Source organism: Falsiroseomonas sp., assembly GCF_051859025.1.
Taxonomy (GTDB): domain Bacteria; phylum Pseudomonadota; class Alphaproteobacteria; order Acetobacterales; family Acetobacteraceae; genus Falsiroseomonas.
The window spans coordinates 1-56,339 of sequence record NZ_JBHYGL010000019.1 but is presented as its reverse complement, the minus strand read 5'-3'; the positions used below and the strand labels follow the sequence as shown (position 1 = coordinate 56,339).

General features: G+C 70.9%; 48 protein-coding genes (1 of these 48 running past the window's edge). 22 read left to right on the top strand and 26 right to left on the bottom strand.

From position 1 onward, the window contains the following. Together ACTIE5_RS17300 and ACTIE5_RS17295 are read right to left on the bottom strand one after the other, a co-directional pair. A protein-coding gene (locus ACTIE5_RS17300) for an isochorismatase family protein (protein ID WP_439550952.1) crosses the window boundary here: on the bottom strand, positions 1-135 show its 5' portion. 489 nt of this gene lie to the left of the window's left edge; 135 of the gene's 624 nt are visible here — the first part of the coding sequence; its start codon is at positions 133-135; its stop codon lies off the left edge, out of view. A 136-nt stretch (positions 136-271) separates the two neighbouring features. Continuing rightward, positions 272-1,471 carry an FAD-dependent oxidoreductase gene (locus ACTIE5_RS17295; RefSeq protein ID WP_439550951.1) on the bottom strand — a complete coding sequence of 400 codons (1,200 nt, stop codon included), beginning with the start codon at positions 1,469-1,471 and terminating at the stop codon, positions 272-274. A 187-nt stretch (positions 1,472-1,658) separates the two neighbouring features. Between ACTIE5_RS17295 and ACTIE5_RS17290 the strand changes: the two genes are divergently transcribed. Both ACTIE5_RS17290 and ACTIE5_RS17285 read left to right on the top strand, forming a co-directional pair. Continuing rightward, a complete protein-coding gene (locus tag ACTIE5_RS17290) occupies positions 1,659-2,477 on the top strand; it encodes a S49 family peptidase (protein WP_439550950.1) in 819 nt (272 codons plus the stop codon). A gap of 3 nt (positions 2,478-2,480) precedes the next feature. Beyond that, complete coding sequence (locus tag ACTIE5_RS17285; RefSeq protein WP_439550949.1) at positions 2,481-3,170, top strand: FkbM family methyltransferase; 690 nt, start codon at positions 2,481-2,483, stop codon at positions 3,168-3,170. Positions 3,171-3,176: 6 nt separating this feature from the next. Here ACTIE5_RS17285 and ACTIE5_RS17280 read toward each other — a convergent pair whose 3' ends face one another. Next, positions 3,177-3,362, bottom strand: coding sequence for a tautomerase family protein (locus ACTIE5_RS17280; protein WP_439550948.1), 186 nt, complete (start codon positions 3,360-3,362; stop codon positions 3,177-3,179). A 73-nt stretch (positions 3,363-3,435) separates the two neighbouring features. Between ACTIE5_RS17280 and ACTIE5_RS17275 the strand changes: the two genes are divergently transcribed. Then, positions 3,436-4,128 (top strand): alpha/beta fold hydrolase, encoded by a 693-nt coding sequence (locus ACTIE5_RS17275; protein ID WP_439550963.1) that lies wholly within the window; start codon positions 3,436-3,438, stop codon positions 4,126-4,128. On the opposite strand, the gene ACTIE5_RS17270 is transcribed toward ACTIE5_RS17275, so the two are convergent. Continuing rightward, positions 4,113-4,517 (bottom strand): ketosteroid isomerase-related protein, encoded by a 405-nt coding sequence (locus ACTIE5_RS17270; protein ID WP_439550947.1) that lies wholly within the window; start codon positions 4,515-4,517, stop codon positions 4,113-4,115. The two genes, ACTIE5_RS17275 and ACTIE5_RS17270, sit on opposite strands and share 16 nt — an antisense overlap. Positions 4,518-4,607: 90 nt before the next feature. Between ACTIE5_RS17270 and ACTIE5_RS17265 the strand changes: the two genes are divergently transcribed. The 7 genes from ACTIE5_RS17265 (at position 4,608) to ACTIE5_RS17235 (ending at position 13,080) form a co-directional block, all read left to right on the top strand. Next, entirely contained in the window at positions 4,608-5,477 is an 870-nt protein-coding gene (locus ACTIE5_RS17265; RefSeq protein WP_439550946.1) for a glycine--tRNA ligase subunit alpha, read from the top strand. Between the two features lie 61 nt (positions 5,478-5,538). Further along, on the top strand, positions 5,539-5,802 hold the full coding sequence (locus tag ACTIE5_RS17260; protein ID WP_439550945.1) for a type II toxin-antitoxin system VapB family antitoxin: 264 nt from the start codon (positions 5,539-5,541) through the stop codon (positions 5,800-5,802). Then, entirely contained in the window at positions 5,799-6,191 is a 393-nt protein-coding gene (locus tag ACTIE5_RS17255; protein ID WP_439550944.1) for a type II toxin-antitoxin system VapC family toxin, read from the top strand. Before ACTIE5_RS17260 ends, ACTIE5_RS17255 begins: the two co-directional genes overlap by 4 nt. Positions 6,192-6,194: 3 nt before the next feature. After that, entirely contained in the window at positions 6,195-8,345 is a 2,151-nt protein-coding gene (gene glyS, locus ACTIE5_RS17250; RefSeq protein WP_439550943.1) for a glycine--tRNA ligase subunit beta, read from the top strand. A gap of 102 nt (positions 8,346-8,447) precedes the next feature. Next, positions 8,448-11,120 carry a pyruvate, phosphate dikinase gene (gene ppdK, locus ACTIE5_RS17245; RefSeq protein ID WP_439550942.1) on the top strand — a complete coding sequence of 891 codons (2,673 nt, stop codon included), beginning with the start codon at positions 8,448-8,450 and terminating at the stop codon, positions 11,118-11,120. 243 nt (positions 11,121-11,363) lie between these two features. Continuing rightward, positions 11,364-12,152, top strand: coding sequence for a glycosyltransferase family 2 protein (locus tag ACTIE5_RS17240; protein ID WP_439550941.1), 789 nt, complete (start codon positions 11,364-11,366; stop codon positions 12,150-12,152). A gap of 70 nt (positions 12,153-12,222) precedes the next feature. Next, positions 12,223-13,080 carry an SDR family oxidoreductase gene (locus ACTIE5_RS17235; RefSeq protein ID WP_439550940.1) on the top strand — a complete coding sequence of 286 codons (858 nt, stop codon included), beginning with the start codon at positions 12,223-12,225 and terminating at the stop codon, positions 13,078-13,080. A 47-nt stretch (positions 13,081-13,127) separates the two neighbouring features. On the opposite strand, the gene ACTIE5_RS17230 is transcribed toward ACTIE5_RS17235, so the two are convergent. The 11 genes from ACTIE5_RS17230 to ACTIE5_RS17180 all read right to left on the bottom strand — a co-directional run bounded on the left by ACTIE5_RS17230 (position 13,128) and on the right by ACTIE5_RS17180 (position 25,409). Beyond that, the gene (locus ACTIE5_RS17230) at positions 13,128-14,090 is read right to left on the bottom strand and encodes a D-2-hydroxyacid dehydrogenase (RefSeq protein ID WP_439550939.1); all 963 of its coding nucleotides are present in this window, start codon (positions 14,088-14,090) and stop codon (positions 13,128-13,130) included. Between the two features lie 14 nt (positions 14,091-14,104). After that, the gene (rsmA, locus tag ACTIE5_RS17225; RefSeq protein ID WP_439550938.1) at positions 14,105-14,932 is read right to left on the bottom strand and encodes a 16S rRNA (adenine(1518)-N(6)/adenine(1519)-N(6))-dimethyltransferase RsmA; all 828 of its coding nucleotides are present in this window, start codon (positions 14,930-14,932) and stop codon (positions 14,105-14,107) included. A 19-nt stretch (positions 14,933-14,951) separates the two neighbouring features. After that, positions 14,952-16,274: a peptidylprolyl isomerase gene (locus ACTIE5_RS17220; RefSeq protein WP_439550937.1), complete on the bottom strand. Its 1,323-nt coding sequence runs from the start codon at positions 16,272-16,274 to the stop codon at positions 14,952-14,954. A gap of 71 nt (positions 16,275-16,345) precedes the next feature. Beyond that, complete coding sequence (locus tag ACTIE5_RS17215) at positions 16,346-18,544, bottom strand: LPS-assembly protein LptD (protein ID WP_439550936.1); 2,199 nt, start codon at positions 18,542-18,544, stop codon at positions 16,346-16,348. Between the two features lie 134 nt (positions 18,545-18,678). Beyond that, positions 18,679-19,818: an LPS export ABC transporter permease LptG gene (gene lptG / locus ACTIE5_RS17210; protein WP_439550935.1), complete on the bottom strand. Its 1,140-nt coding sequence runs from the start codon at positions 19,816-19,818 to the stop codon at positions 18,679-18,681. 4 nt (positions 19,819-19,822) lie between these two features. Beyond that, the gene (gene lptF, locus ACTIE5_RS17205; RefSeq protein WP_439550934.1) at positions 19,823-20,989 is read right to left on the bottom strand and encodes an LPS export ABC transporter permease LptF; all 1,167 of its coding nucleotides are present in this window, start codon (positions 20,987-20,989) and stop codon (positions 19,823-19,825) included. Positions 20,990-21,037: 48 nt separating this feature from the next. After that, positions 21,038-21,751: a trypsin-like peptidase domain-containing protein gene (locus ACTIE5_RS17200; RefSeq protein ID WP_439550933.1), complete on the bottom strand. Its 714-nt coding sequence runs from the start codon at positions 21,749-21,751 to the stop codon at positions 21,038-21,040. 110 nt (positions 21,752-21,861) lie between these two features. Further along, entirely contained in the window at positions 21,862-23,289 is a 1,428-nt protein-coding gene (locus ACTIE5_RS17195) for an FAD-binding oxidoreductase (RefSeq protein WP_439550932.1), read from the bottom strand. A 46-nt stretch (positions 23,290-23,335) separates the two neighbouring features. Further along, positions 23,336-23,890: a chromate transporter gene (locus tag ACTIE5_RS17190; RefSeq protein ID WP_439550931.1), complete on the bottom strand. Its 555-nt coding sequence runs from the start codon at positions 23,888-23,890 to the stop codon at positions 23,336-23,338. Then, a complete protein-coding gene (locus ACTIE5_RS17185) occupies positions 23,887-24,450 on the bottom strand; it encodes a chromate transporter (protein WP_439550930.1) in 564 nt (187 codons plus the stop codon). Before ACTIE5_RS17185 ends, ACTIE5_RS17190 begins: the two co-directional genes overlap by 4 nt. 62 nt (positions 24,451-24,512) lie before the next feature. Next, complete coding sequence (locus tag ACTIE5_RS17180; RefSeq protein WP_439550929.1) at positions 24,513-25,409, bottom strand: LysR family transcriptional regulator; 897 nt, start codon at positions 25,407-25,409, stop codon at positions 24,513-24,515. Between the two features lie 114 nt (positions 25,410-25,523). On the opposite strand from ACTIE5_RS17180, the gene ACTIE5_RS17175 reads away from it, so the two are divergent. From ACTIE5_RS17175 to ACTIE5_RS17160, 4 genes are all read left to right on the top strand, one after another. Next, complete coding sequence (locus tag ACTIE5_RS17175) at positions 25,524-26,609, top strand: 4-oxalomesaconate tautomerase (RefSeq protein WP_439550928.1); 1,086 nt, start codon at positions 25,524-25,526, stop codon at positions 26,607-26,609. Between the two features lie 43 nt (positions 26,610-26,652). Beyond that, a complete protein-coding gene (locus ACTIE5_RS17170) occupies positions 26,653-27,624 on the top strand; it encodes a Bug family tripartite tricarboxylate transporter substrate binding protein (RefSeq protein ID WP_439550927.1) in 972 nt (323 codons plus the stop codon). 96 nt (positions 27,625-27,720) lie between these two features. Further along, positions 27,721-29,349 carry a tannase/feruloyl esterase family alpha/beta hydrolase gene (locus tag ACTIE5_RS17165; protein WP_439550926.1) on the top strand — a complete coding sequence of 543 codons (1,629 nt, stop codon included), beginning with the start codon at positions 27,721-27,723 and terminating at the stop codon, positions 29,347-29,349. Positions 29,350-29,363: 14 nt separating this feature from the next. Continuing rightward, positions 29,364-30,413: an esterase gene (locus ACTIE5_RS17160; RefSeq protein ID WP_439550925.1), complete on the top strand. Its 1,050-nt coding sequence runs from the start codon at positions 29,364-29,366 to the stop codon at positions 30,411-30,413. A 48-nt stretch (positions 30,414-30,461) separates the two neighbouring features. Here the strand turns inward: ACTIE5_RS17160 and ACTIE5_RS17155 are convergent, their stop codons facing one another. Further along, entirely contained in the window at positions 30,462-30,869 is a 408-nt protein-coding gene (locus ACTIE5_RS17155; RefSeq protein WP_439550924.1) for a response regulator, read from the bottom strand. 143 nt (positions 30,870-31,012) lie between these two features. On the opposite strand from ACTIE5_RS17155, the gene ACTIE5_RS17150 reads away from it, so the two are divergent. Further along, positions 31,013-32,242: a histidine kinase dimerization/phosphoacceptor domain -containing protein gene (locus ACTIE5_RS17150; RefSeq protein WP_439550923.1), complete on the top strand. Its 1,230-nt coding sequence runs from the start codon at positions 31,013-31,015 to the stop codon at positions 32,240-32,242. 7 nt (positions 32,243-32,249) lie between these two features. Here ACTIE5_RS17150 and ACTIE5_RS17145 read toward each other — a convergent pair whose 3' ends face one another. The 4 genes from ACTIE5_RS17145 to ACTIE5_RS17130 form a co-directional block, all read right to left on the bottom strand. Further along, entirely contained in the window at positions 32,250-33,830 is a 1,581-nt protein-coding gene (locus ACTIE5_RS17145; protein ID WP_439550922.1) for a hypothetical protein, read from the bottom strand. Beyond that, on the bottom strand, positions 33,827-34,528 hold the full coding sequence (locus ACTIE5_RS17140) for a cysteine hydrolase family protein (protein WP_439550921.1): 702 nt from the start codon (positions 34,526-34,528) through the stop codon (positions 33,827-33,829). Before ACTIE5_RS17140 ends, ACTIE5_RS17145 begins: the two co-directional genes overlap by 4 nt. A gap of 149 nt (positions 34,529-34,677) precedes the next feature. Then, complete coding sequence (locus tag ACTIE5_RS17135) at positions 34,678-35,652, bottom strand: L-threonylcarbamoyladenylate synthase (protein ID WP_439550920.1); 975 nt, start codon at positions 35,650-35,652, stop codon at positions 34,678-34,680. A gap of 13 nt (positions 35,653-35,665) precedes the next feature. Next, positions 35,666-36,442: a 3'(2'),5'-bisphosphate nucleotidase CysQ family protein gene (locus ACTIE5_RS17130; RefSeq protein WP_439550919.1), complete on the bottom strand. Its 777-nt coding sequence runs from the start codon at positions 36,440-36,442 to the stop codon at positions 35,666-35,668. Positions 36,443-36,593: 151 nt separating this feature from the next. Between ACTIE5_RS17130 and ACTIE5_RS17125 the strand changes: the two genes are divergently transcribed. The 4 genes from ACTIE5_RS17125 to ACTIE5_RS17110 all read left to right on the top strand — a co-directional run bounded on the left by ACTIE5_RS17125 (position 36,594) and on the right by ACTIE5_RS17110 (position 40,855). Beyond that, positions 36,594-38,078 (top strand): leucyl aminopeptidase, encoded by a 1,485-nt coding sequence (locus ACTIE5_RS17125; RefSeq protein WP_439550918.1) that lies wholly within the window; start codon positions 36,594-36,596, stop codon positions 38,076-38,078. A 9-nt stretch (positions 38,079-38,087) separates the two neighbouring features. Further along, on the top strand, positions 38,088-39,494 hold the full coding sequence (locus tag ACTIE5_RS17120; RefSeq protein WP_439550917.1) for a leucyl aminopeptidase family protein: 1,407 nt from the start codon (positions 38,088-38,090) through the stop codon (positions 39,492-39,494). Then, positions 39,494-39,943, top strand: coding sequence for a DNA polymerase III subunit chi (locus tag ACTIE5_RS17115; protein WP_439550916.1), 450 nt, complete (start codon positions 39,494-39,496; stop codon positions 39,941-39,943). The genes ACTIE5_RS17120 and ACTIE5_RS17115 overlap by 1 nt, the downstream gene beginning before the upstream one ends. Positions 39,944-40,036: 93 nt before the next feature. Then, positions 40,037-40,855, top strand: a complete 819-nt coding sequence (locus ACTIE5_RS17110; RefSeq protein ID WP_439550915.1) for an N-acetylmuramoyl-L-alanine amidase — start codon at positions 40,037-40,039, stop codon at positions 40,853-40,855. Positions 40,856-40,868: 13 nt separating this feature from the next. Here the strand turns inward: ACTIE5_RS17110 and ACTIE5_RS17105 are convergent, their stop codons facing one another. The 4 genes from ACTIE5_RS17105 to ACTIE5_RS17090 all read right to left on the bottom strand — a co-directional run bounded on the left by ACTIE5_RS17105 (position 40,869) and on the right by ACTIE5_RS17090 (position 48,573). Further along, a complete protein-coding gene (locus tag ACTIE5_RS17105) occupies positions 40,869-41,321 on the bottom strand; it encodes a hypothetical protein (RefSeq protein ID WP_439550914.1) in 453 nt (150 codons plus the stop codon). 80 nt (positions 41,322-41,401) lie between these two features. Continuing rightward, positions 41,402-43,504 carry a sensor histidine kinase gene (locus ACTIE5_RS17100; RefSeq protein ID WP_439550913.1) on the bottom strand — a complete coding sequence of 701 codons (2,103 nt, stop codon included), beginning with the start codon at positions 43,502-43,504 and terminating at the stop codon, positions 41,402-41,404. Positions 43,505-44,072: 568 nt separating this feature from the next. Continuing rightward, on the bottom strand, positions 44,073-46,616 hold the full coding sequence (locus tag ACTIE5_RS17095; RefSeq protein ID WP_439550912.1) for a response regulator: 2,544 nt from the start codon (positions 46,614-46,616) through the stop codon (positions 44,073-44,075). Positions 46,617-46,707: 91 nt separating this feature from the next. Continuing rightward, positions 46,708-48,573, bottom strand: a complete 1,866-nt coding sequence (locus ACTIE5_RS17090; protein ID WP_439550911.1) for an ABC-F family ATP-binding cassette domain-containing protein — start codon at positions 48,571-48,573, stop codon at positions 46,708-46,710. Positions 48,574-48,697: 124 nt separating this feature from the next. Here ACTIE5_RS17090 and ndk point away from each other — a divergent pair, with 124 nt between their 5' ends. Further along, positions 48,698-49,120: a nucleoside-diphosphate kinase gene (gene ndk, locus ACTIE5_RS17085; protein ID WP_439550910.1), complete on the top strand. Its 423-nt coding sequence runs from the start codon at positions 48,698-48,700 to the stop codon at positions 49,118-49,120. 144 nt (positions 49,121-49,264) lie between these two features. Here the strand turns inward: ndk and ACTIE5_RS17080 are convergent, their stop codons facing one another. Continuing rightward, the gene (locus ACTIE5_RS17080) at positions 49,265-50,035 is read right to left on the bottom strand and encodes an MOSC domain-containing protein (RefSeq protein WP_439550909.1); all 771 of its coding nucleotides are present in this window, start codon (positions 50,033-50,035) and stop codon (positions 49,265-49,267) included. A 114-nt stretch (positions 50,036-50,149) separates the two neighbouring features. Between ACTIE5_RS17080 and clpB the strand changes: the two genes are divergently transcribed. Next, positions 50,150-52,729 carry an ATP-dependent chaperone ClpB gene (gene clpB, locus ACTIE5_RS17075; protein ID WP_439550962.1) on the top strand — a complete coding sequence of 860 codons (2,580 nt, stop codon included), beginning with the start codon at positions 50,150-50,152 and terminating at the stop codon, positions 52,727-52,729. A gap of 207 nt (positions 52,730-52,936) precedes the next feature. Continuing rightward, positions 52,937-54,619: a Na/Pi cotransporter family protein gene (locus ACTIE5_RS17070; protein WP_439550908.1), complete on the top strand. Its 1,683-nt coding sequence runs from the start codon at positions 52,937-52,939 to the stop codon at positions 54,617-54,619. Between the two features lie 112 nt (positions 54,620-54,731). Here ACTIE5_RS17070 and ACTIE5_RS17065 read toward each other — a convergent pair whose 3' ends face one another. Next, the gene (locus ACTIE5_RS17065) at positions 54,732-55,934 is read right to left on the bottom strand and encodes a peptidoglycan DD-metalloendopeptidase family protein (RefSeq protein WP_439550907.1); all 1,203 of its coding nucleotides are present in this window, start codon (positions 55,932-55,934) and stop codon (positions 54,732-54,734) included. Positions 55,935-56,339: the final 405 nt, after the last annotated feature.

Here is a 56,339-nt window from a genome sequence, read left to right as displayed (position 1 = left end):
GCCGCCGCCGAAATGCTCGGGATCGGCGAAGCCGTTGACGTAGTCGACGATGACGAGGGCCGGGCGCCTGCCCATCCCCGCCGTGTTGCCCATGCCCTGGCGGTGGTAGATGTCGGCCTCGGGATGACCGCTCATGATGCCTTGCCCTCAGGCGCCGGGCGCCGGCTCCGCCGGCTTGGCTGCGCGCCTACGCGCTGTTGCGCGGGTTGATGGTGGTGGTCTGTGCGCGAGCCGCCTTTGGCGGCCGAAGGGAGGGCGCGTGGGTGGCGCGTCACGCCACCGCCTCCAGATCGCGCAGCGACTGGATCATCGCGCTGCGCAGCAGGTAGGCGCGGTGCTTCGTGGGGTCGGCGACGGTGGCGCGGAGCTCGTCGTGGTAGGCGCGGCGCTGGTCGGGGTCCCGCTGGTTCAGGATCTGGCGGTTGCGCAGCGCCTGCTGCTGCACGACGTCGAGTGCCACCTTCCGGCGCTGGCGGCCGTAGCGGCCCATCATCGACGCATCGGCGCCCTTCCAGACCTCGGTCAGCTTGGAGGCCAGGTTGAAGGCATCGTGGATGCCGCCATTCATGCCCATGCCGCCGAGCGGGTTGTTGATATGGGCGGCATCCCCCGCGAGGAAGACGCGGCCATGGACGTATTCGTCCACCACCCTCTCATGCACGCGATAGGCGGTGCGGTGCTTGACGGTATAGCCCTCGGGGTTGGGGACCACGGCCTGGAGGCGCGCATTCATCCGCACGGGGTCGGTCATCTGTTCCTCCGTCTCATTCGGATCGGTGGGAAACAGCACGCGCCACAGGCTGGCCGTGCGCAGCAGCACGAACCATTCCTGCGGATCGCTGATATAGGCGATGTTGGCGAGGTCGCCGATATGCTCGTGGAAGGGGAAGGTTGTCGACAGGGACAGGAAGATTTCCGGGATGGTCTGGCCGCGGAATTCCGTGCCGACGGAACGCCGGACCGCGCTGCGCGCGCCATCGGCGCCGATGAGGAAGCGGCCGCGGAGCGGTTCCTTCGATCCATCCGCGCGTTCGATCGTCAGCGTGACGCCATCCGCATCCTGCGCGACGCTGTCGGCCTTCGCGTCATAGATGAACTGGACGTCGGGGTTGCCGGCCATCTGTTCGCGCAGCATGCGCGTCAGGCGCCATTGTTCGCATTGCAAGCGGTAGGGGTGGGCGGTGTCGTCCTTCAGGCGCTCCATCTCGAAGGTCGCGATCACGCCCTGGTGGCGGTCGCGGAACTGCCAGAAGGGGCAGACCAGGCCTTGGTCGATCAGCGTCGGCACCACGCCGAAGCGGCCCAGCATGTCGAGGGTCGGCGGGTGGAAGGTGGAGGCACGGAGGTCGTCGGGCAGGTCCTGCGCCTGTTCGACGATGGTGACGGGGATGCCTTCCCCCGCCAGGTAGGCGGCGGCGACCATGCCGACGGGGCCTGCCCCTGCGATGATGACGCGATCGTCCTTGGCCATGCTGTCCCTCGGGATTCGTCCGGACAATATCGCGCCGATGCCGCGTGCGGGAAAGGGCGGGGTGTTGTTCTGATGATGGTCCAGGAGGCTCTGCCTCCTGGCGGATGGGGTCCGGGGAAGGCAGCGCCGTCCCCACCGAACTCACCCGCCGCTTGTCTGCCATTCCGCGAGACGCATCTATACCGCCATGAAAATCCCCTTCCTGGATCGCCCGCCCGTGGTGGCGGTGTTGCGTCTTTCCGGCGTGATCGCCGCCCGCGGCGGTGGCCCCCTTTCCTCCCCCGGCATCAGCGCGGAGGGCATGGCGCCGCTGATCGAGCGTGCCTTCCGCCTGAAGCGCCTGGCCGCGGTCGCGCTGGTGATCAATTCACCCGGCGGTTCCCCGGTGCAGTCCAGCCTGGTGGCGCAGCGGATCCGGCGCTTGGCGGACGAGAAGAAGGTGCCCGTGACCGCCTATGTCGAGGATGCCGCGGCGTCCGGCGGCTATTGGCTGGCCTGCGCGGCGGATGAGATCGTGGTGGACCCGGCTTCCATCGTCGGCTCCATCGGCGTCATCAGCGCGGGCTTCGGGCTGGAGGAGGCGATCGGGCGCATCGGCGTGCGCCGCAGGATGCACACGGCGGGGGGCGAGAAGAGCTTCCTCGACCCCTTCGGGCCGGAGAAGCCGAAGGATGTCGAGCGGCTGGAGGCGCTGCTGGCCGATTTGCATGTGACCTTCAAGGATTGGGTGCGCGGCCGGCGCGGCGCCGCGCTGAAGGCCAGCGAGGATGAGTTGTTCACCGGCCGCTTCTGGACCGGCGGGCGGGCGGTGGAGCTTGGCCTGGCGGACCGGATCGGGGAGGCGTCGTCTGACCTCCGCGCCCGGTTCGGGGAGAAGGCGCGCCTGGTGCCGATTGGCGCCCGGCGCCCGCCCTGGCCGCTGCGCCTGCTGTCCGGCGCCGCGATCGCGGAAGGGGCGATGGCGGTGGTGGAGGAACGGGCCGCCTGGGCCAGGCTCGGGCTGTAGGCGATGAAGCGCATCAATGGTTCCGTCGTCACCGCCACCATCGGGGGCGAGGAGATCCGCTTCTTCGTTGCGAATGAACGGGACGCGATCCAGAAGCACCATGCCGCCGGCGAGTTCTACGAGGCGGAGGAGATCGCCATCATCGCCCGGTATCTCCCGCCCGGTGCGCATTACGTCGATATCGGCGCGAATGTCGGCAACCACGCCGTCTATGTCTCGAAGTTCCTGGCGCCCGCCGGCGTGGTGGTGATCGAGCCCAATCCGCCGGCCATCGAGATCCTGCGCCTCAACCTGCTGCTGAACGACCTGGCATCGCGGGTGGATGCCAGCCTTCTGGGCTTCGGGCTGGCGGAGGCGGAGGGCATGGCGCGCGCCGTGGTGCCGCCGAACAATCTGGGCGGCTCCGGCCTGGTGCTGGATGCCGCCGGCGCCACCATCCCGCTGCGGCGCGGCGACGATCTGCTGGCGGGGCGGCGGATCGACTTCATCAAGCTGGATGTGGAGGGGATGGAACTCGGCGTGCTGGCGGGGCTGGAGGGGCTGATCGCCACCTGGCGGCCGCGCATGTTCATCGAGGTGCATAACCGCAACGCCGCGCCCTTCCGGCAATGGCTGGCGCGGCTGGGCTATGGGGTGCGGGCGACGTTCCGCCGCTATCCCTCCAACGAGAATTTCATGGTGGTGCCGGCATAGGAGCCGTCAGCGATCGCAGAACAGGATGCCGCCCTTGGCCTTGGAATCCTTGGGCGATTCGATGATCTGGACGGTGACGCTTTCGGCCGGCACGCCGAAATTCTTCACCATGGCGTCGGTCAGGTCGCGCGCCAGGCCGCGCTTCTGTTCGGTGGTGCGGCCGGTGGCGGCGAAGACCATGATCTCGGGCATGGGCGTGATTCCTTGAGGGCGCCGGGGTAGCCTCCGCCCCGGCGCGGGCGGCGCGCAAGGGGGTGGGTTGGCGATGGGCGTGGTGCTGCTGCCCGGCTTCATGCTGGATGCGGGGATGTGGGACGAATTGGCGCCGCTGCTGGCGCCGATCGGCCCGGTGCATCACGGCGACCTGTTCCAGGACGACACCATCGAGGGCATGGCGGCGCGGGTGCTGGCAGGCGCCCCCGAACGCTTCGTGCTGGTGGGCTTTTCCATGGGCGGCTTCGTGGCGCGGGAAGTGGCGCGGATGGCGCCGGGCCGGGTGCGGGCGCTGGTGCTGGTCGCGACCTCCGCGCGGGGGGAGAGCGCGTCCCAGCAGGCCAGGCGCCAGGCCATCGCGGGACGGCCGGAGGGGCAAGCCTTCCGGGGCATGAGCCGCGCCGCCATCGCCCGCGGCCTGCACCCTGGCCGCGCCGGCGATGCCGCGCTGGTGGACCGGCTGCGGGCGATGGGGGACCGGCTGGGCGGCGAGGTCTTCCTGCGGCAGACGATGATGCCGCGCCCGCCTTTCGACGACCGGCTGGGCGGGATCGCCTGCCCGACCCTGGTGGTGGCCGCCGCGCAGGATGCGCTCCGCAGCGTGGAGGAAGCGCGCGAGATCGCCGCGGGCATCCCCGGCGCGCGGCTGCACATCATCGAGGGCAGCGGCCACATGGTGCCGATCGAGGCGCCGGGGGAGTTGGCGCGGCTGATCCTCGATGTCGTGTCTCAGGCCGAGACCTGAGCGATCCAGTCCTCGAGGTTGTAGTAGGTGGTGATGCGGCTGATGAGGGCGCCCTCCACCGCCAGGAAGGCGCCGGCGGGGATTCGGTAGGTCTGGCCGCGCGCCTCGGGCAGGCCTTCATCGGTGCGGAGATACCGGCCCACCACGGTGAACTCGGCCGCGGCGCGGGTGCCGGTGGCGTCCACCATCACGACGATATCCTCGAGCTGTTCGGCATAGGCGCCGTCCATGCGGGCGAGGAATTGCGTGAATGCCTGCTTGCCGATGCGCCGCGTCCCCTGGTTCGGGTCATGCGCCACCTGATCATGCAGCAGGGCCAGCATCGCGGCGCGGTCGCCGGCATTGAAGGCGGCGTAGTAGCGGCGGATCAGGGCTTCGGTCGGGTGCATGGGGTGGGGCTCCGGCGAGGTTGCTTGCCGGCTTCCCGGCGCCGGGGGTAATGAACGCCTGAAACCTCCCCCGGCAAGATCCGCCCCCGCATGTCCGACAAAGCGCCGTCCTTCCAGGAAATCATCCTGCGCCTCCACAGGTTCTGGAGCGCGCAGGGCTGCCTGATCCTGCAGCCCTACGACATGGAAGTTGGCGCGGGCACCTTCCACCCCGCGACGACCTTGCGCGCGCTGGGGCCGAAGCCCTGGGCGGCGGCCTATGTGCAGCCATCCCGCCGCCCGTCGGATGGCCGCTTCGGAGAGAACCCGAACCGGCTGCAGCACTACTACCAGTACCAGGTCATCATGAAGCCGTCCCCGCGCGATGCGCAGGATCTGCTGCTGGCCAGCTACCGGGACCTCGGCCTCGATCCGATGAAGCACGACTTCCGCTTCGTGGAGGATGACTGGGAGAGCCCGACGCTCGGCGCCTGGGGGCTGGGGTGGGAGATCTGGTGCGACGGGATGGAGGTGGGCCAGTTCACCTATTTCCAGCAGGTCGGCGGCATCACCTGCGAGGTGCCGAGCTTCGAGATGACCTACGGGCTGGAACGGCTCGCGATGTTCATCCAGGACGTGGATGACGTGTACGAGCTCGATTTCAATGGGCGCGGCGTGAAGTACCGGGACGTGTTCCACCGGGCGGAGGTCGAATACTCCCACCACAATTTCTCGGGTGCGGACACGGGGATGCTGTTCCAGCATTTTGCCGACGCCGAGCGCGAGTGCCTGTCCCTCCTGGCCTATGACCCGCCGCTGGCGTTGCCGGCCTATGACCAGTGCATCAAGGCGTCCCACCGCTTCAACCTGCTGGACGCCCGCGGCGCCATCAGCGTGACCGAACGCGCCGCCTATATCGGCCGCGTCCGCGCGCTGGCGAAGGCGTGCTGCGAGGCCTGGGTGGCGGGGGAACGGGTTTGAGCTTGCCCAGGCCTGGCCATTCTACCATGTTGATGGCGGTTTCTACCGTCGGGGTGGCGCCATGGGGCAGTTGAACATCAAGGACGAGGCGCTGATCGCGGAGGCGAAGGCGCTGGCGGAAATGCTGGGCACCAGCACGACGGGCGCGCTGCGGGAAGCGGTGCGGGACCGGCTGGCACGGGCGCGGGCGGAGAAGCAGGCGGATCGGAAGGCCCTGGCGGCGGAACTGATGGCGATCGGCGCACGCGCCGCCGCGCGCATTCCGCCGCATCTGCGGACCAGCGACCACTCCGACCTGTATGACGAGAATGGCGTGCCCGTTTGATCCTCGACACCTCGGCGCTGTTCGCCATCCTGTCCCAGGAACCCGACGCGCAATCCTATGCGGATGCCATGGCGCTCGCTGCTGGGGATTGTGCCATCTCCGCGGCGACGCTGGTGGAGGCGACCATGGTCGTGGAGGGCCGGGGCGGCGCTGAACTGGGGCGTGACCTGAATGACCTGCTGCGCAGCGTGAACGCGGCTGTTGTGCCGGTCAGCGCGAATCAGGCGGAACTGGCCCGCGATGGCTGGCGCCGCTTCGGCAAGGGGCGGCACCCCGCGAAGCTCAATCTTGGCGACTGCTTCTCCTACGCCCTGGCGCAGGAACGGGGCGAGCCGTTGCTGTTCAAGGGCGATGATTTCGCCCAGACCGATGTGAAGAGGGCCATCTAGGCCATGCCTGAACTGCTGCTTGAACTGTTCTCCGAGGAAATCCCCGCGCGGATGCAGGCGCGGGGGGCGGAAGATCTTTCGCGAGTCTTCGCCGCCGCCGTGGCGCCTGTCCTCGAAGGGGCGCCGAAGCCCTTCTACGGGCCGCGGCGGATCGGCCTGTCCGCGACCCTGCGGGCCGAGGTGACGACGGAGGGGAAGGAGGAACGCGGCCCGCGCACCTCCGCGCCGCCGGCGGCCCTCGATGGCTTCCTGAAGAAGCACGGGGCATCCCGTGACATGCTCGCAGAGCAGAACGGGTTCTGGGTGCTGCAGAAGCCGGGGGCGACGGTGACGGCGGCTTCGCTGGTGGCCTCGGCCATGCCGGGGCTGATCCGGGGCTTCGGCTGGCCGAAATCGATGCGCTGGAACGGCCCCTTCACCTGGGTGCGGCCGCTGCATCGGGTGCTGTGTGTGCTGGACGGCCAGGTGGTGCCCTTCGCGATCGAGGAACTGCCGGGCCTGGTGAGCGGCAACGAGACCGAAGGCCACCGCATCATGGCCGCCCATGCCGGCAAGGGCGGCGCCTTCGCGGTGACGGGGCTGGCGGATTACGAGGCCGGGCTGCGGGACCGCTTCGTGGTGCCGGATGCGCAGGAGCGCATGCGCATCATCGAGGACGGCATGAACCGCCTGGCGGCCGCGCAGGGCGTGGCGATCGTGCCGGACCGGGGGCTGCTGGAGGAAGTGGCGGGGCTGGTGGAATGGCCGGTGCCGCTGCTCGGGCGCATCGACGACGCCTTCATGGATTTGCCGCCGGAACTCATGCGGACGACCATGCGGGTGAACCAGCGCTATTTCTCGCTGGTGAAGCCGGATGGCGGCGCGGCGCCCTTCTTCGCGCTGGTCGCCAACATCGCGGCGCTGGATGGCGGCGCGACGCTGGTGGCGGGGAATGAGCGCGTGCTGCGCGCGCGCCTCTCCGACGCCCGCTTCTTCTGGGACCAGGACCGCAAGCAGCGGCTGGAAAGCTTCCTGCCGAAGCTCTCGACCGTGGTGTTCCACGCCAAGCTGGGCACGCAGGGGCAGCGCGTCGAACGGCTGGTGAAGCTGGCGCGCCACCTGGCGCCGCTGGTCGGCGCGGATGCAGGGCTGGCGGCGCGGGCGGCGGAACTGGCCAAGGCAGACCTGGCCTCAGGCCTCGTCGGTGAATTCCCGGAATTGCAGGGCGTGATCGGGCGCTACTACGCGCTGCATCAGGGTGAGGACCCGCGCGTCGCGGAAGCCATCGCCGCGCATTACCGGCCGATGGGGCCGGGGGATGCGGTGCCCAACGAGCCGGTGGCCATCGCGGTGGCGCTGGCGGACAAGCTGGACACGCTGGCGGGCTTCTTCGCCGTCGATGAACGGCCGACGGGGTCGGGCGACCCCTTCGCGCTGCGCCGCGCGGCACTCGGCGTGATCCGCATCCTGCGGGAGAACGGGCTGCGGCTTCGCCTCGGCGATGTGATCGGGGAAGCCTTCTTCGGGTTTCCGCAGGCGGTCGGCATGACGGCCAATCCCGAATTCGGCATGGCGGTGGCGCAGGAGAAGCTGCGCGCGGGCTACCAGGCGCCGAAGGGCAGCGCGCATCCGCCCATGGTCGCGGCCTTCGGCGCGGGGCTGGTGGATTTCCTGGCCGATCGCCTCCGCGTGCAGCTCCGCGCGGAAGGCGCCCGCCATGACCTCGTCGCCGCCGCCTTCGGCGCGGGCGGCGAGGACGATCTGGTCCGCCTACTGGCCCGCGCGGATGCGCTGAAGGCGCTGGTGGAAGGCGCCGACGGGCCCAATCTCCTCGCCGCCTATAAGCGCGCGGCCAACATCCTCCGTATCGAGGAGAAGAAGGACGGCCCCCACCAGGGCGCCATCGAGGCTGGCCTGCTGACGGCGCCGGAGGAGCAGGCGCTGGGCGCCGCCCTCGATGAAGCGGCGCCCGCCGTCACGGCCTCGTTGGGTTCGGAAAATTACATTTCTGCCATGTCGGCCCTAGCGGCGCTGAGAGGCCCACTTGATGCCTTCTTCGACCGCGTCACCGTGAACGACCCCGTTCCGGAACTCCGACGCAACCGGCTACGCTTGCTCGCACGGCTCCGCGCCAGCATGGATGCGGTGGCTGACTTTTCCCGGATCGAGGGCTGACGTCCAGGCGCCCCCGCTTCCCCGGCACGAGGATTGCCTCGGCCGGGGTGTGGTGGCAGTCCTTCGCGAACAGCCACGCAGTTTGCAGGAGAACGCCGTCCAATGACGAAGTGGGTGTACAGCTTCGGCGCCGGTCACAATGAGGGCCGCGCGGACATGCGGAACCTCCTGGGTGGCAAGGGCGCCAACCTCGCGGAGATGGCGAGCATCGGCCTGCCGGTCCCCCCCGGCTTCACCATCACCACCGAGGTCTGCACCTACTACTACGACCACGGCCAATCCTACCCGCCGGAACTGCTGGACAGCGTCAACAAGGCGCTGGCGCTGGTGGAAAACGCGGTCGGCGCGAAGTTCGGCGACCACCACAAGCCGCTGCTGGTCTCCGTCCGCTCCGGCGCGCGGGTCTCCATGCCGGGGATGATGGACACCGTCCTGAACCTCGGCCTGAACGACGCGACCGTGGATGGGCTCGCCGTCGCCTCCGGCGATGCGCGCTTCGCCTGGGACAGCTACCGCCGCTTCATCCAGATGTTCGGCTCCGTCGTGCTCGGCGTGGACCATCACCGGTTCGAGGAGATCATCGAACATGTGAAGATGGACAAGGGCGTGGATGAGGACACGCAGCTGGTCGCACAGGACTGGCACCGGGTGGTGGATGGCTACAAGGAGATGGTGGCGGAAGTCACCGGCAAGCCCTTCCCGCAGGACCCCCACGCGCAGCTCTGGGCCGCCATCGGCGCCGTCTTCGGTTCGTGGATGAACCCGCGCGCCAACACCTACCGCCGCCTCCACGACATCCCCGCGCAATGGGGCACCGCCGTGAACGTGCAGGCGATGGTCTTCGGCAACATGGGCAGCGACTGCGCCACGGGCGTCTGCTTCACGCGCGACCCCAGCACGGGCGAGAATTTCTTCTACGGCGAATACCTGGTGAATGCGCAGGGCGAGGACGTCGTCGCCGGCATCCGCACGCCCCAGCCCATGGCGGAGGCCCGCGCGAAGCCGGGCGAGAAGTCCATGGAAACCGTGATGCCGAAGGCCTACGCGGAACTCATCGAGGTTCGCGCGAAGCTCGAGAAGCATTACGCCGACATGCAGGACATCGAATTCACGGTCCAGCAGAACAAGCTTTATATGCTGCAGACGCGCAACGGTAAGCGCACCGCGGCGGCCAGCCTCAAGATCGCGGTCGACATGGCGCGCGAAGGGCTGATCGACCGGACGGAAGCGGTGAAGCGAGTCGATCCCAAGTCGCTGGACCAGCTTCTGCACCCGACGCTCGATCCCAAGGCGCCGCGCAAGGCACTCGCCAAGGGCCTGCCGGCATCGCCTGGCGCCGCCTGCGGCGTCATCGTCTTCTCGGCGGATGAGGCCGAGGTCCGCGCCGCCAAGGGCGAGGCCGTCATCCTGGTGCGAATCGAGACGTCGCCCGAGGACATCCACGGGATGCACGCGGCCAAGGGCATCCTGACGACGCGCGGCGGCATGACCAGCCACGCGGCCGTCGTCGCCCGCGGCATGGGCCGACCCTGCGTGGCCGGCGCCGGCACGATCAGCGTGGACTACGCGCAGCAGACCATGTCCGCCGGCGGCAAGCGGCTGATCGCGGGGGATACCATCACCCTCGATGGCGCGACGGGCGAGGTCTTCGCCGGCACCGTCGCGATGATCGAGCCCAAGCTGTCCGGCGACTTCGCGACGCTGATGGAATGGGCCGACGGCGTGCGCAAGATGAAGGTGCGCGCCAACGCCGAAACGCCGCTGGACGCCGAGACCGCGCGCAAGTTCGGCGCGGAAGGCATCGGCCTCTGCCGCACCGAACACATGTTCTTCGACCCGGAGCGCATCGGCGCCGTCCGGCACATGATCATGGCGGAGACGGAGGAAGGTCGGCGCGACGCGCTCTCCCGCCTTCTTCCCTTCCAGCGGAAGGATTTTCTCGAACTCTTCCGGATCATGGCGGGGCTGCCGGTGACGATCCGGCTGCTCGACCCCCCGCTGCATGAATTCCTGCCGCACAAGGAAAGCGAGATCGAGGAGGTTGCCGAAAGCCTCGGCGCCGATGTCGCGCTGATGAAGCGGCGCGTGGCCGACCTCTCGGAAGCCAACCCGATGCTCGGCCACCGCGGCTGCCGCCTCGGCGTCACCTACCCCGAGATCTACGAGATGCAGGTCCGCGCGATCTTCGAAGCGGCCGTGCAGACCGGCAAGGAAACCGGCGCGGCGCCGGTGCCGGAAATCATGATCCCGCTGGTCATGACCAGGCGCGAGTTGGAAATCACTCGCGCCCAGGTGGACAAGGTGGCGCAGGAAGTCTTCGCGGAAAGCGGCTACCACATCGTCTACCAGGTGGGGACGATGATCGAACTGCCCCGCGCGGCCCTCACCGCCGACACCATCGCCGAAAGCGCCGATTTCTTCAGCTTCGGCACCAACGACCTGACGCAGACCGTCTTCGGCCTGTCCCGCGACGACGCCGGCAAGTTTCTTCCGTTCTACGTCGAGAAGGGGATCCTGCCGAAAGACCCCTTCGTCTCCATCGACATCGAAGGCGTCGGCGCCCTGGTGCGGATCGCGGCCGAGAAGGGCCGCAAGGCCAAGCCGGACCTCAAGCTCGGCATCTGCGGCGAACACGGCGGCGACCCGGCCTCCATCCACTTCTGCGGCTCGGTCGGGCTCGACTACGTCTCCTGCTCCCCCTACCGCGTCCCCGTCGCCCGCCTGGCGGCCGCGCAGGCCGCGCTGGCGACGGGCGGGGGCGACAGGACGGCGTGAGCGCGTGTTGACCGCAGGGAGGGCTCTGCCCTCCCCGCACCCCACCCGCCAGGGTCCGGCGCATGCGCTGGACGGGGCCTCCTGGACCACCGTTCATGGGTGGGAAGGGAGGGGGCGCGGTAGCCCTGATTCGAAGGGAGCGCCTGTGACGCCCCCTCCCTTCCCACCCATCAAGTCATGGGTTCCAAGGGGCCGCTGCCCCTTGGCGGGGGGTGCAGGGGGGCAGCGCCCCCCTGCGGCCACATGAGCACCACCCCGACCCTCTCCGCCCTCATCGTCGCCCGCAACGAGGCCGAGCGGCTGCCGGACTGCCTCGCGTCTGTCGCGTTTGCGGATGAGGTCGTCGTCGTCCTGGATCGCACGACCGATGCCAGTGCCGCGATCGCGCGCGCGGCGGGCGCGCGGGTGGTCGAGGGTGGTTGGGACCTGGAGGGTGCGCGGCGGAATGCCGGCATTGCGGCCTGTGCCAGCGATTGGGTGCTGGAGGTCGATGCGGATGAGCGGGTGAGTCCGCCTCTGGCCGCGGCCGTGCGGCGGGTGATCGGGACCTCGACCCATGCCTGGCACCAGGTGCCGGTGGACAATTATGTCGGCGATCGGCTGGTGCGGTATGGCTGGGCGGGAAGCTTCGGGACCACGTCGGTGCCGCGGCTGTTCCGCAAGGGCGCCAAGAGCTGGCGCGCGCAGCGGGTGCATCCGGGGCTGGACTGGGTGGGGAAGGAGGGCCCGAAGATCACGGAGGGCGCGCTGATCCACCTGGTGGACCGGGACATTTCCGACATGCTGCGGCGGCTGGACAAGTATTCCTCGGCCAAGGCGGCGGATTTGATCGCGCAGGGGGATATCGGGTCCATGCCCGACAACCTCCGGCGTTTCGTGTCCCGGGTGTGGAAGAGCTACGTGTCCCGCAAGGGATATCGGGAGGGCGGCTGGGGCGTGCTGCTGGCGCTCTGCACGGGGGCCTTTCCGCTGCTGGCCTATCTCAAGGCCCGGCTGGAGCCGGAGCGGCATGGGGGACAGCGGAAGGGCTGACGTTCCGCGGGCGGAGGTGAACTTGGGGTGGGGCGCGCCGTTGCCTGGAGATAACCAGGAGAACGCCGCCATGCCCGACACGCCGCAGCCCCGCCAGCGCCAGTCCCACCAGCCCGGCATCGAGGCCGAGATGGAGCCTCGTCCCGACTCCGCGATGAGGAACTGGAAGCCCTCCGGCAAGCTGGCGGGCAAGGTCGCGCTGGTGACGGGGGGCGACAGCGGCATCGGCCGCGCGGTCGCGATCGGCTTCGCGAAGGAGGGGGCGGATGTCGCGATCCTCTACCTCGATGAAAGCGAGGATGCGGCGGATACGAAGCGGCTGATCGAGGCCGAGGGGCGCCGGGCGGTCGCGATTGCCGGCGATATCGGCGATGCGCAGGTCTGCGACGTGCTGGTGCAGCGCGTGGTCGGTGAACTCGGCCGGATCGACGTGCTGGTGAACAACGCGGCCGAGCAGCATGTCTGCGAGGATTTTTCGCAGATCCAGACCGAGCAGGTGGAGCGGACCTTCCGCACCAACATCCTCGGCATGATGTGGGTGACGCGGGCTGCGCTGCCGCACATGGCGGAGGGATCGGCCATCATCAACACGACCAGCATCACGGCCTATCAGGGCAATCCGACGCTGATCGACTATGCCAGCACCAAGGGCGCGATCCTGGCCTTCACGCGCAGCCTGGCGAAGTCGCTGCAGCAGAGGAAGATCCGGGTGAATGGCGTGGCGCCGGGGCCGATCTGGACGCCGCTGATCCCCGCGAGTTTTTCCGAGGCGCGGACGGCGGAGCACGGGGCGAGCGCGCCGATGGGGCGCGCGGGGCAGCCGGACGAGGTGGCGCCGGCCTACATCTTCCTCGCGAGCAGCCTGGATAGTTCGTACATCAGCGGGCAGGTGATCCACCCGAATGGCGGGACCGCCGTGAACGGGTGACGGCCCCCTCGGCCGGCGTAAAGCCGGCCGAAGGTCACTGGTGCCGGTCAGACCACCTGGTTCTTCAGCGTGGTCTCGCCGGCGTGGAGGCGCGTGAGGTTCTCCTCCATCAGGTCGAGGACATTGCCTTCATAGGCCCGCGTCTCCCCGCCCGTGTGGGGGGTGATGAAGACGTTGGGCATGGACCAGAGGGGGGATGCCTCGGCCAGCGGTTCCTCCGCCGTGACGTCGAGCGCGGCGGCGCCGAGATGGCCGGAGGCGAGGGCGGCGATCAGGTCGGGCTCCACGCAGACGGCGCCGCGGGCGACGTTCACCAGGGTGGCGGCCGGCTTCATGGCGGCGAATTGGGCGGCGCCCATCAGGCCGCGGGTCTCCGGCGTCAGCGCGCAGGTGAGCGCCACGTAGTCGGCGCGGGGAAGCTGGGCCATCAGCGCGCCCATGCCATGGATCTCGTCGGCGCCTTCCGATCCCTTGGCGGGGTCCTGGCGCAGGCCGATGACATTCATGCCGAAGGCCTTGGCCAGGCGGGCCAGGCGCCCGCCGATGCGGCCGATGCCGACCACCAGCAGGGTCTTGCCGCCCAGCTCATCCTCTCGCTTCGTGAGGTCGCCGATCATGCCGCGCCAGTGCTTGCGGGCCTGGTTGTCGCGGGCTTCCGGCAGGCGGCGGGCGATGGCGAGGATCAGGGAGATTGCGTGTTCCGACACCGCATTGGCGTTGGCGCCCTGGGCGGAGGCGAGGCGGATGCCGGCGCCGGCCAGCACCGCGCGGTCATACTGGTCCACGCCCGCGGAGATGGACTGGATGAACTTCAGGCGCGGCGCCTTCACCGCGAGGTGGTTGCGCCACATGCCGGAGACGAGGAGGACATCGGCCTCGCCGATCCGCGCTTCCAGTTCGTCCAGGCTGCGGACCTCGAAATGCGGCAGCGTGCCGCCGCGCTCGGCGTAGCGTTCGGCGAAGCGGTAGGCGACATGGGCGAAGCAGAGGGTTGGCTTGGGGGGCAGCATGGACGGTCCTCTTTTCAGCCGCGGGCAAACAGGGCCCGGGCCAGGCGGTCGAATTCGGGGATGGTCAGCGTCTCGGCCCGGCGGTCGCCGGCGATGGCGGCGGTGTCCAGCAGCGCCTCGGCCTGGCCGAGGGATTTCAGCGATCCGCGCAGCATCTTGCGGCGCTGGCCGAAGGCGGCGGCAGTCAGGCGTTCCATGGTGGCGAACAACTCGGGCCCCGGGTCGTCGGGGTGGGGCACCAGGCCGACCACGGCGGAATGGACTTTCGGTGGCGGGCTGAAGGCACCGGGCGGCAGGCTCAGCAGGAAGCGCGCCTGGCAGCGCCATTGGGCGAGGACGCCGAGGCGGCCATAGGCATCCGTGTCCGGCGCGGCGCAGATGCGTTCCGCCACTTCCTGCTGGAACATCAGCGCCATGGATTCGAAGTGGCGCGCATTCCGCAGCCAGCCCACCAGCAGGGGCGTCGCCACGTTGTAGGGCAGGTTGGCGATGATCTTTCGCGGTGCCGGCAGCAGCGCCACGGCGTCGATGGTCGTGGCATCGGCCTCCAGCACCGTCAGGCGGCCGGGATAGGCGTCCGACAGTTCCGCCAGGGCGGCGATGGCGCGGCGGTCGAGTTCCACGGCCAGGACGGCGGCGGCGGGCGAGGCCAGCAGCGCGCGGGTCAGCCCGCCGGGACCGGGGCCGACTTCCAGCACATGGCGCCCCGTCAGGTCCCCGGCCAGGGTGGCGATGCGGTCGCACAGGTTCTGGTCCAGCAGGAAATGCTGGCCGAGCGACTTGCGGGCATCGAGCCCGTGCCGCGCGATGGTGTCGCGCAGCGAGGGAAGCGCCGTGCTCACGCCGACGCTGCCTTGCCCGTCAGCTGCGCATCTCGATCTGGGCGCGGCGGCGGAGGTCGCGCTGGAGCTGGCGGGAGAGCAGTTCGACGCGGTCGCGCAGCAGCTGCTGGCGGGCCACCTCGGGCGTGACCTCCGCCTGGTTCCGGGTCTCCCGCGTGCAGACCATGATGATGGCGACGCCGTCGGGCGCGATCACGGGCTGGCTGGCGCGGCCGGGGGCGAGGCCGCCGATGAGCTGTCGGAGCGCCGGCGGCTGCACGCCTTCCAGGCGCACCGGGCCGGGATCGGGGTCCCGTCCGCTGCCGGCGGCGCGGGCGGCCTGGTCCACTGCCTCGCAGCTGCGGGCGCTGGCGGCCAGCGCGCGGGCGCGTTCCACCACGGCCACCTGCTGGGCCGTGGGCTCCTGCGGGTTGAGGGGGGAGGCGAAGGGGAAGAAGGCCTGGCGCAGCGTCAGCATCGTCGCCAGGTCGCGGCCGACCTCTCGCCGCTGGCGCAGTGCCACGATCTGGAAGCCGCCGGGGACGGGGATGGCGTTGCTGATGGCGCCGGGGGGCATCTGGCCGACGATGCGGGCCACGTCCTGGTCCAGCGCCTCCAGCCCCACCCAGCCGAGGTCGCCGCCCTGCAGCGCGGTCTGGGCCTGGCTGAACTGGGTGGCGGCGACGGGGAAGGGGACGCCGCGGCGAAGCTGGGAGACGACCTCATCCACGAAGCGGCGGACCTCGGCTTCCTCAGCGGGATCGTCCACGGGGATGAAGATCTCGCTGACCAGGAATTCGGGCTGGCCGACGCGGGCGCGCTGGAGGGCGATCTGCTCCGCCACCTCCTCATCGCTGGGCTGGGCCTGCGGGCCGAGGATCTGGCGCAGCAGCCGCGCCCAGCCGATCTGCACGCGAAGCTGGTCGTAGAGCACGCGGGGTTCGACGCCGGCGCGGCGCAGCTGGGCCACCAGGCCGCCGGCCTGCAAATTGTTGCGGCGTTCCAGTTCCGCGACGGCCTGGGCGATGTCGGTGTCCGTCACGGGGATGCGGCGGCGCTGCACGTCCTGCAGGCGCAGGCGTTCATCCACCAGCAGGCGCGTGACCTGGGGCGTCAGGCGTTCCAGCACCTCCGGCGATGCCGGCAGCCCGGCATTCAGCGCGAAAAGGCGGCGTCGCCCATCCACGTCGCCGCGGGTGACGATATCCCCGTTGATGACGGCGACGATGCCGTTGGTGGCGCCTGCTGGCCCGGCCGGAGCAGCCGCCGTTGGGCCTTGGGCCAGGGCGGGCATCCCCGGCACCGCCATGACCGGCAGGGCGAGGGCGGGGAGCAGCAGCAGGGCACGGGCGGTCTGACGCATGGCGCTTTCCTAGGCGTGCGGGGGGGCGATGGGAAGGGCGCGATCGTGCCCTGCCGGGGGGAAGCGCTTCGTCACAATGCGCGGAATCCGAAATCGCCGACCGTCTTCAGGCTGATGCGGAACAGAAGCAGCGTGCCGCCGGCATAGTCACGGCCTGTGGTCGGGTCCTGCGCCCGGTTGCGGGCGAAGCGGGTCTCGAAGATCAGGCACTCATCCTCGTAGATCGCGCTGGCGGAACCGCTGACGGCACGGTCGAGGGCGATGTCGTAGCGGCCGAAGGCGCCGATGCGCCAGTTCTCGTTCAGGCGGAGCGAGCCGCCGATCGACACCTCCTCCCGCTTCCTGGTCGTGATGTTGGGCGCGGGATTGGTCAGCAAATAGCCGCCGGTGAGGGAGAAGGGGCCGCCGAAGACGGTGGCGCTGGCGTCCCAGAGCCGGGGTTCCGTCGTCTCCCGGTCCAGCCGCGACCGGCCGACGAGTTCCAGCCAGGGCACCGGCGCCAGGCGCACGCGGCCGACCCAGTCGGAGGACCGGTTCTCCAGCCCCGAGCCCTGCGGGAAGGTCGCATCCGTCGCCGCGCGGAAGGACCGGCCGCCCAGGGCTTCGAGCTGCCCGCCATTGGGGAAGAACCAGGCGCCGCGCAGCGCCGCATCCACGCGGGTGCCGCCTTCCAGCCGGTCCCGGCCCGGGAAGCGGTTCAGGGCGAAGAGGTTGGCGTCGGTGAATTCGAGGTCGAGGCTGTCCTCGTTCGGGAAGCTGGTCTGCGCGCCGGTGGAGGGGCCGGTGACGACCTGCACCCGCGGCTCGATCAGTTGCGAACCCCAGTCGCCCGCGCTGCGCAGGAAGGGCATGCGCCAATCCACCGCGCTGCGGATATGGCCGCGGCCGTAGAAGCCATCGCTGCCGGCATCGCCGAAGGTGGGCGCCAGCGCCAGGCCATCCACCCAGCCGCCCAGCACATCGGCATGGGTGCGGAAGGTCCAGAGGTCCCCGGCTTCCCCGGTGAAGGGCAGTTCGTAGGCCAGGCGGCTGCCGATGCGGCGCGTATCCGTGCCCGTGGTGCGGAAGATGCTGTAGCCCGAGGCATCGACCGAGAAATTGCCGCCGAGGCTGTCGGTCGGGAAGATGTAGTCCGCATAGCCGCGCGGCAGCACCACGGGCACCTGGCTGGTCGTCGTCTGCGAATCCAGGCCCTGGTAGATCATGCTGTCGATGCGGGCGTAGCCCTCCGCGCCCCAGAAGCCCTCCAGATAGGCGCTGGTGGTCAGCACCCGCGGGCCGCCGAAGCGCCAGGCGCGGAGGTATTCGCGGGACGAGGCGCGGTTGAGGCCGAAGCCCGCGCGCCAGTTCTCATCCAGCGAGAAGCGGCCGCGGGAGAACAGGTGACCGCCGGTACCGTCGGCCTCCGTCCCATCCAGCGCGCCGATGGAGCCTTCCACCGTCAGGTCGCCATTGTTGAAGCGCCGGCGATAGGCGCCGCCGAGGTTGGGGACCTGCTTCTCGGACAGCGTCGCGGTGATGGTCGCGTCGGAATGGTCGTCGATCGCCCAGTAGTAGGGGATCTCCGCGAAGGCGCCGAGCAGCCTTGTGGTGCCGAGCGTGGGGGAGAGGAAGCCCGAGGCGCGGGGCGCATCCGGCGAGGCATGGCTGAAATAGGGGGTGTAGAGCACCGGCCAGCCCGCGAACTGCACGGCCGCATCCCGGTACCGCACGCGCTGGTCCACGCTGTCGAGCGTCGCGACCCGGGCGCGGAGCTGCCAGAGCGGCGGGCGGGTCGGGTCCTCGGCGCAGAGATCGCAGGAGGAATAGACCACGCGCGCCAGATCCGTGACCGTGCCGCCGGTGCGCCGCGCCCCGGCGGCGGCCAGGCGGGCATTGGAGGCGAGCAGGCCGCGGATGCCTTCGATCGCCGCGTCGCGCATGCCGCCCTGGAGTTCGGCGCGGTCGGCGAACAGGGTCTGCCCGTCTGGTTCGATCAGCGCGACATTGCCGGTGGCGACGGCCACGCCGGTTTCGCGGTTGTAGGTGAATTCATCGGCGCGCAGCACGCGGTCGCCCTGCCAGGCTTCCACCCGGCCGCGGGCGGTCACGGTATTGGCGGCCTGGTCGTATTCGACCTCCTCCGCCGTGAAGGTGACGGGTTCGTCGCTGTTGGCGCTGCGCCCGAAGCCGCCGAAGCCCTGGGGGGCGGCGGGGATGGCGGGCAGCAGCACCAGCCAGGCCGCGGCCATGGCGGTGCCGAGCAGGAGGCGGGAGCGGGTGCGGGCCACGGGCGGAGGCGCCATCACGCAGGCGGGGGCAGGGGCTGGCAGCGGCGCGCGGCGCGGCCGCAGGCCCGCGGGCGTCCCGCCGGGCGCGCGCAGCGGCGGGGGCAGCTTTCCCGATCGGCCGCCGGGCTGACGCATCAACCATCCTCCAGGTGCAGCAGAAGTGCCAGGGCCAGCAGCAATCCCGCGACGGTGGGCGCCCAGGCGGCGAGCACCACCGGCAGGGACCCCGCCTCCCCGAATTCATTGCTGACCTTGTCCACGACGAACAGGGCGAATCCGGCGGCGACGCCACCGCCGATCATCTGCGCAACGCCGCCGCGCCGGGTCTGGCGCATGGAAAAGCCGGCGGCGAGCAGCGCCATGGCCAGCGCCAGCACCGGCAGGGCCAGCAGCGTCTGGAACTGGATGCGGTGGCGGACGGCGGAAAAACCCGCTTCCTCCAGCACCGCGATGAAGCCGGGCAGGGCCCAGAAATCGAGCGTCTCCGGGGAGGCGAAGCTGTCCTGGATGCGGTCGGGGGTCAGTTCCGTCGGCAGGCTGATGGTGCCGACGGGCTTGGCGATGCGGTCGGCGCCGAAGGCCACCGCATCCTCGATCACCCAGGCGCCGTTGGTCAGGCGCGCGCGCGGGGCCTCGATGCGGGACAAGGGCTGGTCGCCGGCGGTCAGGCGCCAGACCGAGACCTCCTGCAATTCGAAGCGCGCGCCGGCGCGGGGGATGGGCTCCCCGGGTGCGCGCATGGCGACGGGGCGGCCGGAGAGGATGGCGACGCCATTCGCCTCCAGCTCCCGGTCCGCCTGGCGCAGCCAGAGCCGCCCGCCGGCCAGTGCCGTCATGCCGCCGCCGGTGCGGAGGAAGGTCTGGTCCAGCCTTTCGGCCCGCGACAGCAAAGCGGAGGAGATGGGGGAGATGGCGCCGGTCGCGACCATGCCAAGCAGCATCGCCACTACCAGCGGCCCGGTCAGGAACCCCCAGGCGGAAATGCCGGCCGCGCGCGCGACGATGAGCTCGGAGGAGCGCGTGAGCCGCCAGAAGGCGACGATCCCCCCCAGCAGGATGGAGAAGGGCAGGATCTGGAGGGCGACGAAGGGCAGCCGCAGGCTCGCGATCTCCAGCGCGATGGCGAAGCCGACATCGGGGCGGGTCGCGGCGCGGCGCAGCAATTCGATGAAGTCGAACAGCGCCACCAGCCCGGTCAGCGCGCAGAGCATCGCGAGCGTCATGCCGAAGAAGGCGCGGGCGACGTAGCCGGTCAGGGTGGGGGTCAGGATCATGGCGTCAGCCAGTGCCCTCGTTAGCGGCCGGGGCGGGCATGGGCAGGGCGCGCGGTCGCGGCAGGCCCGGGGCGCCCAGCATCCACCACAGCGCGACGAAGCCGGGCACCGTGGCATGGGCCCAGATCAGCCAGACGAAGCTGTTGTCCCGCGTCGCCAGGTTGCCGATGGTCAGCCCCACCGCCAGCAGCCCGACCACCAGGCCGATGCCGGTGGCAAGGCGCAGGCCCCCGCCATGGCGGCGGAACTGGCCCGTGAGGGCGACCGACAGCCCGACCAGCGCGAAGGACAGCGCCGTGAGGGGCGCGGACATGCGCTGATGCGCTTCGCCAACGAAGCGGGCGACATCGCGCGGGCGAAGCGCCTCCGCCGGGTCCGGGTTCAGCAATTCGGGGATGCTGCGTTCGCGCGAGTCGCGAAAGCGCGCTTCCTCCTGCCGCGTGGCGCGGGCGAGGTCCACGCTGTTCTCATTGAAGCTGAGGACCGAGAGCCGCATGGGCGGGGTGCCCGGGGCGGGGTTCGGCACGCGTTCCATCTGCTGGCGGACGCCGTTCTGCAGCGTGACGCGCGGGCCGTTGGGGCCGACGGAGATGCGGCCCTGCTCCGCCAGGATGGTGACGGGCGCGCCGCGTTCGCGCGCATCATGCACCAGGATGCCGCGCAGCGTGCCGTCCCGGTCGCGCAGCCGCGCATAGACCGTGAGGTCCCCGCCGACGGAGGAGAAGACGCCTTCCTGCACCAGGATCGCGGCCATCTGGTTGCGGATCTCGAACTGCCAGATGCGGAAGGCGGTGTGGGACATGGGCACGAGCCAGAGGTTCAGCAGGTAGCCGACCCCCACCGCCATCAGCGCCAGCATCACGCCCGGCCGGGCCAGGCGGAGCTGGGACAGGCCGGCGGCGCGCATCACCACCAATTCGCGGTCGCTGTTCATCCGCACATAGACGAACAGCACCACGACGAAGGTGGTGATGGGCAGGATCACGGCGAAGAAGCCCGGCAGCATCAGCCCCGTCAGCTGGATGAAGACGCCGAGCGAGAGGCCCCGGTCCAGCACCAGTTCGATGAAGCGCAGCGACTGCGTCAGCCACACCAGCGCGGCAAGGCCGATGGTGACGGCCAGGAGGCCGCCCACCAACTGGCGCAGGATGTAGCGGTCGATCCGGGTCATCCCGCCCCTTCTACCAGCCCTTCGGGGGCGGCGGCAAAGCGGCGCCCGTCACGGTGTGAGGAATCGCGCGATGGTTGAGGCCGGGACCAGCCGCGTGCTGGGCGGGCCGCCATCGGAATCCCGGTGGCTGACGATCCCGGCCAGGCAGCCGGAGGCGGCGACGAACACCGCGCCGCCGGATTCACCGGGGGCCAGCGTCTCCGGGATCTCGAGGTAGGTGCCGAAGGCGCGGTCGGGGTCGGACCAGGGGGCCAGCAGCCGGGTGCGGATGGCGCGGCGGGGCGTGACGAGCAAAGCGGGCGTGCCGGGGGCGGGGGTGGCGCCGCAGAGGGTGGCGGCGGGCAGGCCGGGCAGGGGGCGCGCGGGGGCGACGATGGCCAAATCCTCCCCGTCAAAATAGCGCTGGCCGATGCCGGCATCCACGCGGTCCCGCCCGGCGCGGAGGATTCGGGCCGGCGCCTCCGTCCCCCGGACGCCGATCGTGATGGCGGGCTGTCCCTGGCGGTCGGCCGGGCAGAAGCCGCGGAGGCGCTGGACGGAGCCATCGACGACATGGGCGGCGGTGACGAAGCGGCCGCCGCCGAGATGGATGGCGGCGCCGGAGGCGTTGCAGGAGGGCGCCTCGCCGGAGCGGATTTCGGCGACGGTGGCGGTGGCGGAGAGGCCGGCTTCCGGCGGGCGGGCGGGGGGCGCGCAGGCGGCCAGCAGAAGAAGCAGCAGCAGGGGCGCGCCGCCCCCCTGCACCCCCGGCCAGGGTCCCACCGGACCCTGGCCGGGGCTCCATTGACGATGGTCCAGGGGGGTCTCCCCCCTGGCGGATGGGGTTTGGGGAAGGCAGCGCCTTCCCCAATCAACCCGCCCAGCCCGTCGCGTCAGGGCAGCACCTTCCCCGGATTCATGAGCCCGGCCGGGTCCAGCGCCGCCTTGATCCGCCGCATGGCGTCCAGTTCGGCGCCGCCCCGCCATTCCTCCATCATGTCCGTCTTCAGCCGGCCGATCCCGTGTTCCGCGCTGAAGCTGCCATCGAGGTCGCGGACGATGGCGTTCACGCAATCCATGATGTCGTGGCTGCGGGCCAGGAAGGCGGCCGGGTCCATGCCGGGTGGCTGTTCCAGGTTCATGTGGATGTTGCCGTCCCCGATATGGCCGAAGGGCACGGGGCGGCTGCCGGGGATCAATTCGACGAGGGCGGCGGAGCAGCGGCGGATCATCTCCGGCACCTTGGACACGGGCACGGAGACGTCGTTCTTGACCGATGCGCCTTCGCGCTTCTGGGCTTCCGGGTGTTCCTCCCGGATCCGCCAGAGCTTCTGGGCCTGGGCCTCGCTTTCGGCGAGGACGGCGTCGAGGACGATGCCCTCCTCCATCGCCTCGGCCAGCACGGCCTCCGCCATGTCGCGCAGCCCGGCATCGGGGCGGGGGGAGGCGAGGTCCACCAGCACATAGTGGGCGGCGCGGTCGGACAGGGGCTGGGCGATGCCCTCGATGTGGCGGACGCAGAAATCGACGCCGGTGCCGGACATGTATTCGAAGGCGCGCACCGCGCTGTCGTCCCGGTCCCGGAAGCGGCGGAACAGGCCGAGGGCGGCGTCCTCATCGGCGACGGCGCACAAGGCGAGGGCGGTGTCGCGCGGGCGGGGGAACATGCGGAGCACCGCGGCGGTGACGATGCCGAGCGTGCCCTCCGCGCCGACGAACAGGTGCCGCAGCGCGTAGCCGGTATTGTCCTTCCGCAGGCGGCGGAGGCCATTCCAGACCTGGCCGTCGGGCAGCACGACCTCCAGCCCCAGCATCAGGTCGCGGGCATTGCCGTAGCGGACGGTGGTGTTGCCGCCGGCATTGGTGGAGAGCACGCCGCCGATCGTCGCCGTACCCTCCGCGCCCAGGCTGAGGGGGAAGAGGCAGCCGGCATCCTGGGCGGCGTTCTGCGCGGTCTTCAGCACCACGCCGGCTTCCGCCGTCATGGTCATGTCCACGGGATCGCAATCCCGGATGCGGTTGAGGCGGGTGAGCGACAGCACCAGGTGGCGGCCGCTCTCGTCCGGCACCGCGCCCCCGACCATGGAGGTGTTGCCCCCCTGCACGGTGATGGGCGTGCCGGTTTCATGCGCCAGGCGGACCACCGCCGCGACCTCCGCCGTATCGGCGGGGCGGGCCACGGCCAGGGCGCGGCCCTGGTAGAGGGCGCGCCAGTCCGACAGATGCGGGGCGATGTCGGCCGGGTCGGTCAGCAGGCCGCGCGGACCGAGAAGGGCATGCAGCCGGTCCAGCAGGCCGGCCGGGGTGGGGGCGTCGGGCATTTCTTCCGTATAGCGCCGCGGCGGGGGGCTGTCGCCGTGGGGGGGGCTACAGAAGCAGCGCGCCCGCCACGGCGCCGATCACCAGCACCCAGAGCGGGCTGCGATCCGTGAGCCAGACGAACAGCGTGGAGAAAACGGTCAGCCCCACGGCCAGCGCGCTGATCGCGGCACCCGGGCCGGCGGGATGCGCGGCACCCTGGGCGAGGATGATACCCGACGAAAAAATCAGCCCGACGGCGATGGGGACCAGCCCCTTTTCCACGATGCGCAGCCAGCGCGCGCCGGCCAGCTTCCCGCGCAGCTTGGAGAAGCCGAAGGCGAAGAAGCCGGCGGGGCCGGTCACGGCCAGCGTCGCCACCAGCATCCCCGGCAGCCCCGCGACCTGCCAGCCGATCAGGCCGACGACCAGCACATTCGGCCCCGGCGCGGCCTGGGCGAGGGCGAAGAGCTGGGCGAAGCGCGCGTCGCTCATCCAGCCATGCACATCGACCACCAGGCGGTTCATCTCCGGCACCACGGCGATCCCGCCGCCGACCGCGATCATGGAGATGGCGGCGAAGCCGATGGCGAGCTGGAGGAGGACGTCGCCATCGTCGCTCATGCGCGCACCCGCAGCGTCCACCAGGCGGCGGCGATGCCGAAGGGGGCGAGGCCGAGGACGATGTAGGGCAGCGGCAGGCGGAACAGCGCCCCCCCGGCCAGCGCCGCCAGCCCGACGGCGATGATGGGCAGGCTGGGCTTGAGCCTGGTGGCCATCTTGAGCGCGGTGCCGAGGATCATGCCCGCCGCGGTGGCCGCCGTGCCGGCCAGCACCGCCTTGACCAGCGGGACCTCCCCATAGGCGTCATGCAGCGCGGCCAGGCCCATCAGCACCACCAGTGGGCCGCCGAACAGGCCCAGCGTGGTGGCGAAGGCGCCGGGGCCGCCGCGGAACCGGTCGCCGAGCTGGATGGCGACGTTCAGCGCATTGGGGCCGGGCAGGACCTGGCCGAGGCCCAGCACCTCCGCATATTCCTGCTCCGTCAGCCAGCGCTTTTCCTCCACCAGGACGCGCCGCGCCCAGGCATTCACCCCCCCGAAGCCGACCAGGCCGATCCTGAGATAGGTGAGGAAGAGCTGCGCGACGGTCGGGCGCGGGGGCGGGGAGGGGGATTCCGGCATGGCGTCCAGGGGAGCGCGCGGGGGGCGCGGGATCAACCCCCCCGCGTCACGCCCCCTGTTCATCAGGTGCCGGCCCGCATCCCCTTGGCCAGCAGGTCGATCAGCGCCCGCGCCGCCGGGCCGGGTTCCGCGCCGCGCTTCAGCAGCAGTCCCGTGGCGCGGTCCACGGTCGGGTCGGTCAGCGTGCGGGCGACCAGCACGGGGTGGGGGTCCCGCGGCAGGGCGAGGCGGGGCACCACGGCAAGGCCGAGGCCCGCTTCGACCAGGCCGAGGCTGGTGGAGAGGTGCTCGGCCTCATAGTGCCAGTTCGGGCTGATGCCGCGCGGCAGCAGGGCACGGTCCAGGATCAGGCGGTTGCCGGAACGGCGGGAGACGCCGACCAGGCGCTCCCCCTCCAGGTCCGCCCAGCGGACGGCGCGGCGGCGGGCCAGGCGATGGTCCCGGCGGCAGGCGAGGACGAAGGGGTCGCGCCGCATGGGGCGGAACTCGACCTCCGGATGGCCAGCACCCTCCATGCCGACGCCGAATTCCGCCGCGCCGGTCGCCACCGCATCGGTCACGCCTTCCGCCGAAAGGTCCATGGCGCGGACGCGGACGGCGGGGAAGCGGCGTGCGAAGGCGGCGAGCGTCGCGGGCAGGAAGTAGTAGGCAGCGGTCGGGATGCAGGCGAGGACGACAAGCCCCCGGCGCTGGGCGGCGGTCTCCCGGATGCCGAGGAGGCTTTCCTCCAATTCGTCGAGCAGGCGGCGGGCGCGGGGGAGGAATTCCCGCCCGGTCTGGGTCAGCGCCACACGGCGTGTTGAACGGGTGAGGAGGGCGACGCCCAGCTCCTCCTCCAGCGCCGTCAACCGTCTGGAAATCGCGGGCAGGGAAAGATGCAGCGTCTCCGCCGCCGGGGTCAGGCCGCCGGCCTCGGCCACGGCGACGAAGGTGCGGAGCTGGTCGAGGGCGATGGCCATGGTGGCGGCAGGCTGCCGGCTTCTTGCGCCGGATGCAACAATCTTGCCGATCTTTGCACTACTCCGCGGGGATCGGCGCGGCTATCAGGCGCGGCGGAAACGGCCGGAACATTCATGCAGACCCGCATCCCCTGCGTCCTGATGCGCGGCGGCACCAGCCGCGGCCCCTTCTTCCTGGCGCATGACCTGCCGGCGGATGACGCCACGCGCGATGCCGTGCTGCTGGCGGCGATGGGGTCGCCCCACCCGATGCAGGTGGATGGCATCGGCGGCGCGCAGACGCTGACCAGCAAGGTGGCGATCATCTCCCGCTCCGCCCTGCCGGGCATCGATGTGGACTACCTGTTCGCGCAGGTCGATGTCGGCCGGGCGCTGGTGGATACCAGGCCGAATTGCGGGAACATGCTGGCCGGCGTCGGCCCCTTCGCGATCGAGGCCGGCCTGGTGCGCGCCACGGGCGAGGAGACGGTGGTGCGCATCCGCAACGTGAACACCGGCGCGCTGGTGGATGCGGCGGTGAAGACGCCCGGCGGGCGCGTGACCTATGAGGGCGATGCGGCGATCCCGGGCGTCGCGGGCACGGCCGCGCCCATCGTGCTGCGCTTCCGCGACGTGGCCGGCAGCAAGACGGGCGCGATGTTCCCGACCGGGCTGCGCCGCGAGATGATCGAGGGCGTGGCGGTCACGCTGATCGATGGCGCCATGCCGATGATGCTGGTGGCGGCGGAATCGCTGGGCGCATCGGCCGAGGACCGGCCGGAGGCGCTGGAGGATGACGCGGTGCTGCGCGGGCGCCTCGAATCGCTGCGCCTGGAAGCGGGGCGGCGCATGGGGCTTGGCGATGTGTCGGACAGCGTGGTGCCGAAGCCGGCGCTGGTCGGGCCTTCGTCGCAGGGCGCGGACCTCGCCGCGCGCTACTTCACGCCCCATGCCTGCCACCGCGCCATGGCGGTGACGGGCGGCATCACCCTGGCCGCCGCGGCAAGGCTGGCGGGCACGGTGGCGACGGTGCCGGGTGCCGGGGATGTGGTGCGGATCGCGCATCCCTCCGGCATCATGGATGTGCCGATCGGGATGCAGGGCGATGCCGTCGCCTGGGCCGGCACGCTGCGCACGGCGCGACGCATCTTCGAAGGCACGCTGCTGATTCCCGCCGCCATCTGGCCGGGCCATGTGCGCCTGGCCGATGCGGCGGATTGAAGACTTCATCGAAAATCACAAAAGAAAACGGAAACCAGCCACCATGATCGATCGTCGCACGCTGCTGGGCACGGCGCTCGCTGCCCCCTTCGCCACCCCCGCCTTGGCGCAGGAAGGACCCTTCCCGAGCCGGCCCATTCGCCTTCTGCTGGCCTTCGCGCCGGGGGGCGGCACGGACCTGATCGCCCGCACCGTCGCCAATGCGATGGGCCCCTCCCTCGGCCAGTCCGTGGTGGTGGAGAACCGGCCGGGTGCCGGCGGCAACATCGCGACGGAAGCGGCGGCCAGCGCGCGCCCCGACGGCTACACGATGCTGATGGGCAACCATGGGCCGATGAGCGTCAATGTCTCGCTCTTCCGCAACATGCGGGTGAACCCGGAGACGGCGCTGGAGCCGATCGGCCTGGTGGCGGATGCGCCGCTGATCGTCGTGGTGGGGCCGAAGTCCCGCGCGACGAACCTGCCGGAACTGCTGGCGGAAATCCGCGCGGCGCGCGGCAACATCACCTATGGCAGCGCCTCCAACGGATCGGCGAGCCATCTGGCGGCGGCGCTGATGCTGCAGATGGCGGGGCTGGAGGCGGAGCACGTGCCGTTCCGTGGCGCGGCGCCGGCGCTGACGGACGTGGTCGCCGGCCACCTGCATTTCATGATCACCACGCTGCCTTCCGTCGTCGGCCTGCTGACCAACAATGCGCTGCGGCCGCTGGCGGTGACGGGCGATGCGCGGATGACGATCCTGCCCGCCATCCCGACGGTGGCGGAGACCATCCCGGGCTACAAGGCGACCGCCTGGTACGGGCTGCTGGTGCCGCGGGGGACGCCGGAGCCGATCAAGGCGCGGCTCTACGCCGCAATGCGCGACGCATTGTCCAACGCGGAAGTGGTGCGCCGCCTGCGGGACGAGGGGGCCGAGCCCAGCACGCTGGACGGGCGCGGCTTCGCGGAGTTGATCCGCTGGGAAAGGGAACGCTGGGCAACCGTCGTCCGGCAGTCCAACATCACGGTGGACTGACACCCGGCACGGGTGGGTTGCGCGACCCCGTCATCAAGGCGGGGCGCGATGCGACCTGGCCATCTTGGCCAGGCGCAGGGGAAGGGAAACGGGCTGATGAAGAACACCCTCGTGGTGGCGACGCTTGTCGCCGCCGCGCTGCCCGCCATTGCGCAGCAGCCCCGGCCACCGGCGGAAGCCTGCGCGGCGCTGGCGGGGCTGCGCATCGCGGCCTCCGCCATCACGCTCCCGACCTCCGGCGCCAGTGTCACCGCCGCGCGGCTGGTGGCAGCCTGGGAGGCCGGGAACCAGAACGGCGAATACTGCCAGGTGATGGGCGCCATCGCGCCGGTCGATCCCCAGGCGCCGGAAATCCGTTTCCAGGCGAACCTGCCCACGCATTGGAACCGCAAGGCGCTGCAATTCGGTGGCGGCGGCTATAATGGCCGCATCCCCAACACGCTGGGGCCGGAGGTGCATGGCCTTGCCAGCGCGGCGACGCCGCTGGCGCGCGGCTTCCTCACCTTCGCGGGCGACAGCGGCCACCAGGCGGCGAGCGCGGACGATGCCTCCTTCGCGCTGAACGCGGAGGCGCTGCATAATTTCGGCTACGCCCATATCCGCAAGACGCTGGATGCGGTGCGGGAAGTGGCGGCCGCGCGCTACGGCCAGGCGCCTTCGCGGGTCTATTTCAACGGCGGATCGACCGGCGGGCGGGAAGGGCTGACGGCGGCGATGCGCTGGCCGGAAGCCTATGACGGCATCATCTCCTGGTACCCCGTCAGCAGCTACATGGGCCTCAGGCTCTGGGGCGCGATGCTGGGGCGCGCGGTCTATGACGATGAGGCGGCGGGGTGGATTCCCCCCGCCATGGTGACGCGCATCGCGCAGGAATCGCTTTCGCGCTGCGACGGGCTGGATGGCGTGGCGGATGGGCTGGTCAGCAACCCCGCCGCTTGCCGCGCCGGTTCGGCCGCGGCGCTGGAGGCACTGCGCTGCAAGGCGGGCGAGGCGGGGCATCCCGCGCATTGCCTGACAGGGCCGCAGATCGACCGCACCATGCGCGTCTATCATCAGGGCTACACGCTGCCCTACGCCTTCGCGAACGGCCTGCATGACTACCTCGGCTACAACAGCCTGGAGGGGATCGCGATGCAGCTCGGCAGCCAGGCCGCGCTGACATCGCCGCCGCGATCGGGGCCCAACGCGCATCACGTGGACCGCGCCTACCAGTTCTTCCGCTACTTCGTGAATGGCGGACGGGACCTCGACATGCGGACGCTGGACGTGACGGCGGAAGGGCCGCAGCGCGAACGCATCCTGGAGATATCCCGGCTGTTCGACGCGTCCCGCGCCGATCTCTCCGCCTTCGCGGCCCGCGGCGGCAAGCTGATCCTGCTGCAGGGGAATGACGATCCTTCCGTGAGCCCCTGGGAGAATGCGCGCTTCCACCGGCGGATTACGGAGGCGATGGGCGCGGAGCGCGCGGACGGCTTCTCCCGCTTCTTCCTGCTGCCGGGCCTGGCGCATGGGGGCGGGCGCTTCGCGCCGCAATGGGGCAGCGTCGCCGCACTCGACAATTGGGTGGAGAATGGCGTGCCGCCGCAGGGGCAGGTGGTGGTGGATGGCACCGCGACGCCGACACGGGGGCGAAGCCTGCCGCTCTGCGCCGCGCCGACCTTCCCGCGCTATCGCGGGGAGGGTGATGTGAACCGTGCCGCCAGCTTCGTCTGCGCGGCCGAGTGAGGGGGAAGCGTTTCATGAAGAAGATCGTGATGGCGGCGGCGATGGCCGTCGGGATGGCGGGCGCGGCGGCGGCGCAACAGCCGCCCGCGGCGGCGCCGCAGCAGCCACCCGTGTCGTTGCAGAGCTGGGGCAGCTTCCATGTCGGCGGGAGGGAGGTCGTGATCTCCGGCCAGCCGGTGCGGGAGGTGCTGTTCAGCCCCGGCGGCGTGCCCGCGCGCGTCGATCCGAACGGCACCTACCTGATGGGGTCGATGTACGCGCAGTACATGATCCCTACCAATCCGCGCGGCCAGGCGCCGATCCTGATGTGGCATGGCGGCGGGCTGACCGGCGTGACCTATGAGACGACGCCCGATGGGCGGGAGGGGTGGCAGCACTTCTTCCTGCGCCGCGGCTGGCCTGTCTATGTCAGCGATGCGGTGGAGCGCGGGCGGTCCGGCTGGACGATGATCCCGGAGCAGACCGGCGGTTCCCACCTGCTGCTGACGGTGGATAATCCCTTCGAGCGCTTCCGTATCGGCAACGGCCCCGGCAGCTTCGCGCGGGGCGAGGTGCTGCCGGGCAACCAGTTCCCGGCGGACCGCGAGAGCTACATGAACTTCATGCGGCAGATCGTGCCGCGCTTCACCACGACGGATGCGCTGTCGCTGGAAGCCTACCTGGCGCTGCTGGATCGCGTCGGGCCTTCGGTGGTGGTGGCGCACAGCCAGGCCGGGCTGTTCGGCTGGCGCGCGGCGCAGGAACGGCCGGACAAGGTCCGCGCGCTGGTGCTGGTGGAACCGGCGACGGTGGGCGACCCCGCGAAGGTCGCGGCGCTGCGCAACATCCCGGTGCTGATGGTGTTCGGCGACTACATCGCGCAGGACAGCCGCTGGCCCGCGATCCGCGCCAACGGCATCCGTTTCGCCGAAGCGGTGCGCGCCGCCGGCGGCAGCGTGGATGTGGTGGACCTGCCGGAACGCGGCATCAGGGGCAACAGCCACATGCTGATGATGGACCGCAACGGCGACCAGGCCGCGGGCGTGATCCAGGACTGGCTGGCGTCCAAGGGCCTGTACCAGTAGGCCGCCTTGCCGGCGCGGCGCCCCGCTTCGGGGTGCCGTGCCGGTGCTTCAGTGCAGCAGGCGGAAGCCGTTCGGCAGGGAGGCCGGCGTCGCCTCCCCCATCATGCGGCCGCGCACCAGGCGGAGCGCGGCCACCAGCGCCTCCGGCGTGTAGGGCTTGGCCAGGCAGCCCACGCCCGGCGCATCGTGCAGCGCCGGATGGTCCGGGTTGCCGGTGGAATAGAGCGCCCCGAAGCTCGTGCCGGGGCAGAGGGCCGCGGCCACTTCCGTGCCGAGGCGCCCATCCGACAGGCGCAGGTCGATGATGCCGAGGTCGGGCTTGCAGGCGCGGCCCATGGTGATGGCGGAATCCACATCCGGCGCGATGCCGCAGACCTGGTAGCCGGCGTCGTTCAGCACGTCTTCCAGATAATCAGCGATCATGGCGTCGTTTTCGACTATGATGACTTTCAGCATCGCCTGGGAATCCTTCTGGAACGAGGCGAGTATCAACTGATCGGCATCATGGGATCGACTTCGAACACGACCGATTGACGAGGGCAGTATACTTATCAGCTGATGTTGTTTCAATTGTTTATATTTGTAGAGGAACCCTTGCCATGGTGTCGCCGACCCAGCAGCGGCATGTGGACCGACTGCTGCGACAGCAGGCGTCGCTGGCCCAGTTCGGCAGCTATGCCTTCAGCGAACCGCAGCTCGGCAAGATCCTGACCGAGGCGGCGCGGGTCTGCGCGGAGGGCCTCGGCGTGCCCTTCTGCAAGATCTGCCGCTACCGCGCGGTGGAGGACGACCTGCTGATCGAGGCGGGGTGGGGGTGGCATGAGGGGGTGGTGGGGCGCGTCGTCTCCGCCGCCAATGAAAGCTCGCCCCAGGGGCGCGCCTATGTCACGGGCCAGCCGGTCATCCTCAGCAATCTGCGGGAGGCGAATGACGTGGTGCTGCCGGCCTTCTACGGGCAGCACGGCATCATCTCCACCATCGATGTCATCATCAAGAGCAAGGAGGGCGACGCCTATGGGGTGCTGGAGATCGACAGCCCCGTGCAGCACACCTACGACCGCCACGACATCGATTTCCTGACCGGCTTCGCCAATGTGCTGGCGGAGGCGGTGGCGACCGCCAACCGCAACGACATGCTGCGCAGCACCGTGCGCCTGATGGAGGCGCTGGTGGAGGAGAAGGACAAGCTCCTCGCCGAGCGGGCGATGATGGCGGAGGAGCTGAAGCACCGCGTGCGCAACAACCTGCAGCTCATCCAGGCCATGCTGTTCACGCATATGAAGATCGGGGGCGGGGAGCAGGAGCAGGCTTCGGTCCGCGCGATCAGCCGGCGGGTGATGACGCTGTCGGAGGTCTATGAGCAGCTGCTCGGCACCGGGCTGGATCGCACCATCGACCTTGGCGAATACATGCGCTCCCTCTGCGGCCGGCTGCCGGGATTGCAGGGGAATGGCGGTGGCGGCATCGCGCTGGTGTGCCGGGCGGAAGCGCTGCTGGTGGATCTGGATACCGTGACGGCGATGGGCATGGCGGTGGCGGAGATCGTCTCCAACAGCTTCGAGCATGCCTTTCCCGACGGGATCGGCACCGTCTCCGTCGGGCTGGTGCGATCGGCGGATGGGCTGGACGGTGTGCTGACGGTGGCGGATGACGGCGTGGGCTTCGTCGAGAAGCCCGGCAGCAAGCGCCACGGCGTGGGGCTTGTGCGGCGGCTGGTGCAGCAGGTGATGGGGACGGTGGAGCGCGGAGAGGGGCCCGGCACCTCCTGGTCCCTCACCTTCCCGCTGCACACGCCACCGCGGGAGCCCACCCCCGCGGTGGCGCATTGAGGCGCGGCTACTCCGCCGGCGCCGCCTTGCGGTCGAGCTTCGCGCGGAGCAGCGCCTCGATCTCCGCCTGGCGGGAACAGGCGTAGAGGAAGCCGGCCACCAGCGCATAGGCCACCGCGACGCCGGGCGTGACGGCGAAGCCGACGGCCGGGCCGTGCATGAAGCCGAAGAAGGTCAGCGCCGCACCGGCGCCGGCGAAGTAGCTGGCCTTCAGCCATTCCTTGTCGATGATGAAGGCGGCGATGGCGGCGAGGATGAGGCCCGAGAGGATCGAACCCTCGCCCAGCACCTCCAGCCCCGGATACAGCACGCCGACCTGGCCGAGCTTGTCCATGCCGACGGTCGCGGCATTGGTGCCCGCCGCGCCGAGCGCGCCATCGATCAGCGTCTTCGCCCAGGCCGCGAGGTGCGGCACCAGGCCGAGCACCACGGCGGGGGCGTGGGATTTCGGCGTCTCCTGGAACGCCTGCGCGCCGATCAGCATGCCGATGTAGAGCAGGATGGGCGCGATCGCGACGACGGGGATGAGGTCCAGCAGCAGGGAGATGATGCCGAGCCACGTCACCGCCAGCACGGCGACGCCCGTGGCGGCGGAATAGCCGATGCGCCCGCCCATCGATTTCCAGCCGGGGTGGCCGATATAGACGGCGTTGACGAAGGGATTGCCCATCAGGGAACCGACGAGTGACACCACGCCATCGGCGGTCAGCACGCGCGTCGTCGGGAAATGGTCGCCCGCGGCCTCCGCGCTTTCGACATTGTCCATCGCCTCCACCAGGTCATAGATCCCGAAGGGGATGGCGGTGACGAGGATGATGCCGATGAACTCGAAGCCGCCGAAGACGTGGTCGATGGCGGGGATCGGCACGGAGAAACCGATATTGGTGAGCCCGCCCAGCAGCTTGTCGAGGCTGCGGCCGCCGAAGCCGAGGCCGAGTGCGGCGGCACCCCAGGCGATGAGCATGCCGAAGGCGATGGCGACGAGGCCTGCCGGGATGCCGCGGGGATAGCGCAGCGCGCCGAACCAGGCGGCGAGGACGATGGCGAAGCAGACGATGCCGATCACCGGCGTCATGAACATCTCCAGCGCCGGGCGCATGGAGATGAAGGTGATGGAGACGCCGGCCAGCGTGCCGAGCAGAGCGGCCCGCGGCGTCACCTTCCTCACCCAGGGTGCGAGGAAAGCGCCGGCCATCAGGATGAAGCTCTGGACGAAGACCCAGGTGAGGCCCGCTTCCCAGCCCTTGATCGGGTCGTTCGTCCGCGCCGAGATCGGCAGCATGATGACGAAGACCACGACGAACATGTGGGGGACGGAGATGCCCGAGGGCAGCGCGCAGACATCCGACCGCCCGGTCTGCAGCGCCAGGCGATAGGCGAGCCAGGCGTAGTAGATGGTGGACATCGCCATCATCAGCCCCGCGGCGGGCAGGATGCGGCCGAAGACGATGTCGTCCGGCATCTGCAGCACGAAGCGCAGCAGCCCCGTCAGCACCAGCAGGTTGACCAGGATGTTGGTGCCGAAGCCGAACAGCGCGTTCCAGTCGCCGGGCGACCAGAGCAGCGGCTTTTGCACAGTCGTGCTCATGCGGCTTTCCCTTCGATGAGCGGGCGGAGTGCGGCGGTGACGCGCGCGCTGTCGGAGACCCAGCCGAAGATGCCGCCCCCTGGCCCCCCCTGGGCGCTGACCATCGCCAGCGCGGTGGCGTGAAACTGGGGAAGATAGGAGGCGCATGCGTCGGCGATGACGAGGCAGCGGAAGCCGCGGTCATTCGCCTCCCTCAGCGTGGTGTGGACGCAGACCTCGGTGGTGACGCCGGTGAGGAACAGCATCTCGATGCCGCGGTGGCGGAGCATGGGTTCGAGTTCGGTGGCGTAGAAGGCGCCCTTGCCGGGCTTGTCGATGATGGGCTCGCCGGGGATGGGGGAGAGGGCGTCGATGATGCCGTGGCCGGCCTCGCCGCGGATGAGGATGCGGCCCATGGGGCCGGGGTCCCCGATGCGGGTGCCGGGCGGGCCGCGCTCGACCTTGGCAGGCGGGGCGTCCGACAGGTCCGGGCGATGGCCTTCCCGCGTGTGGATCACCAGCATGTCAGCGGCACGGGCGGCGGCGAGCACGGCCTGGCAGGGGGCGATGGCGGAGCCGAGCAGGCTCACATCATTGCCGAGGCTCTCCCCGAAGCCGCCGGGCTCCAGGAAATCCCGCTGCATGTCGATGATGAGGAGCGCGCTGCGCCCGGGGGCGAAGGCGAAGGGGCTGGGCTCGGCCGGGATGACGGGGGTCATGGCGGGTCCCTCTCGGCGCCGGGAAGCGGCACCGAGGAACCTCAAGCAAACCGGGGGCCAGCCCGATTCGCGGGCGAATCGTCAGGTGGTGCTGGGGTGATGCCCGAATGGCAAGCGTGCTGCGCGCAAAATGGGCGCACCAGCCTGGACTACCCCCGCGGCGCGGCGGCGCGGGCCAGGCGGTCGCGGATCGCCTCCCCCAGCCCCGCGGCCGGGATGGGCATGGCGGCGATGCCAGACAGGCCGAGGCGCGCCCCTTCCGCATCCAGCCAGCGCAGCCCGGCGAAGAGCCGCGCGGCGGCCTCCGCCGGGTGCCCGGAGGGGGAGAGGTTCCACAGCGCGCCCGCGCCCGGCAGCGGCGCGGGGCCGAAGGCGAGCAGCGCCTCCTCCTGCCCGACGGTGGCGGCATCCAGCCGCACGGGAAGCCGCGGCGCGTAGTGGGACAGCATCAGCCCGGGGCTGCGCAGCGTCTGCGTGGCGGCGGCGGCGGAGGGCGGGACGGGGCGGCCGATGGGGCCGATCAGGGCCTCGATCTGCGCGGCGGTGATGCCGCCGGGGCGCAGCAGCACGGCGCCGGTAGGAGAGGAAAGGTCGAGGACCGTGCTCTCCACCCCCACATCGCAGGCGCCGCCATCCAGCACCGCGGCGATGCGCCCGGACAGGCCGGCCAGCACATGGGCGGCGGTGGTCGGGCTGACCTCCCCGGACCGGTTGGCGGAGGGGGCGGCGATGGGGATGCCGGCCAGGCGCAGCAATTCGCGCGCCTGGGGGTGGGAGGGAACCCGGACGGCCAGCGTGTCGAGCCCCGCGCCGGCCAGCAGGTCGATCCGGGATTCCGGGCGGCGGGGCAGCACCAGCGTCAGCGGGCCGGGCCAGCAATGCGCGGCCAGCAATTCCGCGCGCCGGTCGGCCACGATCTCCGCGAAGGCTGCGTCCGCGCTGTGGAAGTGGGAGATCAGCGGGTTGAAATGGGGGCGGCCCTTGGCCTCGAAGATCGAGGCCACGGCGCGGGCGTTGCGGGCATCGGCGCCGAGGCCGTAGACGGTCTCCGTCGCGAAGGCGACCAGTTCGCCCCCCCGCAGCAGGGCGGCGGCTTCGGCGACATCGGTGATCAGGCGCGTCATGCGCCCGCTATTATCACGCCCCAAGGCCTTCAGCGATGAAGGGCGGGTTGCGCCAGCCAGGCTTGCCGTAGCGCAGCGCCGCGCCGTCCCAATCCGCCATGCGGCCGCCGGCGGCGATCAGCACCGCTTCGGGCGCGGCGGTGTCCCATTCGCTCGTCGGGCCGCGGCGGGGGTAGTAGTCCGCGGCCCCTTCCGCCAGGCGGCAGAACTTCTCGGCCGATCCGATGCTGGTGACGGCGACGACCTGGCGCGCGGCCAGGAAATCCAGGATGCGCGGGTCGTGGTCATGGCGCCGGCTGACCATGGCGGTGGCGCCGCTGGCGGGGATGCGCCGCGCCGCGATGGGGCGCTGGCCGGCAGCATCCCGCTTCCAGGCGCCGATGCCCACGATGCCGGCGAAGACCTCCCCGCTCGCCGGCAGGGCCACGGCGCCGAGGATGGGGCGGCCATTCTCGACCAGGCCGATATTGACCGCGAAGCTGTCATGGCCCTCGGCGAATTCCGCCGTGCCGTCCAGGGGATCGACCAGCCAGAAGCGCCCTTGGGGAAAGTGGCCGGGCAGGGCGCCATGGCCGGCGGCGACCGCTTCCTCGGCCACCACGGGGATGAGGGGGGTGGCCTCGCGCAGGCCTTCCACGATCAGGGCTTCCGCGATGCGGTCGGCGACGGTGACGGGGGAATGGTCGCGCTTGTGTTCCACGGCGAAGCCGGCGGCGCGGATGGCGTTGATCGCGGCGGCAGCGGCCACGGTCAGACGCACGGCCAAAGCGAGAAGGTCCTCGTTCCGCATGGCGCGACCTGTAGCGCCGGCGGGGCAGGCGGGGAAGAAGAAGCGTGTTTCGCGCGTTTCTGGACGGGGCGCCGAATGGGCAGCCACCCCGTTGTGACCGGGGCTGCGGGGGATGTTAGTCTCCCCGCAAACCAGACGGACGCCGCACCCCATGCCCGACATCGCTTTCGTCAAAGCCGCCCTTCCCAAGACCGGCACGCTGGTCGTGCCGCTGGCGGAGGGGGTGGAGCCCGCGGGTCTTTTCGCGCAGGCGGACAAGGATGCGGGCGGCGCGCTGACCCGGGCGCTGGAGGCCGCGGGCTTCAAGGGCCGGAAGGGCCAGGCGACCACGCTCTGGGCGCTTGGCGGCTTCACCAAGGTCGTCGCGGTCGGCCTCGGCAAGGAAGCGGAGCTGGATGGCGCGGCGGCGGAGGCGGCGGGGGGCGCGCTGATCCCGGCCCTGGCCCAGGACCGGGAGGCGACGGTGCTGGCCGATACGCTGGCGGCCCCGCTGGCGGCGAGCCTCGGCCTGGGGGCCCTGCTGCGCGCCTGGCGCTTCGACCGCTACCGGACGCGGGAGAAGGAGGAGGACAAGCCGAAGCTGGAACGGCTGGCGATCGCGGCCGCGGAACCCAACGCCGCCAAGCAGGCCTTCGCGCCGATGCGCGCCGTGGCCGATGGCGTCTTCCTGACGCGGGAACTGGTGAGCGAGCCGCCCAACATCCTGCACCCCATCGAATTCGCCGAACGCTGCAAGGGGCTGGAGAAGCTCGGCGTCGAAGTGGAAGTCATGGGGCTTAAGGAACTGCAAAAACTCGGCTTCGGGGCGATGATCGGCGTCGCGCAGGGCAGCCAGCATGAACCGCGCCTGGTGGTCATGCAGTGGAAGGGCGCGCCCAAGAACCGGCGCGGCGCGAAGCCCATGGCCTTCATCGGCAAGGGCGTGACCTTCGACACCGGCGGCATCTCCATCAAGCCGGCCGGCGGGATGGAGGACATGAAGTGGGACATGGCCGGCGCGGGCACCGTGGTCGGGCTGATGGCGGCGCTGGCCGGCCGGCGGGCCAAGTGTGACGTGGTCGGGCTGGTGGGGCTGGTGGAGAACATGCCGTCCGGCACCGCGCAGCGGCCGGGCGACGTGGTCAAGACCTATAGCGGCCAGACGGTGGAGGTGATCAACACCGATGCCGAGGGGCGCCTCGTGCTGGCCGATGTCATCTGGTACGCGCAGGAACGCTTCCAGCCCCGCTGCATGATCGACCTGGCGACGCTGACGGGCGCCATCATCATCGCGCTCGGCCACGAACATGCCGGCCTGTTCAGCAATGACGACGAACTGGCGTCCCGCATCATCGCCGCCGGTGCGGCGGTGGGGGAGAAGGCGTGGCGCATGCCGCTGGGCGATGCCTATGACAAGCAGATCCGGTCCGACATCGCCGACATGAAGAATGTCGGCGGGCGGCCGGGCGGGTCCATCACCGCGGCGCAGTTCATCCAGCGCTTCGTCAACGTGAAGGACGGGCCGATGCCGTGGGCGCATCTCGACATCGCGGGCACGGCCTGGAGCAGCAAGGACCAGCCGACGGTGCCGAAGGGCGCCACCGCCTATGGGGTGCGGATGCTGGACCGCCTGGTGGCGGAGATGGGCGAGGGCTGAGGCCCGGCGATGCTGAGCCTTCGCTTCCGCAAGGCCGCGCCCCGGGACGCGCGGGTGGTGCTGCCGGTCGCTTCGGGCGCCGCGCCGCCGGCATGGCATGCGGCGATGGAGGCCGCGGCGTTCCGGGCGGAGCCCGGGGCGGTGCTGGACCTCGTCCCCGGGCCGCTGCTGGTCGGCATCGGCACGCCGGCCCGGGCGTTGGATTGGGAGCGGGCAGGCGTGGCCGCGGCCCTGGCGTTGAAGGGGCAGGCGGAGGCCGTGCTGGATGCGCGGGGGCTCGCCCCCTTGGATGCGGCGGCGATGGCGGCGGGCATGGCGCTCGGCGCCTGGCGCTTCGACCGCTACCGGGCCATCCCGGCGCAGGAAGCGTCGCCGCGGGCGCTGTCCGTGCTGGTGGAGGATGCGCGCGCGGCGCGGGCGGCGTGGCGGGATGCCTCGGCGGCGCTGCGCGGCTGCCTGATGGCGCGGGACTGGATCTCCGAGCCCGCCAACGTGCTGACCACGCGGGATTTCGTGCGCCGGCTTCGGGCGCTGTCCCGCCATGGGATCGAGGTGGAGGTCTGGGGCCGGAAGCGCCTGGCGCGGGAAGGCTATGGCGCGCTGCTGGCCGTGGGGCAGGGCAGCGCATCGCCCCCCCGGCTGGTGACGTTGCGCTGGCGCGGCACGCATGACGCGCCGCCGGTGGCCTTCGTCGGCAAGGGCATCGTCTTCGACACCGGCGGCATCTCCATCAAGGGGGCGGCGGGGATGGAGTCGATGCGGGCGGACATGGCGGGCGCGGCGGCCTGCGCGGGGGCGATGCTGGCGCTGGCGCGGCGCGGTTCGCCCTGCCCGGCCGTCGCGGTGCTGGCGATCGCGGAGAATGCGACGGGCGCGGCCTCCTACCGCCCCGGCGACGTGCTGCGCACGGCATCGGGCCGGACGGTGGAGGTGGTGGACACGGATGCGGAGGGGCGCCTGGTGCTGGCCGATGCGCTGCACCACGCCGTCAGCCGCTTCGCGCCGCGGGCTGTGGTGGACCTCGCGACGCTGACGGGGGCGATCGTGACGGCACTCGGCCATCACCGCGCGGGGCTGTTCTGCAATGATGGCGCGCTGGCGGCCGCGCTGGCGGCGGCGGGGGAGGCGGTGGGCGAACATCTCTGGCCCATGCCGATCGGGGAGGCGCACCGGGAAGACCTGACATCCGACATCGCCGATATCCGCCAGTGCCAGAGCGGCCGTTTCCTGCCCGATGCCAGCCACGCCGCGGCCTTCCTGCGGGAATTCGCGGGGGAGGGGCCCTGGGCGCATCTCGACATCGCGGGGGTGGATACGCAGGACGCGGCCCATGCGCTGGGGCCGGCGGGCGCTACCGGCTTCGGCGTGCGGCTGCTGGATCGCTGGGTGGCGATGCATCATGAGGAAGCGCTGTAGTGGCGGAATACGGTTTCTACCATCTGACCCGCACGCCGCTGGAACAGGCGCTGCCGAAGCTGCTGGGCCGGGTGCTGGCCGGCGGCGGGCGCGCCATGGTGCGACTGGCGTCGCAGGAGCGGCTGGAGGCGCTGGATGCGTCGCTCTGGACCTGTCCCGACCCGGACTGGCTGCCGCATGGCACGCCGCGCAGCGGGCAGGCGGAACTCCAGCCGATCTGGCTGACGACCGAGGATGGGGAGGCCCCGAACGGCGCGCGCTTCCTGTTACTGCTGGAAGGCACGACCAGCGCGCGGCTCGATGCCTTCGACCGCGTGCTGGACCTGTTCGATGGCGGGGATGACGCGGCGGTGGCCGCGGCGCGGGCGCGCTGGAAGGCGGCCAAGGCCGAAGGGCATGCGCTGGCCTATTGGCAGCAGGGGCCGCGAGGCTGGGAGAAGAAAGCCTGACGCGATACCGGGCGCGACAAAGCGCGCCAAGGTTGCGGCCGCCATCACGCAGGCGTTAACGTTCCGGCCACGCACAAGGCGTGGGGACGGGCGATGCAGGTCAAGCGCAACAGGCTGGATGGCGTGCCCTTCGACGCCACGCCGCATGTCGGCGGCCCGATCACGCCGCGCTTCATCGTCATGCACTACACCGCGGGCGGGTCGGCGCTGGGATCGGTGCGCGCCATCAAGGATCGCGGCCTGTCGGCGCACCTGTTCGTGGAACGCGACGGATCCATCATCCAGACCGTCGATTTCACGACGGAGGCCTTCCACGCCGGCCCCTCATCCTGGCGCGGCTTCAACGGGCTGAACGGCCATTCCATCGGGATCGAGATCGCCAATCTCGGCTTCCTCGACCGGCGCGCCGGCGATGGCTGGACGCGGGAAGGGCTGGGCCGGGTCTTCCAGCCCGACCAGGTGGTGGTGGCGCGGCACCGCAATGGCGGGCCGGAGATGGCGTGGGAATCCTATCCGGAAGCGCAGCTGCGCGCGGTGGAGGCGATCACCATCGCGCTGCGCGCGACCTATCCGACCATCCAGGAAGTGGTCGGGCATGACGACATTGCCCCCCGGCGGAAGGTGGACCCCGGCCCGGCCTTCCCGATGCGGCGTTTCCAGTCGCTGGGCGGCGCGGCGGGGTCGGGGACGCTGGCGGAACGCGACCTCGGCCAGTTCGAGGTGGTGGTGCGGGATGAGCTGAACCTGCGCGGCGGCCCGAGCCCCGCCTTCGCGGTAGTGGCGAAGCTGGCGCCGGGCACGAAGCTGCGCGTGCTGCGGGAGGATGGCGATTGGCGCCTGGTGGATCTGCAGGGCGATGGCGTGCAGGACGGCTTCGTCCACGGCGCCTTCCTGCGACGCCTGGGCAGCTGAGGGCGCTGCCCCACTACCGGGCTTCCCGCTGGGCCTTGCTGTCCGCGAAGGTGGCGGCGACCACCAGGCCGGCGCTGATGCCGATGAGGTAGGTCGCCATGCCGACCGCCGCTTCGGAAACCCCGAAGCGCAGCACCGCCGACGCCTGGTCGAAGACCAGCAGCCCGGCCAGCGCCATGCTGACGGCATAGGCCACCGGCATCAGCCTTTCCCGCCGCAGCACCATGCGCGCCAGCGTCACCGCCACGCTGCCGGCCAGGAAGCCGAGCGCGAATTCCGCCACCACCGACCGCATCAGGATGTCGAACAGCCCCGCGCTGTGCTGGTTCAGCACATGGCGGAGATCCTGCGTGGACAGGGGCGGGGTGGTGAAGGCGGGGGTGATGAACAGCGGCCGGGCGATGAGCCCCGCGATCACGCCGGGCAGCAGCAGCAGGGCAACCAGGATGACCGCCGCGACGACCATGAGATCCCTCGATCCTTAGCTGATTCGACCCTTAAGTGAATCGATCGGGGGCAACAAGCGGGAAACAAAAATTTCGGGGATTAGCCGAGTTTTTGGACGTTCCCTGGCGGCTCCTCCGGCACGGCTGGCAGCCGGACCGTGACGCATCCGCCCGGCCCCGGCGTCACCGCCAGGGCGCCGCGGAGCTGCCTTGTCATCGCCAGGGCAACCCGCATGCCAAGGCCGCGGGACAGTGTCGGGTCGAAATCCGGGGCGAAGCCCGGACCCTCATCCGCCACCTCCAGCACCGCGCCCGCTGGCCCCGGCTGGAAACGCACCGTGATGCGGCCGGCGCCATGCTTCAGCGCGTTGGTGACAAGCTCCGTCACCAGCAGGCCGAGCGCCGCCATCCGGTCCGCGGGCAGGCGCATGCCCGGTTCCGCCACCAGGTCGATGGCGCGGCCGGAGGAGCCGATCGAGCGGGCCAGATCCTCGACCAGCGCGCCCAGATGCTCGGCCACCTCCTGCGCCACGCCCGGCGCGCCTTCGTAGAGGCGGCGATGGACGGCGGCGATGGAGACGATGCGGCCGGCGGCTTCCCGCAGCTTTTCCGCCAGCGCGGGGTCGGCGGCGCCGCGGGCCTGGAGCAGCAGCAGCCCCTGGACGAGCTGGAGGCTGTTCTTCACGCGGTGGTGCATCTCCTGCACCAGCAAATCCTTCTCTGCGAAGCGGGCGTCGCGTTCCTGCGCGAGCAGGCGCTGTTCGGTGACGTCGTGGCTGGCGCCGACCATATGGCTCGGCGTGCCGTCCGGCGCGTATTCCACGGCGCCGCTGGCGCGGATCCAGCGGATGGCGCCGTCCGCGCGGCGGATCCGCACCTCTGCCTCATGCCGGCCGGTGCGCTTCGCCGTCTCCAGCGCGGCGATGCCGGCGGCGCGGTCCTCCGGCAGCAGGTGGCTGCGCCACAGCGCGAGGGTGGGCGGGCCCTGGGTTTCGGGGTCGAGGCCATAGAGTCGGAACATGGCGTCCGACCAGCGCAGTTCCCCGGTGGCGAAGTCCCGCCGCCAGGTGCCGACGGCGGCGGCGCGCTGGGCCTGTTCCAGCCAGGCGGTCCGTTCGCGCAGCGCCGCTTCCGTGGCGGTGCGGGCGGCATCGGCGGCGGCCAGCGCCCGGGCCAGGTCCTGCACCTCCGCAAGCGGCGGGGCCTCCGGTGCCCCCGAAAGGGCGCCCAGTGCACGGCGGAGGCGGAGCGCGAGCAGCATCGCGAGGAGAAGCCCCGTAAGGGCCACGGGCAGCGCGCTCAGCAGCAGCCGCGCCAGGGCCTCCCGCAGCCCGGCCTCGAACACCGCCTCGGGCTGCGCCACCGCGGCGCCGTAGCCGGATACGGGGGCGCGGGCGAAGGCGATGACGGAAACCTCCCCATCCCGGTTGGCGATGCCCTCCACGACGCCTTCGGGCGCCTGCGCCATGGCGGCGACGAGCGCCGGGACGGCCGGCTGGCCGATGGCGGCGGCCGGGTCGCGGCTGCGGGCGACGATGATGCCCTGGCGGTCCATCAGCCCCGCCACGGCGCCCTGCGGCGGTGGCGCGTCGCCGAGGGCGGGTGCGACCGCCTCCCCCGGCAGGGACAGGCCGATGGCCAGGCGCGGTTGGCCGGGGGCGGCCGGCAGAGGGATGGCGACCGCCACGGTGGGGCGGCCCGTGAGGGTGCCGCGATACTGGTTGGAGATGGCGGTGCCGCCGCGGGCCAGCGCCTCCGCCAGGGCCGGGGGGATCGGGGTGGCGGTGGGCAGGATGCCCATGGCGGTGTTGGCGAGTTGCCCTTCATCCAGCCGGGCCATGGCCAGGACGCGGCCATCCGCCAAGGGATCGAGCAGCGGGCCGAGGCGGGCGGCGGCGGCCAGGAAGGCTTCCGCATCGCCCTCCGCCAGGCCGGGCTGGGCGGAGAAGCCGGTCAGCAGCGCCTCCGCCCGGGCGAATTCCAGGTCGATGCGGTGCGCCATGGCGCGGGCGGCGGCCAGCAGCCTGTCCCCGGCCTGGCGGCGGCTTTCCCCATGCGCCTGCCAGACCGCGAGGCCGCCGAGCCCGATCAGCGCCACCACCAGCAGCGCCACCAGGGCGAGCAGGCGGAGCCGGAGGCTGGGCGCGCCCCGTGGCGGTTGGGCGGGCAGTTGCCCGGTGGCGCTCTGCGCGGCCTCCGTCATCGAACCTGCATGACCCCACCCCCTGCCGCACCGGTTGTCGTGGGGCCCGATGCCGGTCCCGTGGCGAAACCTGGCATCTTGCCGAAACGGTTCCTGTCCTCTTCCGCACCTCACCCCGCAAACAATCGCGACGGACCGGGGCGGTTCCATCCTGGCGCCAATCTTCGTGGCAGGCATGGCGCCCTATTTCATCAAGTTTCGCGGCCTCGGCCGGCTGTGGCGCGAATGCAACGCGGGATCACGCCTGCGGCAGTCGCTGCATCTCTGGATTGCTCGGGTCGGGTTGTCTTCGCCAGGATGGGTTGCGGACCATCCGCGGGGACAACGCCATGGCAAGAAGGGCGGAGACGGGCAGGGTGCCGACGCCGGGGGCCGTCCCAAGGGCGGCCCCGGCGCGGGATGATAAAGGCGCGGCGGCGCCTTCACGCGCCGCCCCGGGGGTAACCCCGGAACCAGGCACCGCCTGGGCGCTGTGGCCCACCTTCATGCGCCGCACGCTGGCGGAGGAGGAGGTGCTGCCCCGGCACCGCGTGCCGGAGCGGGCCGGATAGGCTGTTCAGGCCCTCGGTCAGGCTGAGGTCAGGCGCGCCACCAGCCGGGCCAGGTCCTGCTGCCCATAGGGCTTGTTGATGCGCGGCAGCCACGCCGTCTCCGTCGCCGGCAATTCCGCATGGCCGGTCGCCAGCGCCACCTTCAGCGCGGGGCGGTCCCGGCGCAGCTGCGCCGCGAGGTCGAGCCCGTTCATGTCCGGCATGGCGTAGTCCGTCAGCACCAGGTCGATGGCGTCGTCGCGGCCGAGGAGGTCGATCGCCTCCTGCGCCGATCCCGCGACCAGCGCCGCATGGCCCAGATCCTCCAGCATCAGCGCGGTGCCGGCGGCCACCAGCGGGTCGTCATCCACCACCAGCACGCGGCGCGGATCGATCCGGGGCAGGGCATCCGCCGTCGGCGGGCGTGGGGGCGCGGCGGCCTGGTTCGCGCGGGGCAGCCAGATTTCCGCCAGCGTGCCGGCGCCGGGGCTGCTGGTCAGCGCCAGGCCGCCGCCGGATTGCTGCGCCAGGCCCTGCACCATGGACAGGCCGAGGCCGGAGCCGCGGCCGGCGCCCTTGGTGGTGAAGAAGGGCTCCACCGCGCGGGCCAGCGTCGCCGCATCCATCCCCGCGCCGGTATCCCGCACGCCGAGCCGGAGATAGGCGCCCGGTGCGAGGCCCGGTGGCGCGCCAGGGCAGGGGGCCTGGGCTTCGTCCAGCGTCACGGCCAGGGCGCCGCCGCCCGGCATGGCGTCCCGCGCATTGACCGCGAGATTGAGCAGGGCGAGCTCAAGCTGGTTGGCATCCACCATCGCGGCCGGCAGGGCGGGCGGCAATTCGGCCTCCATCCGCACGCCGGGGCCGATGGAGCGTTCCAGCAGGCCGGTCATGCCACGCACCAGCGCTGCGAGGTCCACCGGGGCGGGGCGCAGTTCCTGGCGGCGGGCGAAGGCCAGCAGCCGCTGGGTCAGCGCCGCGCCGCGTTCCGCCCCCTGCAGCGCGCCATCCAGCAGGCGGAGGATGCGCGGATCCTCCGGCAGCCGCTTCCGCAGCAGCGCCAGATTGCCGAGTACCGCCATCAGCAGGTTGTTGAAGTCATGCGCGACGCCGCCGGTGAGCTGGCCGAGCGTCTCCATCTTCTGTGCCTCCCGCAGCCTGGCCTCGGCGGCCTTCAGCTCCGTCAGGTCATGGCCTTCGGGCACCAGCAGGGTGATGCGGCCGTCCTTGTCCCGGAGCGGGCGGATGGAGAAGTCGATGGCGGCCAGCCGGTCCCCGCCGCGGACCACCTCCTCATAGCGCTGGGGGATGCCGGCGGCGGCGGCGGCGACGGCGGCGCGGGCGCGGGCCTGCGCGGCCTCCCCCATCTCGAACCACCGCGTCTCCCACACCTTGCGGCCGACGACCTCGGCGCGCGTCACGCCGCCGAAGGCGAGGGCTGTGTCATTCGCCTCCAGCAGCGTGCCGTCCGGGGATAGCAGGCCGATGAACTGGAAGGTGCTGTTGAAGATGGCGCGGAAGCGGTCCTCGCTTTCCGCCAGCTGGTCGCGCGCCGCGGCCAAAGCGCGGGTGCGCTCCGCCACGCGCTGCTCCAGCTCCGTCGCAGCATCGCGCAGCGCGGCATTGGCGCGGGCCAGTTCCTCCCGCGCCCGTTCCTCCCGCCGCGCCAGGCGAAGCGCCAGGGCGGTGAGGAAGATGAGCGCGACGGCGACGGCGCCGACGATGCTGCCGGACCAGATGAGTGCCGCGCGGAAGGGCGCCAGGGCGCTTTCGACCGGGACGCTGGCGGCGACGATCACGGGCCAGTCCAGCAGGCGGCGGAAGGAGATGATGCGCTCATCGTCCTGGAAGACGGTGACGGCGCGCAGGGTGCCGGCGGCGCTGTTCATGTTACGGCGCGCCAGGTCCGTGCCGGCGATGCTGCGGCCGACCATGGCGGGCGTCATGCCGGTGCGGGCGAGGAGCCGGCCCTCCGCATCGAACATGGCCAGCACGGTGCCGCGGCCGATCTCGCTGGCTTCCGCCTGCTGCTGGAAGAAGCCGAGGCGCTGGGCGATCTGCACGGCGCCGGCCAGCCTGCCATCGCCGTCGCGCAGCGCGATGGAGTAGGTGAACAGGACCTCCCGCGTCACGCGGCTGTAGATCGCCTCCCCCACATGGCGGTCGATGCCGGCCAGATGCGCCTGGAACCAGCGGCGATCGCGGAAATCGAGGTCGGGGGCGGGGAAGAGGTTGTTCAGCGCGACGGGGCGCGCGCCTTCATCCACCACCATGATGTAGTCGCCGGTGGTCCGGGCGGAGAGGTCGCGCAGCCAGTCATGGAAGGCTTCGTCCCCGGCCACCGCCGCGGGGCCACCGAGGGTGGCTATGCGGTCCGCCACGCGGGTCGAGACGAGGTCCGCCGTCTCGAAGGTCCGGCGGGCATATTGCTCCAGCAGCCTGGCCAGTTCGCGCGTGCCGATTTCCGCCCGTTCCAGCGCGGCGACGCGTTCCTGTTCCAGGAAGGCCATGCGCACGCCGAACAGCGACAGCAGGAAGATGCCGGCAATGGCCAGGATCGCGACGCTGACGCGGCGGAAGGACAAGGGCGTTTCCCGGATTCTCGTTGATGCAGGGTCCGCGATGGGACCGCGGGGCGGGAAGGGTCGCGCCCGCGGCTTTACGGGATCGTGAAGGTCAGGCGGTCTCCAGCTGTTCGGAGATTTCCAGCCATTCCTGTTCCAGCGCCGCGATCTGGCGCGCGAGGAAGGCCTGGCGCGTGGTGGCCCAGGCGATGTCCTGCGCCTTGCGGGCGGCGTAGGTGGCGGGGTCGGAGAGCTTCTTCTCGATCAGCTTGCCTTCCAGCGTGTGCCGCTCGATCAGCTTCTCCACCTCCTTCAGCCGGGCGCGGAGGGGCGCGAGCTGGGCGCGGGTCTGGGCGCGCGCGGCGCGGTCGGACGGCGTCCGTTCGGCACCGCCGCCGCCGCCACCGCCGCGGGCGCGGTCGGCCAGCAGGGCGCGGTATTCGTCCATGTCGCCCTCGTAGCTCGTCACCTTGCCATCGGCGACGAGCCAGAGGCGGTCGGCCACCAGCTCCACCAGATGCGGGTCGTGGCTGATGAGGAGGACGGCGCCCTTGTACTCCGCCAGCGCGCGGACGAGGGCTTCGCGGGCGTCGATGTCGAGGTGGTTGGTCGGCTCGTCGAGGATCAGCAGCTGGGGCGCGTCCCGCGTGCAGAGTGCCAGCAGCAGGCGCGCCTTCTCTCCGCCCGAGCAGCGCTCGATCCGGGTTTCGGCGCGCTCGACATTCAGGCCGAAGCGGGCGAGCTGGGCGCGGCATTGCTGGATGGTGGCCATCGGCAGCGCCGCCTGCATGTGGGACAGCGGCGTGCCGGAATGGTCCAGGTCTTCCGACTGGTGCTGGGCGAAGAAGCCGACCCGGAGCTTGGATGATCGCTTGACGGTGCCGCGCATGGGGGCGAGGCGGCCGGCGATCAGTTTTGCGAGTGTGGACTTGCCGTTGCCGTTCGCCCCCAGCAATGCGATGCGGTCCTCCTGGTCCAGCCGGAGGTCGATGCCCTTCAGGATGGGGGTGCCGCCATAGCCGGCATCGGCCTGCTCGATCGAGAGGATGGGGGGGGCGAGTTCCTCGGGCTCCGGGAAGGCGAAGCTGCTCGCGGCATCCTCCACCACCGCATCGATGACGGGGAGCTTGGCCAGGGCCTTGAGGCGGGACTGCGCCTGGCGGGCCTTGGTGGCCTTGGCGCGGAAACGGTCCACGAAGGCCTGCATATGGGCGCGCTGGGCCGCGATCTTGGTGCGCTGGCTTTCCTGCTGCGCGGCGCGTTCGGTGCGGACGCGGACGAAATTCTCGTAATTGCCGGGGTAGAAGGTGACCTTCTGCTGGTCGAGATGGGCGATGCCGTCCACCGACCGGTCCAGCAGCCCGCGGTCATGGCTGACGACGATGGCCGCACCCGGGAACTTCGCCAGCCACCCTTCCAGCCACATGGTGGCTTCGAGGTCGAGGTGGTTGGTGGGTTCGTCCAGCAGCAGCAGGTCGGGTTCCGGGAACAGGGCGCGGGCGAGGGCCACGCGCATCCGCCAGCCGCCGGAGAAGGAGTTGAGGCCGCGGGCCTGGGCGGCGGCATCGAAACCGAGGCCCGAGAGGATGATGGCGGCCCGCGCCGGGGCGCTGTCCGCGCGGATATCGATGAGTCTTTCGTGAATTTCCGCGACCCGGTGGGCCTGGGACGGGTCCTCCAGCGCCTGGAGCAGGCTGTGGCGCTCGGTATCCGCTTCCAGCACGCTGTCCAGCAGGGAGGTCTCCCCCCCCGGTGCTTCCTGGGCGACGACGCCGAGCTTGGCGCGCTGGGCGAGGCGGATTTCCCCGCCATCCGGCTGCAATTCGCCGGTGATGGCCTTGAGCATGGTGGATTTGCCGGCGCCGTTGCGGCCGACCAGGCCGATCTTGCGGCCGGCATCCAGCATCAGATCGGCATTGTCGAGCAGGGTGCGGCCGCCGAAGCGGATGGTGAGGCTGCGGATGGCGATGACGGTCATGGGGGGCTTCTACAGCCTGGGAGGCCCCGGGCGTAAGGCCGGGTGGAGGGCGTGGGGCTTGCCTTGGCGGGTTTACCCCCTTATCCGCCCGCCAGCTTTCGCACACGCAACAGGAACCCGCCCCATGGCCATCGAGCACACCTTCAGCATCATCAAGCCCGACGCGACCCGCCGCAACCTGACCGGCGCCATCAATGCGGTGTTCGAGAAGAACGGCCTGCGCATCGTCGCCCAGAAGCGCATCCAGATGACCAAGGCCCAGGCCGAGAGCTTCTACGGCGTGCACAAGGAGCGCGGCTTCTTCAACGACCTGGTGTCCTTCATGATCTCCGGCCCCGTCGTGGTGCAGGTGCTGGAAGGCGAGGGCGCCGTGGCCAAGAACCGCGAGCTGATGGGCGCCACCAACCCGGCGAACGCCGCCGAGGGCACGATCCGCAAGCTGTTCGCGGAGAGCATCGAGGCGAATTCCGTGCACGGGTCCGACAGCGCGGAGAACGCGGCGATCGAGATCGCCTATTTCTTCGCGGGCTCCGAGATCGTCGGCTGAGCTGAGAAGGTTGGGGAAGGCGCTGCCTTCCCCAAACCCCATCCGCCAGGGGGGAGACCCCCCTGGACCATCGTCAATTGCTGGGTTCCAAGGGCCCGCTGGCCCTTGGCATGGGGGTAGGGGGGAACGGCGTTCCCCCCGGAATCACCCGAGCAGGTCCGCCTGGACCGGCTCCATCGTATCCCCCACCGCGATCCGCCCGCCTTCCACCACCGCCGCATAGACCCCCATATCCGCGTGGCCGTAATGGTCCCGCAGCCATTTCTGCGGCTTGGCGTCGCGTTCCGCCGTTTCCGGGTTCACCTCGGTCGCCGGGCAGCGCTGGGTGCGCTTGAAGATCTTCATGCGTGTCCCGCCAAGGAGGAATTCGCGGCCCACCCAATCCAGCTCCGCGAAGGGGGCGGCGCCTGAAAACAGGATGTTGGCGCGGAAGCGGACGGGGTCGAGCTCCATCCCCACCTTCTCCGACAGCGCCTTCACGCTGGACAGGCCGATGAGGGAGACGGCCTTGGCGGCGATGTCGGTGAAGGCGTGGCCCGGGGCCTCCACCAGGCGGAGCGCGCCGCGGGCCTCCGGGCCCAGATGAGCGGTGATCCAGGCGGCGGCACGGGCGCGATCACCCTCCAGGCCCAGATCCACGGCCAGATGGGGGAAGCCGGGGGCCATCAGCAGCAGCATGCCGGTGACGGGGTCATAGGCCGATCGGATGGCGGCGATGCCGGCATTCGCCATCAGGCAGGCGAAATGGCGCTTCTGCATCCAGCCCGGCGCGGCGGGGTCGAAGGGGTTGTCGCCCTGGGCGAAGGCGAAGCGCCGGTCATGCGGCAGGCCATCCCCGGCAGCGATGTCAACGACATCCATCAACTCCCCGGTCAGACCCTTGACGGGATAGCGGGTGATCCGTTCGACACGCATAGGTCATCCCCTTGAAGCCCGGGATCGGCGCATACCACATCCCGGGTAGAGGCAAATCCTGGCTGCCCGATCGGGGGCCAGGGATGCCAGTCCGCTCCAGAGAGGGACATGACGATGGACATCGAGAAATTCACCGACCGCGCACGCGGTTTCCTGCAGGCCGCGCAGACCATCGCGATCCGCGACTACCACCAGCGCGTCACGGCGGAGCACCTGCTGAAGGCGCTGCTGGATGATGACCAGGGGGCGGCCGCCGGGCTGATCACCGCTGCCGGGGGCGATGCCAAGGTGGCGCGCCAGTCGGTGGAGGCCGAGCTGGCGAAGCAGCCCAAGGTGACGGGCGGCGGCGCTGCCGGCCAGCAGCCGCAATTCATGCCGGACATCGTGCGGGTGCTGGATTCCGCGCAGCAGCTGGCCACCAAGGCGGGCGACGAATTCGTGGCCCAGGACCGGCTGCTGCAGGCGCTTGCCGCCAGCGAGACGCAGGCCGGCCGCGCGCTGCGCGCCGCCGGTGCGGATGCGCAGCGGCTGGAAAAGGCCGTGGCGGACCTCCGCAAGGGGCGCACCGTGGACAGCCAGAACGCCGAACAGCAGTTCGAGGCGCTGAAGAAATACGCGCGCGACCTGACGGCGCTGGCGCGCGAGGGCAAGCTGGACCCCGTGATCGGCCGGGACGAGGAAATCCGCCGTACCATCCAGGTCCTGGCGCGACGCACCAAGAACAACCCCGTGCTGATCGGTGAGCCCGGCGTCGGCAAGACCGCCATCGTGGAAGGACTGGCGCTGCGCATCATCCGCGGCGACGTGCCGGAAGCGCTGAAGAACAAGCGCGTCATGGCGCTCGACCTCGGCGCCATGGTCGCGGGTGCGAAGTATCGCGGCGAGTTCGAGGAACGCCTCAAGGGCGTGCTGAAGGAGGTGGAGGACGCCGCGGGGGACGTCATCCTCTTCATCGACGAGATGCACACGCTGGTCGGCGCGGGCAAGGCGGACGGCGCCATGGACGCGTCGAACCTTATCAAGCCGGCGCTGGCGCGCGGTGAGCTGCATTGCGTCGGTGCCACCACGCTCGATGAATACCGCAAGCATGTGGAGAAGGACGCGGCACTGGCGCGGCGCTTCCAGCCGGTCTTCGTGGGCGAACCCAGCGTCGCCGACACCATCTCCATCCTGCGTGGGATCAAGGAGAAGTATGAGCTGCACCACGGCGTGCGCATCGCCGATGGCGCGCTGGTGGCCGCGGCCACGCTGTCCAACCGCTACATCACGGACCGCTTCCTGCCGGACAAGGCCATCGACCTGGTGGACGAAGCCGCGTCCCGCCTGCGGATGCAGGTGGACAGCAAGCCGGAGGAGCTGGACGCGATCGACCGCGACCTCATGCGCCTGAAGATCGAGCGCGAGGCCCTGCGCAAGGAACAGGATGCCGCCAGCCGCGACCGCCTGGCGAAGCTTGAGAAGGAGCTGGCGGACCTTGAGGAGGAAAGCCAGGTCCTGACCCAGCGCTGGGAGGCGGAGAAGGGCAAGGTCATCGAGACGCAGAAGGCCAAGGAGGAACTCGACAAGGCGAGGACCGAGCTGGAACTGGCGGAGCGCCGTGGCGACTACGCGAAGGCCGGCGAGCTGAAGTACGGGATGATCCCGGACCTCGAAAAGAAGATCGCCGCCACCGGCGATGGCGATGCACGCCTGGTGAATGAGGCGGTGACGGAGGAAGGCATCGCCGGCGTCGTCAGCCGCTGGACCGGCATCCCCGTGGAGAAGATGCTGGAAGGGGAGCGCGCCAAGCTCCTCAAGATGGAAGACCAGCTGCGCCAGCGGGTGGTGGGGCAGGAGGAGGCGCTGGAGGCGGTCTCCAAGGCCGTGCGACGGGCGCGGGCCGGGTTGCAGGACCCGAACCGGCCGATCGGCAGCTTCCTGTTCCTGGGCCCGACCGGCGTCGGCAAGACCGAACTCGTGAAGTCGCTGGCGAATTTCCTGTTCGATGACGAACGCGCGATGACGCGGATCGACATGTCCGAATACATGGAGAAGCACGCCGTCAGCCGCCTGGTCGGCGCGCCCCCGGGCTATGTCGGCTATGACGAGGGTGGCGCGCTGACGGAGGCGATCCGGCGGCGCCCCTACCAGGTGATCCTGTTCGACGAGGTGGAGAAGGCGCATGAGGACGTCTTCAACATCCTGTTGCAGGTGCTGGATGATGGTCGCCTGACGGATGGCCAGGGGCGGACGGTCGATTTCCGCAACACCATCATCGTGCTGACCAGCAACCTCGGCAGCCAGGCGATCGCGGAACTGCCGGAGACCAGCGACATCGAGGCGGCGCGGCCGGCGGTGATGCGGGCGGTGCGGGAACGCTTCCGGCCGGAATTCCTGAACCGGCTGGATGAGGTGGTGCTGTTCCGCCGCCTGGCCCGCGGCGACATGGCGCATATCGTGGATATCCAGCTGATCCGGCTGCGCAAGCTGCTGGAAGACCGGAACATCACGCTGGAGATGGATGAGAGCGCGCGGGAATGGCTGGCGGAGGCGGGGTACGACCCGGCCTATGGCGCCCGGCCGCTGAAGCGGGTGATCCAGCGGAGCCTGCAGGACAAGCTGGCGGGGCTGCTGCTGGAAGGCACGGTCGGCGATGGGGCGATGCTGCGGGTCACGGCCGGGCCGGATGGGCTGGAAGTGCGGCCCGCGGTCTGATGCGGCCCGGGGGGGGGGCGCTGCTCCCCCCGATACCCCCCTCGCCAGGGTCCAACGGGACCCTGGACCGCGAGGCATTCAACTGATGATGGTCCAGGAGGCTCTGCCTCCTGGCGGATGGGGTTTGGGGAAGGCAACGCCTTCCCCAAGGCTCCCTCTTGGCCCTAGTCTCTCTGTTTCAGTTTTATGACATAGAGGGGTGAGGCCTTGTCGCAGGCGCTGCTGCTGGTGGAACTGGCTGGCGAGGCCGCGCTGCTGCTCTGGGGCCTGCACATGGTGCAGTCCGGGGTCCAGCGGGCCTTCGGCATGCGGCTGCGCCATGTGCTGGGCGTCGCCCTTGGCAGCCGGGTGCGGGCGGTGGCGGCGGGGCTGTTCGCCACGGCGGCGCTGCAATCCTCCACCGCGACTGCGCTCATGGTCGGCAGTTTCGCGGCCGGTGCCGGGGTGGCCTTGGCGCCGGCGCTGGCGGCCATGCTGGGCGCCAATATCGGCACCGCGCTGATCGTCTTCGCGCTGTCATTCGAGGTTTCGGCCCTGGCGCCGGCCCTGGTGCTGGCCGGCGTCATCGCCTTCCGGCGCAGCACCGGCAGCCGGGGGAAGGATGTCGGGCGGGTGTTCATCGGCGTCGGGCTGATGCTGATCTCGCTGCATCTGCTGTCGGCCAGCATGGCGCCGGTGGAGGCATCCCCCACGCTGCGGGCCCTGATCGGCGTCTTCGCCGAGATGCCGCTGCCGAACCTGGTGGTGGCGGCGCTGCTGGCCTGGGCGGCGCATTCCTCCGTCGCGGCCATGTTGTTCATCGCCTCGCTCGCCGCATCCGGCCTGCTGGGGGCGGAGGCCTGCATCGCCATGGTGCTCGGCGCCAATATCGGCAGCGCGGTGAACCCGCTGCTGGGCGCGCTGGGGGAGGCCGGGCCGGAACGGGCAAGGCTGCGGGTGGCGCTCGGCAATATCGTGAACCGGCTGGTGGGGGCGGTGGTGGTGCTCGGCGCCCTGCCCGTGCTGCTGCCGCTGCTGGAAAGCCAGCCCGGCGCGATCTTCGCGGCGCAGGCGCATCTGGCCTTCAACCTCGGCACCGCCATCCTGGCCTGGCCGCTGCTCGGCCTGCTGGCGCGTGGCATGGAACGCCTGGTGCCGGACCGACCGCCGGCGGAGGACCCCGCCGCGGCCCGCTACCTCGATCCCGATGCGCTGGAGACACCGCCCGTCGCGCTCGCCAATGCGGCGCGGGAGGTGCTGCGCATCGCCGATACGGTGGAGGCGATGCTCGCGGCCTCCACCGCCGCCTTCCAGGAGGGGGACCGGGAAAGGCCCAAGGTTGCCAAGCGGCTGGATGACCAGGTCGATCGGCTGCACCGCCAGGTCCAGGGCTACCTGGCGCGCATCCCGCAGGAGACGCTGGGGGAGGATGACGCGCGACGACTGGCGGAAATCCGGGCCTTCGCCGTCAGCCTGGAACATGCGGGGGATGTGCTGGAGCGGGACCTGCTCGGCCTGGCCCAGAAATGGGCGCGGCGGGGCCTGCCGCTGCCGGCCGATATCGCGGCGGAGATCACGGGGCTGCACCTTCGCCTCCAGGCGCAGCTTCGCCTGGCCGTCGCCGTTTTCATCCGGGAGGACGCCGAAGCCGCCCGCCGCCTGGTGCGGGAGAAGGAGGCGCTGCGGGATGCGGAGCGCGCAGCGCTCGCCCGCATGGCGGAGGCCGCCGACCGGTCCGCGGCGGAAGGCGGCGCGGCCGCGGGCCTGCTGCTGGATGCGGTGCGGGACCTGCGGCGCATCGGCGCCCATTTCGCGATGGTCGCCCACCCGCTGCTGGAACGGCGGGGGGAATTGCTGCCGAGCCGGCTGGCAACTGACGCCAATCTGGCGGAGAGCCTGGCGGGGGGCTGAGCAATCCCCGGCCAAGGGGGGAAAGGCTGTCGGGCGGTCAGTCGCCCGCCCAAGGGGGTAAAGGCTGGCGGGCGGTCAGTCGCCCGGCCAAGGGGTAAAGGCTGGCGGGCGATCAGTCGCCCGCCAGCGCAATCTCGGTGCGGCCGGAGGCGATCTGCGCCATCTGCCGGTTCAATTCCCGGCGACGATCGTGGAAGGCGGCGAGTTCGGCGCCGCGCAGCCTTTCCCCCGCCGGCAGGGCGGCGCGGGCGGGGTCCTGGGCCCGGCCGGCCAGGCGGATCTCATAATGAAGATGCGGGCCGGTGGACATGCCGGAGGAGCCGACCGCGCCGATCACGTCCCCCTGCCGCACCCGGTCCCCGGGCTTCAGGTTCCGGGCGAAGCGGGACATGTGGGCATAGACCGTCTCCACCCCGCCGGGATGGCGGATCCGCACGGTGCGGCCATAGCCGCGCTCCATCCTCGCCGCGGAGACCACCCCGTCGGAAGCGGCGTAGATCGGCGTGCCGGGGGGGGCGGCGAAGTCCAGCCCCTCATGCCGGCGGGAGAAGCCGAGCACCGGGTGCCGCCGCATGCCGAAGCCGGAGGTCAGGCGCGCGCCATCGAGCGGCGTACGCAGGAAGCCGCCCGCGAGCGGCCGGCCATCGCCGTGATACCAGGCGGCGTCGCCATCCTGTTCCACATGGCGCCAGACCGCGATCTCGCGGCCCGACAGGGTCAGGGAGGCATGCAGCAACTGGCCATGGCCCAGCAGGTCGCCATCCGGGGCGCGCAGGCGTTCAAAAGCCACCGCGATGCGATCGCCCGGCTGGATGTCGCGCTGGAAGTCTACTTCGTGGGAGAGCGCGCGGATCAGGGCATGGGTCAGGGGCGCGGGCATGCCGGCACGGGTCAGCGTCAGAAAGACGCCGCCGATGATGGGCGCCTCGATGCGCGCGAGGTGACGCTGGCGGGGGGTGACCTGCTCCTCCACCACCCAGCGATCGGCCTGGCGGCGCAGCGCGATGGTGCGGCCGGGGGCGGGCTCGATCTCGAGCGCGAGGAGGGTGTTGTCCCGATCGGGGTCGAGGCGGAGGCCGACCTCCTGCCCGACGGCGAGGCTGCGGGGCGGGAAGATGGGGGCGAGTGCGGCGATGGCGTCATGCGCCTCCGCCTGGCTCACGCCGGCGCTGGTCAGGAGCTCGCCGAGGGTGTCGCCGCGGCGGACGGTCAGGACGCGCTGGGCCTCGGCCGGTGGTTCCGATGCTGCGGCGGCGGGCAGGGGGGCCGCGAGAAGGGCGCAGATCGAGAGGGCGAGGCGGGTCGCAGGCGTCATGCTGTCGTCTTGTCCGGGCGGTGAGGCGGCGGACCATCTGGGCGAAGACGAATGAAGTCAACGGGTTGACCGCTGCGCTTGCGTGACGAGAAGAGCTTTGTGTCAACGGCGCGGCGATCATGGCTGCCATGTCCGTTTGGTGACGGGGCGTCGTTGACTCCCCCAGGCCAGGCCCGTAAAAGCCGCCTCACCAGAACGGAGCCTACGGGTTCCCGGACGGGGCGCTGAAAAGCGGGGTTGCACACGGTGGTGAAAGCCACTAGATGCTGCGCCCCGCCGTTAGGCGCCGATCTTCATCAACGCAGTGATGCGATGGTGCTTCTGGTCAGGGTTCTGGCCAGGAACGAGATCTTGTTCATTCAAACTGTGTATCTGTTGAGGGAAGATAGTGTGGTTGCCTTTTGG

What these genes read in the sequence shown, in the direction of transcription:
- ACTIE5_RS17295 (WP_439550951.1), bottom strand. Translation starts at nt 1,471, where the DNA reads ATGGCCAAGGACGATCGCGTCATCATCGCAGGGGCAGGCCCCGTCGGC.
- ACTIE5_RS17290 (WP_439550950.1), top strand. Translation starts at nt 1,659, where the DNA reads ATGAAAATCCCCTTCCTGGATCGCCCGCCCGTGGTGGCGGTGTTGCGT.
- ACTIE5_RS17285 (WP_439550949.1), top strand. Translation starts at nt 2,481, where the DNA reads ATGAAGCGCATCAATGGTTCCGTCGTCACCGCCACCATCGGGGGCGAG.
- ACTIE5_RS17280 (WP_439550948.1), bottom strand. Translation starts at nt 3,362, where the DNA reads ATGCCCGAGATCATGGTCTTCGCCGCCACCGGCCGCACCACCGAACAG.
- ACTIE5_RS17275 (WP_439550963.1), top strand. Translation starts at nt 3,436, where the DNA reads ATGGGCGTGGTGCTGCTGCCCGGCTTCATGCTGGATGCGGGGATGTGG.
- ACTIE5_RS17270 (WP_439550947.1), bottom strand. Translation starts at nt 4,517, where the DNA reads ATGCACCCGACCGAAGCCCTGATCCGCCGCTACTACGCCGCCTTCAAT.
- ACTIE5_RS17265 (WP_439550946.1), top strand. Translation starts at nt 4,608, where the DNA reads ATGTCCGACAAAGCGCCGTCCTTCCAGGAAATCATCCTGCGCCTCCAC.
- ACTIE5_RS17260 (WP_439550945.1), top strand. Translation starts at nt 5,539, where the DNA reads ATGGGGCAGTTGAACATCAAGGACGAGGCGCTGATCGCGGAGGCGAAG.
- glyS (WP_439550943.1), top strand. Translation starts at nt 6,195, where the DNA reads ATGCCTGAACTGCTGCTTGAACTGTTCTCCGAGGAAATCCCCGCGCGG.
- ppdK (WP_439550942.1), top strand. Translation starts at nt 8,448, where the DNA reads ATGACGAAGTGGGTGTACAGCTTCGGCGCCGGTCACAATGAGGGCCGC.
- ACTIE5_RS17240 (WP_439550941.1), top strand. Translation starts at nt 11,364, where the DNA reads ATGAGCACCACCCCGACCCTCTCCGCCCTCATCGTCGCCCGCAACGAG.
- ACTIE5_RS17235 (WP_439550940.1), top strand. Translation starts at nt 12,223, where the DNA reads ATGCCCGACACGCCGCAGCCCCGCCAGCGCCAGTCCCACCAGCCCGGC.
- ACTIE5_RS17230 (WP_439550939.1), bottom strand. Translation starts at nt 14,090, where the DNA reads ATGCTGCCCCCCAAGCCAACCCTCTGCTTCGCCCATGTCGCCTACCGC.
- ACTIE5_RS17220 (WP_439550937.1), bottom strand. Translation starts at nt 16,274, where the DNA reads ATGCGTCAGACCGCCCGTGCCCTGCTGCTGCTCCCCGCCCTCGCCCTG.
- lptG (WP_439550935.1), bottom strand. Translation starts at nt 19,818, where the DNA reads ATGATCCTGACCCCCACCCTGACCGGCTACGTCGCCCGCGCCTTCTTC.
- lptF (WP_439550934.1), bottom strand. Translation starts at nt 20,989, where the DNA reads ATGACCCGGATCGACCGCTACATCCTGCGCCAGTTGGTGGGCGGCCTC.
- ACTIE5_RS17195 (WP_439550932.1), bottom strand. Translation starts at nt 23,289, where the DNA reads ATGCCCGACGCCCCCACCCCGGCCGGCCTGCTGGACCGGCTGCATGCC.
- ACTIE5_RS17190 (WP_439550931.1), bottom strand. Translation starts at nt 23,890, where the DNA reads ATGAGCGACGATGGCGACGTCCTCCTCCAGCTCGCCATCGGCTTCGCC.
- ACTIE5_RS17185 (WP_439550930.1), bottom strand. Translation starts at nt 24,450, where the DNA reads ATGCCGGAATCCCCCTCCCCGCCCCCGCGCCCGACCGTCGCGCAGCTC.
- ACTIE5_RS17180 (WP_439550929.1), bottom strand. Translation starts at nt 25,409, where the DNA reads ATGGCCATCGCCCTCGACCAGCTCCGCACCTTCGTCGCCGTGGCCGAG.
- ACTIE5_RS17175 (WP_439550928.1), top strand. Translation starts at nt 25,524, where the DNA reads ATGCAGACCCGCATCCCCTGCGTCCTGATGCGCGGCGGCACCAGCCGC.
- ACTIE5_RS17170 (WP_439550927.1), top strand. Translation starts at nt 26,653, where the DNA reads ATGATCGATCGTCGCACGCTGCTGGGCACGGCGCTCGCTGCCCCCTTC.
- ACTIE5_RS17165 (WP_439550926.1), top strand. Translation starts at nt 27,721, where the DNA reads ATGAAGAACACCCTCGTGGTGGCGACGCTTGTCGCCGCCGCGCTGCCC.
- ACTIE5_RS17160 (WP_439550925.1), top strand. Translation starts at nt 29,364, where the DNA reads ATGAAGAAGATCGTGATGGCGGCGGCGATGGCCGTCGGGATGGCGGGC.
- ACTIE5_RS17155 (WP_439550924.1), bottom strand. Translation starts at nt 30,869, where the DNA reads ATGCTGAAAGTCATCATAGTCGAAAACGACGCCATGATCGCTGATTAT.
- ACTIE5_RS17150 (WP_439550923.1), top strand. Translation starts at nt 31,013, where the DNA reads ATGGTGTCGCCGACCCAGCAGCGGCATGTGGACCGACTGCTGCGACAG.
- ACTIE5_RS17145 (WP_439550922.1), bottom strand. Translation starts at nt 33,830, where the DNA reads ATGAGCACGACTGTGCAAAAGCCGCTGCTCTGGTCGCCCGGCGACTGG.
- ACTIE5_RS17140 (WP_439550921.1), bottom strand. Translation starts at nt 34,528, where the DNA reads ATGACCCCCGTCATCCCGGCCGAGCCCAGCCCCTTCGCCTTCGCCCCC.
- ACTIE5_RS17135 (WP_439550920.1), bottom strand. Translation starts at nt 35,652, where the DNA reads ATGACGCGCCTGATCACCGATGTCGCCGAAGCCGCCGCCCTGCTGCGG.
- ACTIE5_RS17130 (WP_439550919.1), bottom strand. Translation starts at nt 36,442, where the DNA reads ATGCGGAACGAGGACCTTCTCGCTTTGGCCGTGCGTCTGACCGTGGCC.
- ACTIE5_RS17125 (WP_439550918.1), top strand. Translation starts at nt 36,594, where the DNA reads ATGCCCGACATCGCTTTCGTCAAAGCCGCCCTTCCCAAGACCGGCACG.
- ACTIE5_RS17120 (WP_439550917.1), top strand. Translation starts at nt 38,088, where the DNA reads ATGCTGAGCCTTCGCTTCCGCAAGGCCGCGCCCCGGGACGCGCGGGTG.
- ACTIE5_RS17110 (WP_439550915.1), top strand. Translation starts at nt 40,037, where the DNA reads ATGCAGGTCAAGCGCAACAGGCTGGATGGCGTGCCCTTCGACGCCACG.
- ACTIE5_RS17105 (WP_439550914.1), bottom strand. Translation starts at nt 41,321, where the DNA reads ATGGTCGTCGCGGCGGTCATCCTGGTTGCCCTGCTGCTGCTGCCCGGC.
- ACTIE5_RS17100 (WP_439550913.1), bottom strand. Translation starts at nt 43,504, where the DNA reads ATGACGGAGGCCGCGCAGAGCGCCACCGGGCAACTGCCCGCCCAACCG.
- ACTIE5_RS17090 (WP_439550911.1), bottom strand. Translation starts at nt 48,573, where the DNA reads ATGACCGTCATCGCCATCCGCAGCCTCACCATCCGCTTCGGCGGCCGC.
- ndk (WP_439550910.1), top strand. Translation starts at nt 48,698, where the DNA reads ATGGCCATCGAGCACACCTTCAGCATCATCAAGCCCGACGCGACCCGC.
- ACTIE5_RS17080 (WP_439550909.1), bottom strand. Translation starts at nt 50,035, where the DNA reads ATGCGTGTCGAACGGATCACCCGCTATCCCGTCAAGGGTCTGACCGGG.
- clpB (WP_439550962.1), top strand. Translation starts at nt 50,150, where the DNA reads ATGGACATCGAGAAATTCACCGACCGCGCACGCGGTTTCCTGCAGGCC.
- ACTIE5_RS17065 (WP_439550907.1), bottom strand. Translation starts at nt 55,934, where the DNA reads ATGACGCCTGCGACCCGCCTCGCCCTCTCGATCTGCGCCCTTCTCGCG.